This window comes from Streptomyces sp. NPDC000229 (genome assembly GCF_040300825.1).
GTDB lineage: Bacteria > Actinomycetota > Actinomycetes > Streptomycetales > Streptomycetaceae > Streptomyces.
Genome location: NZ_JBEPEL010000021.1, coordinates 1 through 56,896, shown reverse-complemented (window position 1 = coordinate 56,896; position 56,896 = coordinate 1). Strand labels below are relative to the sequence as shown.

The 56,896-nt window shown below is 73.1% G+C and carries 50 protein-coding genes; 23 read left to right on the top strand and 27 right to left on the bottom strand.

Features of this window, described 5'->3' with window-relative positions; translation table 11 throughout:
* Positions 1 to 3: 3 nt before the first annotated feature.
* Together ABT360_RS13800 and ABT360_RS13795 are read left to right on the top strand one after the other, a co-directional pair.
* Positions 4 to 2,289 (top strand): ABC transporter permease, encoded by a 2,286-nt coding sequence (locus tag ABT360_RS13800; RefSeq protein WP_351814706.1) that lies wholly within the window; start codon positions 4 to 6, stop codon positions 2,287 to 2,289.
* 53 nt (positions 2,290 to 2,342) lie between these two features.
* Positions 2,343 to 2,861, top strand: coding sequence for a thermonuclease family protein (locus ABT360_RS13795; RefSeq protein WP_351814704.1), 519 nt, complete (start codon positions 2,343 to 2,345; stop codon positions 2,859 to 2,861).
* A gap of 5 nt (positions 2,862 to 2,866) precedes the next feature.
* Here the strand turns inward: ABT360_RS13795 and ABT360_RS13790 are convergent, their stop codons facing one another.
* Positions 2,867 to 3,355, bottom strand: a complete 489-nt coding sequence (locus tag ABT360_RS13790) for a glutathione peroxidase (RefSeq protein ID WP_351814703.1) — start codon at positions 3,353 to 3,355, stop codon at positions 2,867 to 2,869.
* A 72-nt stretch (positions 3,356 to 3,427) separates the two neighbouring features.
* On the opposite strand from ABT360_RS13790, the gene ABT360_RS13785 reads away from it, so the two are divergent.
* Positions 3,428 to 3,637: a DUF6011 domain-containing protein gene (locus tag ABT360_RS13785; RefSeq protein ID WP_351814701.1), complete on the top strand. Its 210-nt coding sequence runs from the start codon at positions 3,428 to 3,430 to the stop codon at positions 3,635 to 3,637.
* Positions 3,638 to 3,640: 3 nt separating this feature from the next.
* Here the strand turns inward: ABT360_RS13785 and ABT360_RS13780 are convergent, their stop codons facing one another.
* Together ABT360_RS13780 and ABT360_RS13775 are read right to left on the bottom strand one after the other, a co-directional pair.
* Positions 3,641 to 4,507 (bottom strand): acyl-CoA thioesterase, encoded by an 867-nt coding sequence (locus tag ABT360_RS13780; RefSeq protein ID WP_351814699.1) that lies wholly within the window; start codon positions 4,505 to 4,507, stop codon positions 3,641 to 3,643.
* Between the two features lie 12 nt (positions 4,508 to 4,519).
* Positions 4,520 to 7,033, bottom strand: coding sequence for a DEAD/DEAH box helicase (locus tag ABT360_RS13775; RefSeq protein ID WP_351814698.1), 2,514 nt, complete (start codon positions 7,031 to 7,033; stop codon positions 4,520 to 4,522).
* Between the two features lie 122 nt (positions 7,034 to 7,155).
* On the opposite strand from ABT360_RS13775, the gene ABT360_RS13770 reads away from it, so the two are divergent.
* Positions 7,156 to 7,947 (top strand): metal-dependent hydrolase, encoded by a 792-nt coding sequence (locus ABT360_RS13770; RefSeq protein ID WP_351814696.1) that lies wholly within the window; start codon positions 7,156 to 7,158, stop codon positions 7,945 to 7,947.
* Between the two features lie 79 nt (positions 7,948 to 8,026).
* A complete protein-coding gene (locus tag ABT360_RS13765; RefSeq protein ID WP_351814694.1) occupies positions 8,027 to 9,082 on the top strand; it encodes an RICIN domain-containing protein in 1,056 nt (351 codons plus the stop codon).
* Between the two features lie 12 nt (positions 9,083 to 9,094).
* On the opposite strand, the gene ABT360_RS13760 is transcribed toward ABT360_RS13765, so the two are convergent.
* The 7 genes from ABT360_RS13760 to ABT360_RS13730 form a co-directional block, all read right to left on the bottom strand.
* Entirely contained in the window at positions 9,095 to 9,865 is a 771-nt protein-coding gene (locus ABT360_RS13760) for a S26 family signal peptidase (RefSeq protein WP_351814692.1), read from the bottom strand.
* On the bottom strand, positions 9,862 to 11,835 hold the full coding sequence (locus ABT360_RS13755) for an ABC transporter ATP-binding protein (protein ID WP_351814691.1): 1,974 nt from the start codon (positions 11,833 to 11,835) through the stop codon (positions 9,862 to 9,864). The genes ABT360_RS13760 and ABT360_RS13755 overlap by 4 nt, the downstream gene beginning before the upstream one ends.
* On the bottom strand, positions 11,832 to 12,383 hold the full coding sequence (locus tag ABT360_RS13750) for a thioredoxin domain-containing protein (protein WP_351814689.1): 552 nt from the start codon (positions 12,381 to 12,383) through the stop codon (positions 11,832 to 11,834). The genes ABT360_RS13755 and ABT360_RS13750 overlap by 4 nt, the downstream gene beginning before the upstream one ends.
* Before the next feature lie 63 nt (positions 12,384 to 12,446).
* A complete protein-coding gene (locus ABT360_RS13745) occupies positions 12,447 to 12,983 on the bottom strand; it encodes a MauE/DoxX family redox-associated membrane protein (protein WP_351814687.1) in 537 nt (178 codons plus the stop codon).
* Between the two features lie 86 nt (positions 12,984 to 13,069).
* Positions 13,070 to 13,255 (bottom strand): hypothetical protein, encoded by a 186-nt coding sequence (locus ABT360_RS13740; RefSeq protein WP_351814685.1) that lies wholly within the window; start codon positions 13,253 to 13,255, stop codon positions 13,070 to 13,072.
* Positions 13,256 to 13,620: 365 nt separating this feature from the next.
* Positions 13,621 to 15,402 (bottom strand): ABC transporter ATP-binding protein, encoded by a 1,782-nt coding sequence (locus ABT360_RS13735; RefSeq protein ID WP_351814753.1) that lies wholly within the window; start codon positions 15,400 to 15,402, stop codon positions 13,621 to 13,623.
* A gap of 5 nt (positions 15,403 to 15,407) precedes the next feature.
* Positions 15,408 to 17,183, bottom strand: coding sequence for an ABC transporter ATP-binding protein (locus ABT360_RS13730; protein ID WP_351814683.1), 1,776 nt, complete (start codon positions 17,181 to 17,183; stop codon positions 15,408 to 15,410).
* 179 nt (positions 17,184 to 17,362) lie between these two features.
* Here ABT360_RS13730 and ABT360_RS13725 point away from each other — a divergent pair, with 179 nt between their 5' ends.
* A complete protein-coding gene (locus ABT360_RS13725; RefSeq protein WP_351814681.1) occupies positions 17,363 to 18,958 on the top strand; it encodes a peptide-N4-asparagine amidase in 1,596 nt (531 codons plus the stop codon).
* A 48-nt stretch (positions 18,959 to 19,006) separates the two neighbouring features.
* Here the strand turns inward: ABT360_RS13725 and ABT360_RS13720 are convergent, their stop codons facing one another.
* The gene (locus ABT360_RS13720) at positions 19,007 to 20,434 is read right to left on the bottom strand and encodes a Gfo/Idh/MocA family protein (protein WP_351814680.1); all 1,428 of its coding nucleotides are present in this window, start codon (positions 20,432 to 20,434) and stop codon (positions 19,007 to 19,009) included.
* Positions 20,435 to 21,081: 647 nt separating this feature from the next.
* Between ABT360_RS13720 and ABT360_RS13715 the strand changes: the two genes are divergently transcribed.
* From ABT360_RS13715 to ABT360_RS13705, 3 genes are all read left to right on the top strand, one after another.
* Positions 21,082 to 22,020, top strand: a complete 939-nt coding sequence (locus ABT360_RS13715) for a hypothetical protein (RefSeq protein WP_351814679.1) — start codon at positions 21,082 to 21,084, stop codon at positions 22,018 to 22,020.
* Positions 22,021 to 22,109: 89 nt separating this feature from the next.
* Positions 22,110 to 22,562: a hypothetical protein gene (locus ABT360_RS13710; protein ID WP_351814677.1), complete on the top strand. Its 453-nt coding sequence runs from the start codon at positions 22,110 to 22,112 to the stop codon at positions 22,560 to 22,562.
* A gap of 188 nt (positions 22,563 to 22,750) precedes the next feature.
* A complete protein-coding gene (locus tag ABT360_RS13705; RefSeq protein WP_351814676.1) occupies positions 22,751 to 23,755 on the top strand; it encodes a hypothetical protein in 1,005 nt (334 codons plus the stop codon).
* Between the two features lie 3 nt (positions 23,756 to 23,758).
* On the opposite strand, the gene ABT360_RS13700 is transcribed toward ABT360_RS13705, so the two are convergent.
* Both ABT360_RS13700 and ABT360_RS13695 read right to left on the bottom strand, forming a co-directional pair.
* Positions 23,759 to 26,680: an FAD-binding and (Fe-S)-binding domain-containing protein gene (locus ABT360_RS13700; protein ID WP_351814674.1), complete on the bottom strand. Its 2,922-nt coding sequence runs from the start codon at positions 26,678 to 26,680 to the stop codon at positions 23,759 to 23,761.
* Between the two features lie 71 nt (positions 26,681 to 26,751).
* Entirely contained in the window at positions 26,752 to 27,201 is a 450-nt protein-coding gene (locus ABT360_RS13695) for a MarR family winged helix-turn-helix transcriptional regulator (RefSeq protein ID WP_351814673.1), read from the bottom strand.
* 98 nt (positions 27,202 to 27,299) lie between these two features.
* On the opposite strand from ABT360_RS13695, the gene ABT360_RS13690 reads away from it, so the two are divergent.
* Positions 27,300 to 29,108, top strand: coding sequence for an ABC transporter ATP-binding protein (locus tag ABT360_RS13690; RefSeq protein WP_351814671.1), 1,809 nt, complete (start codon positions 27,300 to 27,302; stop codon positions 29,106 to 29,108).
* Positions 29,109 to 29,531: 423 nt separating this feature from the next.
* Positions 29,532 to 30,389: an endolytic transglycosylase MltG gene (mltG, locus tag ABT360_RS13685; RefSeq protein ID WP_351814670.1), complete on the top strand. Its 858-nt coding sequence runs from the start codon at positions 29,532 to 29,534 to the stop codon at positions 30,387 to 30,389.
* 73 nt (positions 30,390 to 30,462) lie between these two features.
* Here mltG and ABT360_RS13680 read toward each other — a convergent pair whose 3' ends face one another.
* The gene (locus tag ABT360_RS13680; RefSeq protein WP_351814668.1) at positions 30,463 to 31,536 is read right to left on the bottom strand and encodes an FAD-dependent oxidoreductase; all 1,074 of its coding nucleotides are present in this window, start codon (positions 31,534 to 31,536) and stop codon (positions 30,463 to 30,465) included.
* Positions 31,537 to 31,685: 149 nt separating this feature from the next.
* Here ABT360_RS13680 and ABT360_RS13675 point away from each other — a divergent pair, with 149 nt between their 5' ends.
* The 3 genes from ABT360_RS13675 (at position 31,686) to ABT360_RS13665 (ending at position 33,158) form a co-directional block, all read left to right on the top strand.
* Entirely contained in the window at positions 31,686 to 32,108 is a 423-nt protein-coding gene (locus ABT360_RS13675; RefSeq protein ID WP_351814666.1) for a YjbQ family protein, read from the top strand.
* A 289-nt stretch (positions 32,109 to 32,397) separates the two neighbouring features.
* Positions 32,398 to 32,601 carry a cold-shock protein gene (locus ABT360_RS13670; RefSeq protein WP_351814664.1) on the top strand — a complete coding sequence of 68 codons (204 nt, stop codon included), beginning with the start codon at positions 32,398 to 32,400 and terminating at the stop codon, positions 32,599 to 32,601.
* A 170-nt stretch (positions 32,602 to 32,771) separates the two neighbouring features.
* A complete protein-coding gene (locus tag ABT360_RS13665) occupies positions 32,772 to 33,158 on the top strand; it encodes a VOC family protein (protein WP_351814662.1) in 387 nt (128 codons plus the stop codon).
* 150 nt (positions 33,159 to 33,308) lie between these two features.
* Here ABT360_RS13665 and ABT360_RS13660 read toward each other — a convergent pair whose 3' ends face one another.
* Positions 33,309 to 34,412, bottom strand: a complete 1,104-nt coding sequence (locus ABT360_RS13660) for an AI-2E family transporter (RefSeq protein ID WP_351814660.1) — start codon at positions 34,410 to 34,412, stop codon at positions 33,309 to 33,311.
* 64 nt (positions 34,413 to 34,476) lie between these two features.
* Between ABT360_RS13660 and ABT360_RS13655 the strand changes: the two genes are divergently transcribed.
* Positions 34,477 to 34,986 carry a hypothetical protein gene (locus ABT360_RS13655; protein WP_351814659.1) on the top strand — a complete coding sequence of 170 codons (510 nt, stop codon included), beginning with the start codon at positions 34,477 to 34,479 and terminating at the stop codon, positions 34,984 to 34,986.
* A 275-nt stretch (positions 34,987 to 35,261) separates the two neighbouring features.
* On the opposite strand, the gene ABT360_RS13650 is transcribed toward ABT360_RS13655, so the two are convergent.
* Both ABT360_RS13650 and ABT360_RS13645 read right to left on the bottom strand, forming a co-directional pair.
* A complete protein-coding gene (locus ABT360_RS13650; RefSeq protein WP_351814657.1) occupies positions 35,262 to 36,245 on the bottom strand; it encodes a 2-hydroxyacid dehydrogenase in 984 nt (327 codons plus the stop codon).
* Positions 36,242 to 37,411 (bottom strand): lactate 2-monooxygenase, encoded by a 1,170-nt coding sequence (locus tag ABT360_RS13645; protein WP_351814655.1) that lies wholly within the window; start codon positions 37,409 to 37,411, stop codon positions 36,242 to 36,244. Before ABT360_RS13645 ends, ABT360_RS13650 begins: the two co-directional genes overlap by 4 nt.
* 198 nt (positions 37,412 to 37,609) lie before the next feature.
* Here ABT360_RS13645 and ABT360_RS13640 point away from each other — a divergent pair, with 198 nt between their 5' ends.
* A complete protein-coding gene (locus ABT360_RS13640; RefSeq protein ID WP_351814654.1) occupies positions 37,610 to 38,890 on the top strand; it encodes an ATP-binding protein in 1,281 nt (426 codons plus the stop codon).
* Positions 38,891 to 38,893: 3 nt separating this feature from the next.
* On the opposite strand, the gene ABT360_RS13635 is transcribed toward ABT360_RS13640, so the two are convergent.
* The 4 genes from ABT360_RS13635 to ABT360_RS13620 all read right to left on the bottom strand — a co-directional run bounded on the left by ABT360_RS13635 (position 38,894) and on the right by ABT360_RS13620 (position 42,888).
* The gene (locus ABT360_RS13635) at positions 38,894 to 39,169 is read right to left on the bottom strand and encodes a DUF2087 domain-containing protein (protein ID WP_351814652.1); all 276 of its coding nucleotides are present in this window, start codon (positions 39,167 to 39,169) and stop codon (positions 38,894 to 38,896) included.
* A 73-nt stretch (positions 39,170 to 39,242) separates the two neighbouring features.
* Positions 39,243 to 39,941: an HAD family hydrolase gene (locus ABT360_RS13630; RefSeq protein WP_351814651.1), complete on the bottom strand. Its 699-nt coding sequence runs from the start codon at positions 39,939 to 39,941 to the stop codon at positions 39,243 to 39,245.
* A 35-nt stretch (positions 39,942 to 39,976) separates the two neighbouring features.
* Positions 39,977 to 40,462, bottom strand: a complete 486-nt coding sequence (locus ABT360_RS13625; RefSeq protein WP_351814751.1) for an Lrp/AsnC family transcriptional regulator — start codon at positions 40,460 to 40,462, stop codon at positions 39,977 to 39,979.
* A 38-nt stretch (positions 40,463 to 40,500) separates the two neighbouring features.
* Complete coding sequence (locus ABT360_RS13620) at positions 40,501 to 42,888, bottom strand: MMPL family transporter (protein ID WP_351814649.1); 2,388 nt, start codon at positions 42,886 to 42,888, stop codon at positions 40,501 to 40,503.
* 275 nt (positions 42,889 to 43,163) lie between these two features.
* Here ABT360_RS13620 and ABT360_RS13615 point away from each other — a divergent pair, with 275 nt between their 5' ends.
* Entirely contained in the window at positions 43,164 to 44,729 is a 1,566-nt protein-coding gene (locus ABT360_RS13615; protein ID WP_351814648.1) for an FUSC family protein, read from the top strand.
* Between the two features lie 80 nt (positions 44,730 to 44,809).
* Positions 44,810 to 45,862 (top strand): lactonase family protein, encoded by a 1,053-nt coding sequence (locus tag ABT360_RS13610; RefSeq protein ID WP_351814646.1) that lies wholly within the window; start codon positions 44,810 to 44,812, stop codon positions 45,860 to 45,862.
* A gap of 106 nt (positions 45,863 to 45,968) precedes the next feature.
* Here the strand turns inward: ABT360_RS13610 and ABT360_RS13605 are convergent, their stop codons facing one another.
* Positions 45,969 to 46,889, bottom strand: coding sequence for a sirohydrochlorin chelatase (locus ABT360_RS13605; protein WP_351814644.1), 921 nt, complete (start codon positions 46,887 to 46,889; stop codon positions 45,969 to 45,971).
* 70 nt (positions 46,890 to 46,959) lie between these two features.
* A complete protein-coding gene (locus ABT360_RS13600; RefSeq protein WP_351814642.1) occupies positions 46,960 to 47,991 on the bottom strand; it encodes an N-acetylglucosamine kinase in 1,032 nt (343 codons plus the stop codon).
* Positions 47,992 to 48,178: 187 nt separating this feature from the next.
* Between ABT360_RS13600 and ABT360_RS13595 the strand changes: the two genes are divergently transcribed.
* On the top strand, positions 48,179 to 48,856 hold the full coding sequence (locus ABT360_RS13595; RefSeq protein ID WP_351814640.1) for a uracil-DNA glycosylase: 678 nt from the start codon (positions 48,179 to 48,181) through the stop codon (positions 48,854 to 48,856).
* 69 nt (positions 48,857 to 48,925) lie between these two features.
* Here the strand turns inward: ABT360_RS13595 and ABT360_RS13590 are convergent, their stop codons facing one another.
* Positions 48,926 to 49,222 carry an antibiotic biosynthesis monooxygenase gene (locus ABT360_RS13590; protein ID WP_351814638.1) on the bottom strand — a complete coding sequence of 99 codons (297 nt, stop codon included), beginning with the start codon at positions 49,220 to 49,222 and terminating at the stop codon, positions 48,926 to 48,928.
* Positions 49,223 to 49,369: 147 nt separating this feature from the next.
* On the opposite strand from ABT360_RS13590, the gene ABT360_RS13585 reads away from it, so the two are divergent.
* A complete protein-coding gene (locus tag ABT360_RS13585; RefSeq protein WP_351814636.1) occupies positions 49,370 to 50,398 on the top strand; it encodes a M28 family peptidase in 1,029 nt (342 codons plus the stop codon).
* A 60-nt stretch (positions 50,399 to 50,458) separates the two neighbouring features.
* Positions 50,459 to 52,195: a DNA polymerase/3'-5' exonuclease PolX gene (gene polX / locus ABT360_RS13580; protein WP_351814635.1), complete on the top strand. Its 1,737-nt coding sequence runs from the start codon at positions 50,459 to 50,461 to the stop codon at positions 52,193 to 52,195.
* 6 nt (positions 52,196 to 52,201) lie between these two features.
* Here polX and ABT360_RS13575 read toward each other — a convergent pair whose 3' ends face one another.
* Positions 52,202 to 53,287 carry a WD40/YVTN/BNR-like repeat-containing protein gene (locus ABT360_RS13575; RefSeq protein ID WP_351814633.1) on the bottom strand — a complete coding sequence of 362 codons (1,086 nt, stop codon included), beginning with the start codon at positions 53,285 to 53,287 and terminating at the stop codon, positions 52,202 to 52,204.
* 91 nt (positions 53,288 to 53,378) lie between these two features.
* Positions 53,379 to 54,461: an NADH:flavin oxidoreductase/NADH oxidase gene (locus tag ABT360_RS13570; protein WP_351814631.1), complete on the bottom strand. Its 1,083-nt coding sequence runs from the start codon at positions 54,459 to 54,461 to the stop codon at positions 53,379 to 53,381.
* A 120-nt stretch (positions 54,462 to 54,581) separates the two neighbouring features.
* On the opposite strand from ABT360_RS13570, the gene ABT360_RS13565 reads away from it, so the two are divergent.
* Positions 54,582 to 54,938, top strand: a complete 357-nt coding sequence (locus ABT360_RS13565; RefSeq protein ID WP_351814629.1) for an ArsR/SmtB family transcription factor — start codon at positions 54,582 to 54,584, stop codon at positions 54,936 to 54,938.
* Between the two features lie 109 nt (positions 54,939 to 55,047).
* Here the strand turns inward: ABT360_RS13565 and ABT360_RS13560 are convergent, their stop codons facing one another.
* The gene (locus ABT360_RS13560) at positions 55,048 to 56,394 is read right to left on the bottom strand and encodes an FAD-dependent oxidoreductase (RefSeq protein WP_351814628.1); all 1,347 of its coding nucleotides are present in this window, start codon (positions 56,392 to 56,394) and stop codon (positions 55,048 to 55,050) included.
* A gap of 292 nt (positions 56,395 to 56,686) precedes the next feature.
* On the opposite strand from ABT360_RS13560, the gene ABT360_RS13555 reads away from it, so the two are divergent.
* Positions 56,687 to 56,896 (top strand): hypothetical protein (locus tag ABT360_RS13555; RefSeq protein WP_351814757.1); only part of this gene is annotated, 210 nt, incomplete at its 3' end.

Below are 56,896 nucleotides of genomic sequence, written 5' to 3'. Positions count from 1 at the left end.
GCGGTGCGGGCCATGCTGCGCTGGGCGCACGCCGATCTTCGGACCCACCGGGGCGAGGCGCTGTTCCTCGTCGCCGCCACCGCCGGCATCGTCGCCTCCCTGCTGCTCGCCACCGCGCTGTTCGGGTACGCGACGAACCCCTGGCAGCGGGTCTTCACCCAGTCCCGCGGCGCCCACATCTGGATCCACACCGGCCCCGCCACCGACACCGGACGGCTCGCCGCGCTCGACGGCGTCGCCGACGTGTCCGGCCCGTACCGCACCGCCACCACCACCGCCGCCTCGCGCGGCGCCCGCGCGGGCGTGGAACTGCGCGCCACCGGCGCAGGCCTCCCGCCGACGGGCCGCCCGCTGATCACCTCCGGCCGCTGGCTCGACCCCGCCACGCCCGACGGGGTCGTCCTCGAAGCGGGCCTCGCCCGCGCCCTGTGGGCCGAGCCGGGCGACCGCCTCACCGTCGCGGGCCGCACGCTGACCGTCCTGGGCGTCGCCGAGACCGCCGAGCGCCGCTACCACCCCGGCGAACGGCCCGGCACCGTCTGGGCTCTGCCGCGCGCCGTCCCCGACGACCGCACCGTCGGCCAGGTCGTCGGACTGCGGCTCGCCGACCCCGACGACACCGACTACATGGTCCAGCGCGCCGTCACCACGCTCGGCGCGGGCGCCGTCAGCGACGTCTCCACCTGGCAGCAGGCCCGCGCCGACGCGCAAGGGGACACCAAACTGCTCGGCCAGGTCCTCGGGCTCTTCGGCCTCGGCGCCCTCATCGCCGCCGCGCTCGCCGTGTTCGGCGCCATCAGCACACGCGTGCGCGGCCACCTCCGGGACATCTCCGTCCTCAAGGCCGTCGGCTTCACCCCCGGCCAGGTCGTACGGATCTTCCTCGTCCAGCACCTGGCGTTCGCCGTGTTCGGCGCCGCCCTGGCCGTGCTGGCCGTCCGGACCCTGGGCGGCCGCCTTCCGGGGCGGCTCGGCGACGCCGTCCAGGTCTGGCAGGGCCTGCCGGGCCACCTCCCGGCCCTCCTGCTCGTCCCGGTCGCGGCCGTGCTGTTCATCGGGGCGGCCACCTGCCTGGCCGCCTGGCGGGCGGGCCGCGTACCGCCCGTACCGGTCCTGCCCCCGGCCGCCGCGCCCGGCGGAGGGCTGTCCGGCGCGGCCAGGAAGGCGCTCGCGCTGCGCGTACCGCCCGCGCTGGTCCTCGGCTGGCACCGGGCCTTCGGGCGGGGGCGCCGCGCCCCGGCCACCATCGTGCGCCTCGCCCTGCCGCTGCTGCTGATCACCGTGGCGCTCGGCGCGTGGACCACCATCGAACGCTTCGACAGCCGCCCCGAACAGGTGGGCCTCGCCGCCGCGCTCACCGCCCGCCCCGACGACACGCTCACCGACCGCGACGCGACCGCGCTGCTCGCGGCCAACCGCAACGTCACCGCCGCCCATCCCGGCCTGGAGGTCGCCGCCCTGGTGCCCGGCCAGACCGGCACCATCGCCCTGCGCGGCCTCGGCACCCGCGAGCGGCCCTACCCGTACTCCATCGCCGAGGGCCGCCCCGCGCACGGCCCCGACGAGGCCGTCGCCGGGCAGGGCCTGCTCGACCTGCTCGGCGCCCGCGTCGGCGACTGGGTACGGCTGACCGTCGGCGGCCACCCGCAGGTGCTGCACATCGTCGGCCGCAGCATCGAACCGGAGAACGGCGGCCGGGTCGTCTCCACCTCGCTCGACACCCTCCGCGAGAACGATCCCGGCCTGCGCCCCAGCCTCTACCAGCTCCAACTGCGCCCCGGCGCGGACCCCCGCGCGGTCAGCGCCGAACTCGCCGACGCCTCCGCGGGCCGGCTCGACATCCACGAGGTCACCAGCCCCGCCGACCGCCTCTCCGCGCTGCGCGGCGTCGTCGCCGGGCTGATCGCCGTCCTCGCCCTCATCGGCCTCACCGAACTGTCCACCGCCATCGGCGGCACCGTCCGGGACGGCGAACGCGACCTGCTCGCCCTGAAGGCCATCGGCCTGTCCCCGCGCCAGATCACCACCGTCACGGTCACCGCCATCGGCTGCGCCGCCCTGGCCGCCGCCCTCGTCGGCACCGCCCTCGGCGTCCCCTTCGCCCACTGGCTGATCGACCACGAGGCCCACGCCACCGGCATCGGCGCCGGCATCGCCCACGCCCCGCCCCCGCTCCACCTCCTGGCGCTCATCGTGGCCGCCGTCGCCGGCGCGGCCGCCCTCGCCGCCCTCCCCGCCGCCCGCGCCACCCGCCACCGCCTGGCGGACACCCTCAGCGCGGTGGCCTGACCCTCCGGGCGGTGCTGTACTGAAAGAGACGGACCGCATCGAGAGGGGGCGACATGCACTCTTCCCCCCGCAGTCGGACCAGTGCCGTCCTGGCTTCACTCGCCGTCGTCGTGGGACTCGGTGGAGTGGCTCCCACCACGACGCCGGCGCAGGCCGCCCCACCCGGCCCGATCGTGCTCCGCGTCATCGACGGCGACACGTTGGAGGTGCGCGGCACCGGCAGGGTCGTTCCCGACGGTGCCATCGCCCGCGTACGCCTGCTGGAGATCGACACACCCGAGAGGGGGGAGTGCTTCAGCCGCGAGGCCGCGGCCCGCACCGCCGAACTGATCCCGCCCGGAACCAGGCTGCGCTCGGAGCGTGACGTGGAGCTCAAGGACCGGTTCGGCCGCTACCTGCTCTATGTGTGGAACCAGCAGGGCGTCTTCGTCAACGAGTCGCTGGTCCGCAGCGGTCACGCCACGAGCGTGCTGTTCGAGCCCAACGACAAGTACTGGAAGACGATGACCGGGGCCCAGGCCGCGGCCCGGCAGGCCGGCGCCGGCCTGTGGTCCGCGTGCCCGGCCCCCTGACGCCGTCAGGCTCCCGGCAGCCGCGCCTCGATCGCCGCGACCAGCTCGGCCGCCTCCGGCTCCGTGCGCGGGCGGAAGCGGGTGACCTCGCCGTGCGGGGAGATCAGGAACTTCTCGAAGTTCCACTGGACGTCCCCGGCCTCGCCGTCCGCGTCCGCGGTCTTCGTCAGTTCCCCGTACAGCGGGTGCCGGTCCGGGCCGTTGACGTCCGTCTTCTCCAGCATCGGGAACGTCACGCCGTACGTCGCCGAGCAGAACGTGCCGATCTCCTCGGCCGTGCCCGGCTCCTGGCCGCCGAACTGGTTGCACGGCACGCCCAGGACCGTGAAGCCCCGGTCGCCGTACGTCTTCTGGAGCCGCTCCAGGCCCTCGTACTGCGGGGTCAGACCGCACTTGGAGGCGACGTTGACCACCAGGACCACCTTGCCCTCGTACGCGGCCAGGGTCGTCGGGTCACCGGACAGGGTGCGCAGCGGGATGTCGTACAGGGACATGCGGGACTCCTCCTCGAAGGGCACTGCCAACAGGGTCGATCAAAACATGCCCCGCCTGGTAGACAGACGGGTGTGCACCAGGAACAGCCTCCGCTGGAGACCGAGCCCGCTGCCACCGGCCCACGGCCGGTGCGGTGCCGGCTGTGCGGGCGGCCGCTGACCGGCGCCGCCTCCCGGCGCACCGGCCTCGGGCCCGCCTGCGATGCCAAGCTGCACCCGGCCGGGCCCGACATCAGGACCCGGCGCCACGAGGTGGAGCAGGACGCGTTGCCGGGCCTGTAGGGCTCAGTGGCGGCGGAACAGGCCCTCCTGTACCACCGACACCAGCAGCCGCCCCTCGCGGTCGTAGATCCGGCCGCGCGCCAGACCCCGGCCACCCGTCGCGATCGGGGACTCCTGGTCGTACAGGAACCACTCGTCGGTACGGAACGGGCGGTGGAACCACATGGCGTGGTCCAGCGACGCCATGTCGAACCCCCGTGGGCCCCACAGCGGTTCGATCGGGATCCGGACCGCGTCCAGCAGGGTCATGTCGGAGGCGTACGTCAGCGCGCACGTGTGGACCAGCGGGTCGTCACCGAGCGGGCCCACCGCGCGCATCCACACCGCGCTGCGCGGGTCGGCGTCCTTGACCTCCTCCGCCGTCCACCGCAGCCGGTCGACGTACCGGATGTCGAACGGCATGCGCCGCGCCATCCGCTCCATCGCCTCCGGCAGCGCGCCCAGGTGCTCCCGCACCTCGTCCGCCACCGACGGCAGCGACTCCGGCGGCGGGAAGTCCAGGCGCGGCGGCAGCTGGTGCTCGAAGCCCGCCTCCTCCGGCTGGTGGAAGGACGCCGTCAGGTTGAAGATCGTCTTGCCGCGCTGGATCGCGGTCACCCGCCGTGTGGTGAACGACCGCCCGTCCCTCACCCGTTCGACCTGATACACGATCGGCAGGCCCGGGATACCGGGCCGCAGGAAGTACGCGTGCAGCGAGTGGACCGGACGGTCGCCCTCCGTGGTGCGGCCGGCCGCGACCAGGGCCTGGCCGGCGACCTGCCCGCCGAAGACCCGTTGCAGGGACTCCTGCGGGCTCGCGCCGCGGAAGATGTTGACCTCGATCTGCTCCAGGTCGAGCAGGTCGACGAGTCGCTCGGCGGGGTTGGTCATCCACGGGTCCTTTCAGAGCTGGCCGACGTCGGTGACGCGGACGATCGCGCGGCCCTCCTCGTCCGAGGCCGCCAGGTCCACCTCCGCGCTGATGCCCCAGTCATGGTCGCCGTTCGGGTCGGCGAAGGTCTGCCGGACGCGCCACAGGCCGTGTTCCGGGTCCTCCTCGATGGCCAGCAGCTTCGGCCCCCGCGCGTCCGGGCCGGTGCCGAGGTCGTCGTACTCGTCCCAGTACGCGTCCATCGCCTCCGCCCACCGCTCCTCGTCCCAGCCGGACTCGGCGTCCATCTCGCCCAGCTCCTGGAGCTGGTCCAGCGCGGCCAGCTCGACGCGGCGGAACATCGCGTTGCGCACCAGGACGCGGAAGGCGCGGGCGTTGGCCGTGACCGGCTTGACCTGGTCGGCCTTCTCCTGGGCCTCCTCGGCGGTCTCGACCTCCGGGTTGGCCAGCTGCTCCCATTCGTCCAGCAGCGAGGAGTCGACCTGCCGCACCATCTCGCCGAGCCAGGCGATCAGGTCCTCCAAGTCCTCCGTCTTGAGGTCGTCCGGGATGGTGTGGTCCAGCGTCTTGTACGCGGACGCCAGGTAGCGCAGCACGATGCCCTCGGTGCGCGCCAGCTCGTAGAACGACGTGAACTCCGTGAAGGACAGCGCCCGTTCGTACATGTCACGGATGACGGACTTCGGCGAGACGGGGTGGTCACCGACCCACGGGTGCGACTTCTTGTACGTGTTGTAGGCGTGCCACAGCAGCTCTTCCAGCGGCTTCGGGTACGAGATGTCCTGGAGCCGCTCCATCCGCTCCTCGTACTCGACGCCGTCCGCCTTCATCGCGCCGACCGCCTCGCCCCGCGCCTTGTTCTGCTGGGCGGCGAGGATCTGGCGCGGGTCGTCCAGCGTCGACTCGACGACCGACACCATGTCCAGGGCGTACGACGGCGACTCGGGGTCCAGCAGGTCGAACGCCGCGAGCGCGAACGTCGACAGCGGCTGGTTGAGCGCGAAGTCCTGCTGGAGGTCCACGGTGAGCCGGATGGTGCGGCCCTCGGCGTCGGGCCTGTCGAGCTGCTCGACGACCCCGCCGTCCAGCAGGGAGCGGTAGATCGCGATGGCGCGCCGGATGTGCCGCAGCTGGTTCTTGCGCGGCTCGTGGTTGTCCTCCAGGAGCCGGCGCATCGCCTGGAACGCGTCTCCCGGCCGCGCGATCACCGACAGCAGCATGGTGTGGGTGACGCGGAAGCGCGAGGTCAGCGGCTCCGGGTCGGAGGCGATCAGCTTCTCGAAGGTGTTCTCGGTCCAGCCGACGAAGCCCTCGGGGGCCTTCTTCCGCACCACCTTGCGGCGCTTCTTCGGGTCGTCGCCCGCCTTGGCGAGCGCCTTCTCGTTCTCGATGACGTGCTCGGGCGCCTGCGCCACCACGAGCCCGGCCGTGTCGAAGCCGGCGCGACCGGCCCGGCCCGCGATCTGGTGGAACTCGCGGGCACGCAGCGTGCGCACCCGGTTGCCGTCGTACTTGGTGAGCGCGGTGAACAACACCGTACGGATCGGGACATTGACCCCGACGCCGAGGGTGTCCGTCCCGCAGATCACCTTCAGCAGACCCGCCTGCGCCAGCTTCTCGACCAGGCGCCGGTACTTGGGCAGCATGCCGGCGTGGTGGACACCGATGCCGTGCCGTACGTACCGCGAAAGGTTCTTGCCGAACTTGGTGGTGAAACGGAAGTTGCCGATCAGCTCGGCGATCTTGTCCTTCTCCTCGCGCGAGCACATGTTGATGCTCATCAGCGACTGCGCCCGCTCCACGGCCTGCGCCTGGGTGAAGTGGACGATGTAGACCGGCGCCTGCTTGGTCTCCAGCAGCTCGGTCAGCGTCTCCGTGATGGGCGTGAGCCGGTACTCGTACGACAGCGGGACCGGGCGGGTCGCCGAGCGGACCACCGAGGTGGGGCGGCCGGTGCGGCGCGTGAGGTCCTTCTCGAACATCGCCACGTCGCCGAGCGTCGCCGACATCAGGACGAACTGGGCCTGCGGCAGCTCCAGCAGCGGGATCTGCCAGGCCCAGCCGCGGTCCGGCTCGGCGTAGAAGTGGAACTCGTCCATCACGACCTGGCCGATGTCCGCGTGCCTGCCGTCACGCAGCGCGATCGACGCCAGCACCTCCGCCGTGCAGCAGATCACGGGCGCGTCGGCGTTCACGGACGCGTCGCCGGTCAGCATGCCCACGTTCTCGGTGCCGAACAGCTTGCACAGGTCGAAGAACTTCTCCGACACCAGCGCCTTGATCGGCGCGGTGTAGAACGTCACCTGGTCGTTCGCCAGCGCGGTGAAGTGGGCACCGGCCGCGACCAGCGACTTCCCGGAGCCGGTCGGGGTGGAGAGGATCACATTGGCCCCGGAGACCACCTCGATCAGCGCTTCCTCCTGGGCCGGGTACAGGGTGATGCCCCGCTCCTCGGCCCATGACGAGAAGGCCTCGAAGAGGGCATCGGGGTCGGCGTCCGGCGGCAGCTGATCGATAAGGGTCACGCCCCCATCTTGCCTGGCCCGTGCCCGGAAGGGGGAACCGGCCGCTCATATGAAGATCACGAACGGTAGGCTGTCCCGTCAACCGGGGTGCAGGACAAGAGCAAACGGGGCGGGGAACGCACATGATGGGACCGGCGCACTCACTCTCCGGGGCGGCCGCGTGGCTGGGAGTGGGGGCCGCGACGGCCGCCGCGGGCCACCCGATGCCATGGCCCGTGCTCGTCGTCGGGGCCCTGATCTGCGCCGGCGCGGCGCTCGCGCCCGACCTCGACCACAAGTCGGCGACCATCTCGCGGGCCTTCGGACCCGTCTCGAAGACCCTCTGCGAGATCGTCGACAAGCTCTCGTACGCCGTCTACAAGGCGACCAAGACGCGGGCCGACGCCCGCAGGAGCGGCGGCCACCGCACCCTCACACACACCTGGGTGTGGGCCGTGCTGTGCGGCACGGGGGCGTCCGTGCTCGCCATCACGGGCGGCCGGTGGGCGGTCCTCGGAATCCTCTTCGTCCACCTGGTGCTGGCGGTGGAGGGCCTGCTGTGGCGGGCGGCCCGGATGTCCAGCGACGTTCTGGTGTGGCTGCTGGGCGCCACCAGCGCGTGGATCCTCGCGGGCGTCCTGGACAAGCCGGGCAACGGCGCGGACTGGCTGTTCACCGCGCCCGGCCAGGAGTACCTGTGGCTCGGCCTGCCGATCGTGCTGGGCGCCCTCGTCCATGACATCGGCGACGCCCTGACCGTCTCGGGCTGCCCGATCCTCTGGCCGATCCCGGTCGGGGGCAAGCGCTGGTATCCGGTCGGCCCCCCGAAGGGGATGCGGTTCCGCGCGGGCAGCTGGGTGGAGCTCAAGGTCCTGATGCCCGCGTTCATGCTGCTGGGCGGGGTGGGCGGGGCCGCCGCACTCAACTTCATCTGACGGTCACGGGGGCCGCCGATCCGAGAATGGCCAGGATGACCGTTGTCGCAGCTCCGGCCCCGCGCCCACCATCGGACGCATGGAGAGCCAGGGAGGTTGTGAACTCAGCGAGGTCCAGGACATTCCCGCGTTCATGAAGTCGCTCCGTCTCCTGAAGGAGCGTTCCGGGCTTTCGTACCGCGGCCTCGAACAGCGGGCCGCGGCCGTGGGAGACGTACTGCCGCGCAGCACCCTGGCCGCCATGCTGGCGCACGACATACCGCCGCGGACGGAGATACTCCTGGCGTTCGTGCGAGCGTGCGGTGACGGCGGCCGGGCGGAGGAGTGGCTCAGGGCCGGTGAGCGTGCGGCCCGCCGGGCAGAGCCCGCCGCGCTCCGGGCACAGCCCACGGCGCCCCGGACACAGCCCTCCGGACAGGCCGGCCTCGCCGGAGCGGCCGGCCCGGACGGGCACGGGGCGCCCGGCGGGCGGGCGGCCCCGGGTGAACGGACGGTGCCGGGCGGCGGCGTTGTCCCCGCCGGACCGGACAGCATGCCGAGACGGCGCCGGTTCACCGCCGTCGCCCTCGGCGTCGTGGTGGTGGCCGCCACCACCGCCGCGGCCACCTCCACGCTGTTCCGCACCGGGGACGGAGCGAAGGCCCCCTCGGCCTCGGTGGCCACGTCCACCGGGTCGGCACCCGCGATGCCCAGCGGCTGGGTGACGATCCGCGTCGCCGCCGACCCCGGGCTGTGCCTGACCGACGGCCGCGTACGGGACTGGCGCCACACGCCCCTGGTGGCGGTGCAGCGGCCCTGCGACGAGGCGGCTCCCCAGAGCACGATGCTGGAACCGGTCAGGGAGAACCTGTACCGCATCCAGTGGCACCACCCCGACTACGGCAAAGGCTGTCTGAAGGCGCTGACCAGCGGGACCGGGGCGGGACTGCTGGAACCCTGGGACGAGTGCGAGGAAGGCAGCCTGTTCCGCGTAGAGCCGTCCGGCCCGCCCGCTGAAGGCAAGTTCGTGCTCCGGGTGGAAGGGCAGGGCTGCGTGGGCATCAAGGGTTCCAGCGCTGCCTCCGGTGCCGAGGCCGTGATGGAGACGTGCAAGGGAAAGGGCCGTCAGGTGTTCCTCATCCGCAGCGCGCACTGACCGCCGGGCCGGTCAGCGGCGGGACACGACCGAGCCGAGGATCCGCGCGGACGGGAAGTACCCCACGTGCCGCGAGTCGTAGCTCTCCGCCGCGTTGTCGCCGAGGAGGACGAGCATGCCCTCCGGGACCACGGCGTCCGCCGCGGCCTCCGGAGGCACCGCGCCCCGGGGAACGGCGTCCCCGGGGACGGCCGCCACCCTTTTGATCACCCACTGCCGTTCGTAGATCACATGCGCGGCGGCACCGGGCGCCACGGGCGGGTCGGGCCACGGCGACCGGAACGGCGGCCTCTCCACCACCACGACGGATCCCGGTACGGGGACGGCTCCCCGGCGCACCAGCACCCGGTCGCCGTCACGATGGGCCGGTTCCATGCTCCGGCCGTACACGGTCACGGCGACGAAACCACGCCCGAGGGTCCGCGCCGCCCACAGGCCCCCCGTGAGGAGCACGGCCGGAACACCGCAGAGTGCCACCCGGCCCGGCCCGGCCCCGGAGAACGACAGCGCCCCGGCCGCGGTCCACAGGAGAACGGCCGCGATGATCAGAACGGTCCGGAGCAGGAAGGCCCTGCGGGCACGCCCACGGGCCCGGTCCAGGGCGCTCTCCGCTCTGCGGTCACCGAGGCTGTGATCACTGACGCCGTGGTCACCGGGCCGACGGTCAGCGGGCCAACGGTCGGCGGGGCTGCGGTTCGTGGGCGGATGGGCGGCCGGACCGTGGCCCGTGGACGTGTGCTTCAGGGGGCCGTGGTTCATGTGCCCGTGGTCTGCTGTGGTCATGGTCGGTTCGCTCCCTGGGCCGCCGGGAGGCCGGTAGTCTTCCCGGGCCGGTAACCGGACGCCTGAAGGGCGTACAGCCGCGCGTACTCGCCGCCGGCGGCGACGAGTTGCTCGTGGTTCCCTTGCTCCACCACCCGCCCCCGCGCCAGGACCACGATCACGTCCGCGTCGCGTACGGCGCCCAGCCGGTGCGAGATGAGGAGGCTGGTGCAGCCTTCCCGGTGGGCGCGGAGGGAGGCGTGGATCTCGTGCTCGGCCGCCGCGTCCAGCCCGGCGGAGGGCTCGTCGAGGATCATCAGGTCCCGTTTGTCGCGGACCAACGCCCGGGCCAGTGCCAGCCGCTGGCTCTGCCCTCCGGACAGCATCACGCCGGTCTCCGGGTCCTTCTTGTCCGCCTCCGTGAAGAACATGCGGGAAAGCAGTGTGTCGTAGCCGTGGGGCAGTGCCTCCAGCACGTCGTGGACACCCGCGTGCCGGGCCGCCCTGCGGATCCTGTCCGGGTCGTCGAGCGCGCCGAGGTCACCCTGCGCGATGCTCTCGGCCGCTGTCATGTCGTACTCCATGTAGTCCTGGAACACCGCGCTGAGCCGGTTCCGCAGCGCGGCCACGTCGACGTCGCGGATGTCCACGCCGTCCCACAGGATCGCGCCACGCGTCGGGTCGTAGAACCGGCACAGCAGCTTGACGAGCGTGGACTTCCCCGAGCCGTTCAGCCCGACGAGCGCGAGCGTCCCGCCCCGGGGGATCCACAGGTCGACTCCGCGCAGCACCCATGGGTGCCGGGGCGAGTAGCGGAACCACACGTCGCGCACCTCGATGCCGTGGCGCAGCTCCGGCAGCGGGCGGGGCTCCTGGGCCATCGGCAGCTCCGGCCCGCCCGACACCACCGCCTGGTAATGGCCGAAGAGCAGCAGCGCGTGGTGAGTGCTCGCGAGGTCGCCCGCCAGGGTGGTGACCGCCGCCTGCACACCGGCGACCGACGCGAGGAAGACGGTGACGTCGCCGGGCGTGAGCCCGCCGGCCCGGGCGGCACCGACCGTCCAGAGCAGACCGGCGCCCGACACGGCGGCCGTGAGCAGACCGAGCCCCGCCCGCAGCCGGACCTCGCCGCGGTCGACCTCCCGGCGCGCCGTGTCCGCGGTGCGGCGGTTGTCGAGCATCCGGCCGCGCAGGAAGGCGCCGGTGCCGAACAGCCGGATCTCCTTGGCGGCCTCCACATTGGCCAGCAGGCCCATGTAGAAGAACTGGCGTCGCTCCGCCGGTCCGATGTCCCAGAGGGTGGCGGCACGTCGCCGCGACAGGATCAGTTCCGCCACGATGGCCGGCAGCGCGGCGAGCACCACCAGTCCCATGGTGGGCGGACTGATCACCAGGAGCGAGCCGAGGAAACCGGTCACGGTGAACGCCGCCCGGATGACGCCGAGCACACCGTCGACCGCCTGGTTGGCGACGGGCGAGGCGATGACCGTCTGTTGCGCCAGCCGCAGCCGGTCGAGGAACTCGGGGTTCTCGAACGGCGCGAGTCCCGCGAACCGGTCCACGGCCCGGAAGAGCTCGTCCTGGGCGAAGAGGCCGACCCTGCGGTCCAGTTCGGTGCGCAGGTAGTGGATCAGGTGCTGGGTGACGCCGGTCGCCACGAGGGTGGCGACCAGGACCAGAGCCGGCCGGAGGACGTCCCCCGCCGTGCCGCCGGCGGCGAGGGCGTCGATGACCAGCTTGGTGGACCAGGCGGTGACGACCGGGAACAGCCCGGCGGCCAGGCCGGGGACCGCGTACAGCACCAGCCTGCCAGGCGCGGCCCTCGCCACCAGCCGTCCCGCGCTCAGTGCACGGGACGGCGAGCGGCGCCGGCGGCGGTGCTCCGTGGCCGCGTCCGGCGGCGCGCTCTCGGTGCCGCCCCGTGACCCGTCCGGCGCTCCGCCCGTGCGGTGTTCGCCGGCGCCGGCTTCCCGGGAGGGGTGCTCGTTCATACGGAGGCGGTGGCCGGCCGGTCCACGTCGACCTGATCGGTCATCACGAGGAGCCTGCCGTCCGTGCTCCGGTTGACCTTGAGCACCACCGGGAAGCCCTGCACCTTGCAGGCCTCGGCCAGTTGCTCCGCCTCCTCGCCGGCCAGCACCCTGGCGACCGGGGCCAGGGCCGACACCATGGGCTCACCCGCGGAGGCGTCGTCGCGGTCGGTGGCGACCACGGCGACGACCCGGCCGCGCCCTCCGGGCACCGTGCGGGCGTACTCCACGAACGTGGGCAGCTTTTCCTTGCACGGTCCGCACGTCGGGGAGAAGAACGCCACGACCGTCTCGGTGTCGATCATGTCGTGGCGGACCGGTTCACCGTCCACGGTGAGCACGGAGAACTCCCCCACCTCGTCGCCGGGGCCGAGCGACAGCCGGCCGCCGCTCCGGTTGGCCAGCAGGTCGGTGTGCTCGCGCAGGCGCTTGATGACGCCGACGGTGAGCACCAGGTCGAGGGCGCAGAGCAGCCCGACGAGCACAAGGGTGGCGATGACGAAGGGCACGGATGGTCTCCATTCTCGTTCGGCTGTCGAGGGCACGGCCGTGTCCGGGCGTCGACTGCTCGGTCAGGCCTTCGAGCGGACGGGCTGGAACAGGTCGACGACGGTGTCGAGCCCGACCACGAGCCCGCCGGCGAGCAGTCCGGACAGTGCCGCCACCACCAGTCCCGCCGGATGCACCGGACCGGTGGCCTGCGCGGCCACCACCCCCGCCGCGGCGAGGCAGGCGAGTACCACGTTGCGGACGATGTGACGGACACCGAGCGGAACCGTCGATGCGCCGAAGCAGCGGCAGGCGGTGCGCGCGCCTGCGGCGACCACCCGCCCGATCACCACGGCGAAGAGGCACAGCAGCACCGCGGCCCCGGTGAAACCGAGGACGGCGGCCGGGGCGGCCGGAACCAGGAGCAGCAGGCACACGAGGCACTCGCCGCAGACCACGGCGATGGCCGCCCAGCGGGTCAGCGCCGGCGGGAGGACGTTCAGCTCGGCGACGGATCCTGCGAACGCGGCGAAGGAACGCCGGCCCGCCAGTTTGCTGACGGCAGCGGCCATGAACACCGTGCCGATGAGACAACGCATACCGATTTCCGCGTACTGCACCGGATCCTCCTGCCGGGAACACCGGTGTGCGCGGGCCCGGAAGGCACGGCCTGCCACACACCGGTGTTCCCGCTCACGTCACGGGATCAGCAGGACGGGCACGACCGCCAGCAGTTGATCTTGCCACAGTGCGTGTTGACGCAGCAGGCGCTGCGGGCGCACTGCCAGCACTCGTTGAAGCACTGACAGGCCTGCGCGGAAGCCGCCGCCTCCACCCTGGGCACGAACAGGCCGAGGAGCCTGCCGCTCAGGGACTCCAGCATCTTCGACATGGAAGTCCTCCTCTTCGAGTTCACATACGGGCCGGTCTCGATGAGCTCACTTCATCCCCGGCGGAGGTACGAGGGCGTCCTTGAGCAACCGGAATCCACACCGGTTCGGCGCCTGTCTCCACCGGGCCGTCCCGCACGCTACAGGCCTCGGTGAGGGGTATTCAGGTGTCCAGCCGTCCGGGACGCGTCCGGGACGCGTCCCGGCAGGTCACCGGCGCCCGGCCCCGCCGTCGCGGGTCACCCGGCGCGCCCGCGGGGGGCCTGCCCGGCGGCGTCCCGGGGGACTCCGCCGGGCAGGCCGGGATCGGCGGGTCACCCGTGCCACGCCCTCCGGGGGGCTCCGGTGCCCGGTCCTTCTCGACGGGTCACCCGTGCCACGACCGCCACAGCGCCGCGTACGCGCCGTCCGCCGCGACCAGGTCGTCGTGGCTGCCCAGTTCGCTGACGCGGCCGTCCTCGACGACCGCGATCACGTCCGCGTCGTGGGCGGTGTGGAGCCGGTGCGCGATCGCCACCACCGTACGGCCCTCCAGGACCCGGGCCAGGGACCGCTCCAGGTGCCGGGCGGCGCGCGGGTCCAGCAGGGACGTCGCCTCGTCCAGCACCAGGGTGTGCGGGTCGGCCAGCACCAGGCGGGCCAGCGCGATCTGCTGGGCCTGCGCCGGGGTCAGCGCCAGGCCGCCCGAGCCGACCTCGGTGTCCAGCCCGTCGTCCAGCGCCCGCGCCCATCCGTCGGCGTCGACCGCCCCGAGGGCCGCCCACAGCTCCGCGTCCTGGGCGCCCGTCCGGGCGAGCAGCAGGTTGTCGCGGAGCGTGCCGACGAAGACGTGGTGCTCCTGGTTGACCAGCGCCACATGCTCCCGGACCCGCTCGGCGGGCATCCGGGACAGCTCGGCCCCGCCGAGGGTGACCCGCCCGGCGCGCGGCGCGTAGATCCCGGCGAGCAGCCGGCCGAGCGTCGACTTGCCCGCCCCCGACGGCCCCACCAGCGCCACCCGCGTGCCCGGCGGAACCTCCATCGACACCGCGTGCAACACGTCCACGCCCTCGCGGTACCCGAACCGCACCTCGTCCGCCCGCACGTCGCGCCCGTCCGGCCGTACCGACGCGTCGCCGGCCTCCGGCTCGATGTCCCGCACGCCCACCAGCCGGGCCAGCGACACCTGGGCCACCTGGAGCTCGTCGTACCAGCGGAGGATGATCCCGACCGGGTCCACCAGCATCTGCGCCAGCAGCGCGCCCGTGGTCAACTGCCCCACGTCCATCCAGCCGTTCAGGACGAACACACCGCCGATCATCAGGACGGCGGCCAGGACGGTGGTGTGCGTGACGTTGATGACCGGGAAGAGGACCGAGCGGAGGAAGAGCGTGTACCGCTCCCACGCCGTCCACTCCTTGATCCGCCGGTCGGACAGCGCGACCCGCCGCGCGCCCAGCCGGTGGGCCTCCACCGTCCGGCCCGCGTCGACCGTCTCCGCGAGGACGGCGGCGACCGCCGCGTACCCGGCGGCCTCGGAACGGTACGCCGAGGGCGCCCGCCGGAAGTACCAGCGGCAGCCGGCGATCAGCAGCGGTGCGGCCACCAGCACGGCGAGGGCCAGGGGCGGCGCGGTCACCGTGAGCCCGCCGATCAGCAGGCCCGCCCACACCACACCGACCGCCAGCTGCGGCACCGCCTCCCGCATGGCGTTGGCCAGCCGGTCGATGTCGGTGGTGATCCGGGAGAGCAGGTCACCGGTGCCGGCCCGCTCCAGCACCCCCGGCGGCAGTCCCACCGACCGTACGAGGAAGTCCTCGCGCAGATCCGCCAGCATCTCCTCGCCCAGCATCGCGCCACGCAGCCGCACCATCCGCACGAACACCGTCTGCACGACCAGCGCGGCGAGGAACGCCCCGACCGTGAACGGAAGTTGGAGGTCCCGCGCGCCCGCGGCGAGCCGGTCGACCAGGGAGCCGAGGAGGTACGGTCCGACCATCGAGGCGATGACCGCGACCGCGTTGACCGCGACGAGCGCGGCGAACGCGGTGCGGTGGCGGCGCAACAGTTCGGTGACGTACGCCCGGACGGTGGCGGCGGTGCCGACCGGCAGCGTGGCCGCCGACTCGGGGGCCGCCGGATCGTACTGTGGCGGTGCCATGCCGGTCACGGCGGTCATGCCGACTCCTCGATGTCCACAAGGGTTTCCTCTTCGGTCTCGCGGGTGACCACCGCGCGGTAGCGCTCGTCGGTGGCCAGCAGTCCGCGGTGCGTGCCGACCGCCACCGCCCCGCCCTCATGGACCAGCACCACCCGGTCCGCCAGGTCGAGGAGCAGCGGCGACGAGGCCAGCACCACGGTCGTCCGGCCGGTGCGCAGCCGCTGGACGCCCGCCGCGACCCGCGCCTCGGTGTGCGAGTCCACCGCCGACGTCGGCTCGTCCAGCACCAGCACCTCGGGGTCGGTGACCAGCGACCGGGCCAGCGCCAGGCGCTGGCGCTGGCCGCCGGACAGTGACCGGCCGCGCTCGGTGATCCGGGTGCGCATCGGGTCGCCGTCGGCGTCCACCGACGCCTGTGCGAGCGCGGCCAGCACATCACCGCACTGGGCGGCCGCCAGGGCCTCCTCGGCGCGCACCTTCCCGGACGACGGCACGTCCAGCAGCTCGTCCAGGGTGCCGGACAGCAGGACCGGGTCCTTGTCCTGCACGAGGACGGTGGAGCGCGCCGCGTCGAGCGGCAGTTCGTCCAGGGGCACCCCGCCGAGCAGGACGGAGACATGCCCCTCCGGATCCTCGGAGGGGTGCCCGCCGAGCCGGTCGGCCAGCTTCCCGGCGGCGTCCGGGTCACCGCACACCACGGCGGTGAACAGCCCCGCGGGGGCGAGCAGCCCGGTCACCGGGTCGTACAGATCGCCGCCCGGCCGCTCGTGCGTGCCCGTCACGGTCGTGGTCGTCGTACGTGTCAGGGAGAGCACCCGGGCGGTGCGTTTCGCGGAGGGCCGCGAGAAGGAGTAGGCCATGGCGATCTCCTCGAAGTTGCGCAGCGGGTGGTGGGTGAGGGTGACGGCGCCGTACACGGTGACCAGTTCACCGACCGACACCCGGCCCTCCAGGGCGAGCTTCGCCCCGTACAGCACCACCACGACCAGCAGCAGCCCCGGCAGCAGTACCTGGACCGCCGCGATCAGGGCCCACATACGGGCGCTGCGCACCGCGGCCTCGCGGACCTCCTGGGAAGCCTCGCGGTAGCGGCCGAGGAACAGCTCCTCACCGCCGATGCCGCGCAGGACGCGCAGGCCCGCGACCGTGTCCGAGGCGAGCTCGGTGGCGCGGCCGGCCTTCTCCCGCTGGATGTCCGCGCGCCGGGTGGCGCGGGGGAGCAGCGGCAGGGCGGCGAGTGCCAGGACGGGCATGCCGACGGCGACGACGACGCCGAGGGCGGGCTGGTAGATCACCAGGCCCACGCAGACCAGGACCAGGGTGGTGGCCGCCGCGGCGAACCGCGACAGCGTCTCCACGAACCAGCCGATCTTCTCGACGTCCCCCGTGGAGACGGCGACGACCTCGCCCGCGGCAACCCGGCGGGTCAGCAGCGCGCCCAGCTCGGCGGTCTTGCGGGCCAGCAGCTGCTGGACGCGGGCGGCGGCGGTGATCCAGTTGGTGACGGCGGTGCGGTGCTGCATGGTGTCGCCCACCGCGATGGCCGCGCCGAGCAGGGCGATCAGCGCGCCGGCCCGGGCCAGGCCACCGCCCGAGCGGTCGATCACGGCCTGCACGGCGAGGCCCACGCCGAGGGGGAGCCCGGCGATGCCGAGGTGCAGCAGCAGGCCCCACAGCAGGGACTTGACCTGACCGCCCAGCTGATTGCGCCCCAGCCACAGCAGGAAACGCGTGCCCGACCTGACGTCGGGGTCACCTGGATCGGCGTACGGAAGATGGTGGATCTGCATGACGTCCCAGGGGTTCCGTCGGCGGGCGGCAGCGCTGAGCGGCAGCCGGAAACCGTGCAAGGTTCGCCTTCCGGGCCCACGGTCGGCAATCGATTTTCCGGTGGGACCGCGCAGAACACGCCAAGGTTCACCACCGGCCCCTGGCGCCGGACGGCCGCCCCGCGCTTCACTCCCGGCCCATGAGACAACGACGAGCCATGAGCATGCTCATGGGCGGAGTCCTTGCCGCCACCGGCCTGTTCGGGTCGGCCCCGGCGTCCGCCACGCCCCACGACCCACCGGCCGAGTTCGGCACCGACTGGCGCGATCCGGTCACCGCCGCCCCGCCCGTTCCCCGGCCGGCCGGCGTACCCACCTGCGAAATGACCCTCGCGAAGGCGCAGTTCCGCGACTTCACGCCCTACAAGAGCACCTACACGCCCCCCAAAGGCTGCGGAGACCGGTGGAGCGCGGTCGTGCTGCGGCTCGACGGCACGGTGAAAGGACGGCAGTACGACCGGCTCGGCCACCTCGCCATCGGCGGCGTCGAGGTCTTCCGTACGTCCACCCCGCAACCGTCGCCCGACGGCATCACCTGGTCGGTGGAGACCGACATCACCCGTTACAGCGACACCCTGCGCCGCCCGCAGCCGGTCGAGATGCTCATCGGCAACGTCGTCGACGACACGTACACCGGCGTCATCGACGTCGAGGTGACCCTCACCTTCTACGCGGGGAAGCCGGCGCCGTCCGCCGATGTGCCCGACCGGGTGATCCCGCTCGGCACCCCGTCCCTGACGACCCCGCGCAACTCCGAACGGATACTCGCCGAGGTGTACGCCACCGGATCCGGCGGCGGCTGCGAGGAATACTGGTACCTGACCGTCCCGGACGCCGCGCCCTACTCGTGCAAGGCGGCGGACGGACCGCACCGGGAGGTGCGGATCTCCGTCGACGGACGGCTCGCCGGGATCGCCGCCCCCTTCCCGACGGTCTGGACGGGCGGCTGGTCCAACCCCTTCCTCTGGTACGTGATCCCCGGCCCCCGCGCCTTCGACGTCACGCCGGTCCGCTACGACCTGACGCCGTTCGCGGCCCTGCTCAACGACGGCCGCCCGCACCGCGTCGAGGTCTCCGTCGCCGGGGTACCGGCCGGGCAGACCGGCTGGTCGACACCGACCAACGTCCTCGTCTGGCAGGACGAGGCCCGCGAGGTCGTCACCGGCGCGCTCACCCGCCACGAGGAGACCGCGCCCGCCAACACCTCCGTGTACGCACCCGGTCCGGAGCACCGCCTCGACAGCGAGGCCGCCCACCGGCTCACCGTCGCCGGTCACCTGAACACCTCGCACGGCCGTGTCACCACGACCGTCTCCCGGTCCGTGGCCCACACCTCCGTGCACCGCTGGACCGACGGCGAGAGCCGGGACGCGCTGACGGCGACCTGGCGGGACGACGAGACGGTGAGCCGGGGCGGCGGCGCCACCCGCACCCACCGCACCTACACCATGGACGGCGAGACGACGCTCGGCGCCGGTGACCGGCTGCGCACCGTGCTCACGCTCTCCGACCGCGCCGACACCCTGGTCCTCCGGAGCGGGGGGCGGACGCACTGGTCACGGCTCGACGACACGTACACCGGCGACGCCACGTACACCACCGGCGTCCCGCGCGACCAGCGGCACGCCGTCGGCACCAGCGCCGAGCGCTACCGGCTGTACGGCTCCGGCGGCTGCTACGACCGGAGCCTGAAGACGGCGCAGGGGACGGTGACCGAGGACCGCCGCCGCTGCTGACCCCCGTGCGGGGCCCGGCCGTGCCACCGGGCCGGGCCCCGTGAACCCTCAGGCCGGTTTGACCGAGTCCACGCCCGACCGGGACTTCGTCCACTCGCCGCGGGTGAAGTCGGGTATCCGCTGCGGCGCGCCCTTCGCCTTGATGGAGGCGTGGCTGAGCGGCACCGGGGCCGTCCAGGTGGCGCCGTCGTACACGTCGAAGTCCGGTACCAGGCCGAGCCTCATGCACTGCATCAGCCGGAAGACCATGATGTAGTCCATCCCGCCGTGCCCGCCGGGCGGGTTGGCGTGCTCCTTCCACAGCCAGTGGTCGAACTCACCGGCGTACGCCGAGAAATCGGCCCACTGGTCGTCGTGGTGGTCCGGCTCGATGTATATGCGGGCCGGGTAGTCCTCGAAGACACCCTTCGTGCCGCCCAGGCTGTTGATCCTGCTGTACGGGTGCGGGGTCGACACATCGTGCTCCAGCCGGATCACCCGGCCCTTCGCGGTCTGCACCATACTGATGGTGCGATCGCTCTCGATGTACGTCTCCTTCCAACTGGGGTCGCTGCGATCCACATTGGCCTCGCGGTACTCGGCCAGTCCCAGCGCGGGTGTACCGAAGCTGCTGATGCTGACCGCGCGGTCGCCCCGGTTGATGTCCATGTAGTTGGCGACCGGCCCGAAGCCGTGGTTGGGGTACAGGTCGCCCCGCAGCCGGGTGTGCCACAGGCGGCGCCAGGGGCCTTCGTAGTACGTGGGCGAGAACATCAGGCCCCGCAGGTCGTGATTGTACGCCCCGGCCCCGTGCAGCAGCTCACCGAACTTGCCGGCGTGTGCCATGCGCAGCACCCGCATCTCGTTCTTGCCGTAGCAGCAGTTCTCCAGCTGCATGCAGTGGCGCCGGGTGCGTTCGGAGAGGTCGACGAGCTCCCACAGCTCGTCCAGGCGCATCGCGAGGGGGCACTCGACCCCGACGTGCTTTCCGTTCAGCATCGCCGTCCTCGCCATGGCGAAGTGGCTGTCCCAGGGGGTGGCCACGTACACGAGGTCGATGTCGCCGCGCTCGCAGAGGTTCTCGTAGTCGTTCTCCCCGTTGGCGTACACGGCGGGCGACGGCTGTCCGGCCTGCACCACCTTGGCCGCGGCCTGTTCCGTCTTGGCCTTCACGGGGTCGCACACGGCGACCACCCGTACGCCGGGGACGGCGAGGAACAGGTCGATCATGCTGCCGCCGCGGTTGCCGAGCCCGACGATCGCGACACGGACGGTGGAGCGTCGCTCGAAGGGCACGCCGGCCATCGTGCGGCCCTGACGCGGGGGAGTGGCGGCGGTGTCGGCCGCTCCGGGCTCGGCCGCGGCAGCGGGGGTACCGCCCAGCGCGCCGAATCCCAGTCCGGCGGCGCCCGCCACCCCGGCGGTGGTCCGCAGTACGGTCCGACGGCTGGGCGAGTCCTGTGACCGGTCCTGGTTCCCGGGTGCTGCGTCGTTCATCGAACCTCCAGTGCGTTGTGTGCGCGGCTGGTTCATGAATCCCGGCAAGGACCCTGGCTGTTGGGATTGGTGGTACGCAAGAGGGCAGGTTGGACTCTTGTTTCGAGCACATGGACTCTTGTGCGCGGCGGGTGGGATCGGCCCTGCGGCGGACGGTCTCGAAGGCCCGCAGGGGACGACCGGCCGACCCCGCGCCCGGCGGTCGGCGTGCCGGGGTCGTACGTCGTCGATGACGACCAGCTCGTGGGTGGCGGGCGAGCGCCTCGGCCGGCGGCCGGCCCCGGTCCCTACGCGGACACCACGCGACGCGCCGGTGGGCCGACCGCGCCCCCGCGCGGCGCCGAACCGGAGCCCGCACGGCGGCTCCTGACCCGGCAGCCCGCCGCCGGGCGGACCGGGACCTTGGGGCCTGCGCTTCCCGGGCGACTGCCGCGCCGCACAAACCCCGGCCGAATGGCCAGTGGGCGCCCACGGGCGGGGGCGGGCGGCGGCGGTGCCGTTCGCGGGCACGTTTCGAAAGACTTCGAAAGGCTGTCGGGCCGGCGGGCCGCCCCGCGAGACTCCTCGGTACCGGGCAGGCCGCGACCGGTTCGCGGCCGGAAGGCATCGGGCCCTGGTGACCCACGTATGTCAGGAGCACATCAGTGATGGGGAGAGCGTTCTCTCGGCGGCCGGGCCGGATCGGCCGGCGCCGGCTGACGACCACGGCGCTGGCGGGGACGGCCCTCCTCCTCGCCGTCACCGGCTACGTAAGCGCCGGGGCTCCGGCAGGCGAGGGCGGAGCCCCGGCACCAGCGGGGACCGTCGCCGCCACCACCGCCGCTGAGCGGAGCCTGCTGCACGACGCGGAACAGGAACTCCAGCGCCGGTGCATGACGGCGGCCGGGTTCCGGTACTGGGCCAAGCCCGAGAACCCACTGCCCGAGGCGCGCGACTTCCCGTACGTCGTCGACGACGCGCAGTGGGCCGGGCGGTACGGCTACGGCAGCATCCTCGAACCGCGGGTCGAGGCGCTCCGCCTCCAGGACCCGAACCGGGTCCACCTCGGCAGCCTGTCCCCGGAACGCCACCACGCCGCCGTGACCGCCCTCAACGGCACCACCGACGGGCAGGGGCTGCGCGCCGAACTGCCCGGCGGCGCGGTCGTGGGACACAGCGGCAACGGCTGCCGGGTGACGGCCTGGCGCGCCCTGTACGGAGACGTCGCCGGCTGGTACGCGGCGAACACCCTCGTCGGCAACCTGGGCGGCATCAGGCGGCAGCGGGTCGCCGCCGAACCCGAGTTCGCCGGAGCCGTACGGGCCTGGTCGGCGTGCATGCGCGAGCACGGCTTCCCGTACCGGACCCCGCGCGAGGCCAGGGACGCCTTCCTCGGCGGGAAGGGCGCCCCCGACAGGGCCCGCGAGGTGCGCGTGGCCGTCCGGGAGGCGCGGTGCGCACGCGACAGCGGCCTGGCGGCCGTCGCCCAGCGCCTCGACCACCACCACGACCGGGAACTCCGTCGTGAGCACCGCACCGCCGTGGAGCGGTTGGAGCGGCTCCGGGCCGCCGCCCTGCCGCGGGCGCGTGCCGTACTGGGCCGCTGACCGGCGGTCCGCCACCCCATGACTCCCGTGCGCACCAGCGCGGGTCGCTCACCCCTGCACCGACAACCGACATCACACGAGGAGAGTCCATGTCCAAGAACCGCATCACCCACCTCATGGCCACCGCGCTGGCCGCGGCCACGATCGGCCTGTTCCCGGCAGCGGCGCACGCCGAGACCGCGCCGACGGCCGGTACCGCGGTGGCGGCCGGCACCACCACCGCGGCGGCCGACGGCCACCTGTACGCGTGGGAGCACGCGTGGAAGGGCGGGCGACAGGCCACCTGGTCCGGCCACAGCGACAACTGGGCCGACCGGAACATGCGCAACCAGGCGTCGTCGGTGCACAACAACGGCTTCGCCGGCGCCTACGAAGACGTGCGGCTCTTCTGGCACACCGACCAGAGCGGGGCCTGGTACTGCCTGGGCAACGGCAGCTACCTGATGGACATGCGCTACGACCGCTTCCCGTACAACGGAAACGGCGGCGGCCAGGCGCTGAACGACAACATCTCGTCGCACGACTGGGTCAACGCCTGCTGATCACCCCTGCCGCACACCGGGCCCGACCGCTCACCGGCCCGGCCCCCGGCCCCCGCCGCCCGCGCGGCGGGGGTTTCGGTCGTTCTCCCCCACCATCCGGCCAACACCCTTCCAGGGAGGAGCCGTTCCCCTAGGCTCCCAGCCGACCGGGACCACCGCTCACCCAGGGGACCCATCGGGGGATGGCCATGCCCAAGGAACCGACCGTGCCCGTCGGCCCCACGGAAGACCTGCGACTGTCGGTCAGCAGGCTCCCGGGCACGACGCTCTTCTCAGCCATCGCCGACACCTTCGGCCACGCCTCCCACGGGATGCCACCGGAGTGGCGGCGCGTCATCCGCGACACGGCCCCTCCCACCGCCGCGGCGACCCTGCGGGCACTGCTCACCTCCAGCCATCCCTGGGCACCCGACTCGCTCGCCCTGACGTCGGGCGTCGGCACCGGGGGCGGAACGGGCACCGCGACCTCGATCGCCGACGAGCTGGACCGCATCGAGCCGGACACCCTGCTCGGTGAGGTGGAGCACCGGTTCGGCGGCGCCGTCCCCGCGCCGTGGCGGCAAGTGACCGAACGGCCGGGGGAGTTCCTCGACACCTACCGGACCCTCACGCGCGCCGTCTGGGACGCCTTCGCCCCGCTGTGGCACCAGGCGGACGCACTGCTGGGCCGCGAAGTGGAACGCGTCGGGGTCGCCTCCGTCACCGGCGCGCTCGACACGGTCATCAACGACCTCGGCGCCCCCGTCCGGTACGCCGATGGCCGGCTCCACCTGCCGCACCCGTGCCCGCAGCACGCCACCGGACCGGGGCGGCGCCGGTTCGTCCTCGTCCCGCTGGTGTCCGGGTTCGGCGCCTGCACGTACAGCGCGGAGGACCCGGACCTGCTCTGGGTCGGCTACCCGCTCCCGGGGCTGGGCCGGCTCGCGCACCGGTCCACCGAACCGCACCCCCCGCCCGCGCAGGACCGCCTCGACCTCGTACTCGGACCGGTCCGCGCCGCGCTCCTGCGCCACGCGCGCCGGCGACCGTCCGTGTCGGAAGCCGCGAGTCTCGCCCACATCACCGTCAGCACCGCCACCTACCACTGCGACCGGCTCGCCCGCTCGGGCCTGCTGCGGCGCCTGCGCCACGGCCGGGAGATCCGCCTGTGCCTCACGGATGACGGTGCGGCTCTGCTCGACCTGCTGGCATGAGCGTCAGGGGCGGGTCGCGCGGTCCAGTTCGAGGAGCGCGGAGTGGTAGGGGCGGCCCGTGGCGTGGTGCATACCGAGCTCGCACATGCGGTTCGCCGAGAGGTACGCGTCGAACGTCCGGGCCGTCACCTCGGCCGCCTCCCGGGCGGTCGCCGACTCCGTCAGCTCCGGGTGCAGCATCCCGCGGTCGCCCGCGAAGGCGCAGCAGCCGGCGTCGTCCGGGACGACGACCTCCTCGGCGCACGCCGCCGCGATCGCCGGCAGCCGGTCCTCGTCGCCGAGGTGCCGCATCGCGCACGTGGGGTGGACGACCGCGGAGGCGGCCCGGCGCCGTACCGTCAGGTGCGGCAGGAGCTCGTCGGCGGCCCAGACGACCGAGTCGACCACGGTCAGCCCCGCGTGCAGCTCCCGATTGCGGGCGCTCAGGTACGGGACCACTTCGCGCGTCAGGCCCAGCGCACAGGAGGAGGCGTCCACCACCAGCGGCAGCCGGCCGCCCGCCGTCCAGCCCCAGGCGGCCTCGACGACCCGGTTCGCCATCACGCGGGCGCCCTCCTCGTACCCCTTGGAGTGCCAGATCGTGGCGCAGCACGTGCCCGTCACATCGGCCGGGATCCACACGGGCCTTCCGGCCCGCTCCGACAGCGCGACCACCGCTTCGGGCAGGGACGGCCCGTCGTACCCCTCCGGTTCGCCGAAGATCCGGTTCACACAGGCCGGGTAGTAGACGGCGACCGCCGGGGCCCGCTCCGTGGCGGGCAGCGCGGCGGCCGCGCCGGGGGTCTCCGGCAGCCACTCGGGCACCAGGTCGCGCCGTACCGTCGTACGGAGCAGCCCCGTGACGGAGGCGGGCAGCCGGTCGCCGAGCCGTCGTCCGGTGGCGACCGCGCGCCGCGCCGAGGCCTCCACCACCGCGAACCGCCGCGCGGCCAGCGCCGCCAGCCGCTCCTCCCGCGCCGAGTGCCGGGCGTGCCGCAGCCGCTTCATCAGCGCGCCCGTGTCGATGCCCACCGGGCAGGCGAGCGCGCACGTCGAGTCGCCCGCGCACGTGTCCACCGCGGCATAGCCGTACGTCGCCAGAAGACCGCCCTCGACGGGCGAACCGGGGCTCTGCCGCATCATCTCGCGGCGCAGCACGATCCGCTGACGGGGCGTCGTCGTCAGGTCCTGACTGGGGCAGGTCGGCTCGCAGAAGCCGCACTCGATGCACGCGTCGGTGATCGGCTCCACCCTCGGCACCGTCTTCAGGCCGCGCAGATGGCCCCTCGGGTCCCGGTCGAGGACGATCCGGGGAGCGAGCACCCCCTCGGGGTCGAAGGCCTGCTTCGTACGCCACATCAGCTCCGTGGCCTTCGGTCCCCACTCCAGCTCCAGGAACGGCGCGATGTTCCGGCCGGTGGCGTGCTCGGCCTTGAGGGAGCCGTCGAACCGCTCGACGGTCAGCTTGCAGAAGTCGTCCATGAAGGCCGCGTACCGGTCGACGTCGGCCGGGTCGGCCGGGTCGAAGGCCAGCAGGAAGTGCAGGTTGCCGTGGGCCGCGTGGCCGGCGACGGCGGCGTCGAAGCCGTGCTCCGCCTGGAGCGCGAGCAGCGCCCCGCAGGCCTCGGCGAGCCGTGACGGCGGCACCGCGAAGTCCTCGGTGATCAGCGTCGTACCGGACGGGCGGCTGCCGCCCGCCGCGGCGACGAACGCCTTGCGCGCCTTCCAGTAGCCGCCGATCGTGCCGGCGTCCCGGGTGAACTCATTGGTCACCGAAGCCACCGGTGCCACCAGCTCGACGTCGCGGAGGACATCGGCCGCCGCCCGCTCGTACGCCTCCAGCGCCGCCGTGCCGGGCGCCCGGAACTCCACCAGCAGCGCCGTGGTCGGGCCGGGCAGGCACGCCCAGTCGGCGGGCACCCCGTCCACCCGTACGGAGGCCCGCAGCGTATTGCCGTCCATCAGCTCGACGGCGACCGCGCCCGCCTCGGTGAAGCGCGGCACGGCGGCCGCGGCGGCCGGCAGCGACGGGAAGAACAGCAGCGCCGCCGCGACCTCGCGGTCCAGCGGCAGGGTGTCGAACACGACCTCGGAGATGAAGCCGAACGTGCCCTGTGAGCCGACCATCAGCCCGCGCAGGATCTCGACGGGCGTCGCACCGTCCAGGTAGGCGTCCAGCCGGTAGCCGTTGGTGTTCTTGAGCTCGTGCTTGGCGCGGATCCGGGAGGCCAGCTCCGGGTCGGCCTCGATCTCCGCCTTGACGGCGAGCAACTCGGCGCACAGACCGGGCTCGGCGCGCGCCAGCACCTCCTCGGCGGCCGGGTCGCCCGTGTCGACGACCGTGCCGGACGGCAGCACCACGGTGAGGGAGGCGACCGTACGGTACGAATTGCGCGCCGTGCCGGCCGTCATCCCGGACGCGTTGTTGGCGACGACCCCGCCGATCGTGCAGGCCACGGCACTCGCCGGGTCGGGGCCCAGCACCCGGCCGTACCGGGCGAGGGTGGCGTTGGCCCGGGCGACGGTGGTACCGGGGCGGATCCGGGCACGGGCGCCGCCGTCCAGGACCTCGATCCCCGCCCAGTGCCTCCGCACGTCCACCAGGATGTCCTCGCCCTGCGCCTGGCCGTTGAGGCTCGTCCCGGCCGCGCGGAACACCACCTCCCGGCCCTTGGCGTGCGCGTACGACAGGACGGCCGCGATGTCCTCGACGTCCTCCGCGACCACGACCACATGCGGGACGAAGCGGTAGGGGCTGGCGTCCGACGCGTATCTGACCAGGTCGGAGACGTGCCACAGCACCTTCTCGGGGCCCAGCAGCGCGATCAGCTCGTCGCGCAGCCGTCCGGGTGAGCCGTGCGCCAGCAGGTCGGGCACCCGGTCGGGGGACGGGCCGCGGTGCGCGCCGGGGCGGAGGGCGTCGGGATTCGGCTCCAGCAGCGGCATGTCACGGTTCCCTCGACAGGCAGCACGGTCGCCACGGCCCGGGCGTCACCCGAGGGTCGTCACGGCACGCGTCAGCAGCGACGCTCCGGCACTCCGTCGACCAGAGCGGACAGCAGACCGCCGAGCACCTCGCGCTGTTCGGCGGTCAATGGAGCCAGGATGTCCTCTGCGGCGGCCCGGCGCGCGGTGCGCAGCTGCCGCAGCGTGTCCCGGCCGGCGTCGGTGAGCTCGATCCGCACCACCCGGCGGCTGGCCGGATCGGGGACGCGGCGGACCCGCCCGCTCGCCTCCAGGCCGTCCACGAGGCTGGTCACGGCGCGTGGCACGACTTCGAGACGGGCGGCGAGATCGGCCATCCGGGGCGGGTGGTCGTAGTGCGCGACCGTGCGCAGCAGCCGCGACTGGGCGGGCGTGATGGCTATGTCGGCCGACTCCAGCTGCCGCTTCTGACTGCGGTGGAGGCGCCGGGTCAGCCGGAGCAACTGCTCGGCCAGCAGGCCGTCGGCGTCGGGGGAGTTCATGACCGGATCCTATCAGGACTACGCTCATTGTGAGGATAGGTAACAATGAGCTATCCTCTCCGATGTCGTCCGCGTCCGCAGTACCTTCGAAGGAGCCCATGCGCATCCACGCCGAGTCCACCTGGACGCCACCGCCACCCGATCCGGAGCAGCCGCCGGCCGAGATTCGCCGGATCCTCCGGCTCTTCCGCCCCTACCGCGGCCGACTGGCCGTGGTCGGTCTGCTCGTCGGCGCCTCGTCGCTGGTGGCGGTCGCCTCACCGTTCCTCCTCCGCGAGATCCTCGACACGGCGATCCCCCAGGGGCGTACGGGCCTGCTCACGCTGCTCGCCCTCGGCATGATCCTCACCGCCGTGGTGACCGGCGTCTTCGGTGTGCTGCAGACGCTGATCTCCACGACGGTCGGCCAGCGGGTCATGCACGACCTGCGTACCGCCGTCTACGGCCAGTTGCAGCGCATGCCGCTCGCCTTCTTCACCCGCACCCGCACCGGCGAGGTCCAGTCCCGCATCGCGAACGACATCGGCGGCATGCAGGCGACCGTCACCTCCACCGCGACATCCCTGGTGTCCAACCTGACCGCCGTCATGGCCACGGTCATCGCCATGCTGGCGCTGGACTGGCGGCTCACCGTCGTCTCGCTGCTCCTGCTGCCGGTGTTCGTGTGGATCAGCCGCCGGGTGGGCCGGGAGCGCAAGAGGATCACCACGCAGCGGCAGAAGCAGATGGCCGCCATGGCCGCGACCGTCACCGAGTCGCTCTCGGTCAGCGGCATCCTGCTGGGCCGGACGATGGGCCGCGCGGACTCCCTCACCCGGTCCTTCGCCACCGAGTCCGAGCGCCTCGTCGACCTCGAAGTGCGCTCCTCGATGGCCGGACGGTGGCGGATGTCGACGATAGGCATCGTCATGGCCGCCATGCCCGCCCTGCTGTACTGGGCGGCCGGGCTGGCGTTCCAGGCGGGCGGGCCCGCCATCTCCATCGGTACGCTCGTCGCGTTCGTCTCGCTCCAGCAGGGCCTGTTCCGGCCCGCCGTGAGCCTGCTCTCGACCGGCGTGGAGATCCAGACCTCGCTCGCCCTCTTCCAGCGGATCTTCGAGTACCTGGACCTGCCGGTCGACATCACCGAGCCCGAGGACCCGGTCCGGCTGGAGAAGATCCGCGGCGAGGTCCGCTTCGAGGGCGTCGACTTCCGGTACGACGCGAAGAGCGGCGAGACGCTGAGCGGAATCGACATCGCCGTGCCGGCGGGCGGCAGCCTGGCCGTCGTCGGTCCCACCGGCTCCGGCAAGTCCACGCTCAGCTACCTGGTCCCGAGGCTGTACGACGTCACCGGCGGTCGTGTCACGCTCGACGGCGTCGACGTGCGGGACCTGGACTTCGACAGCCTCGCCCGTGGGGTGGGGGTGGTCTCCCAGGAGACCTATCTCTTCCACGCCTCCGTCGCCGACAATCTGCGCTTCGCCCGGCCGGACGCCACCGACGAGGAGATCGAGGCGGCCGCCAGGGTGGCCCAGATCCACGACCACATCGCGTCCCTCCCCGACGGGTACGACACCCTCGTCGGCGAGCGCGGCTACCGCTTCTCCGGCGGCGAGAAGCAGCGCCTCGCCATCGCCCGGACCGTCCTGCGGGATCCCCCCGTGCTGATCCTGGACGAGGCGACCAGCGCCCTCGACACCCGTACGGAACAGGCGGTGCAGCAGGCGATCGACGCGCTGTCCGCCGGCCGCACCACCATCACCATCGCCCACCGGCTCTCCACCATCCGGGACGCCGACGAGGTCGTCGTCCTCGACGCGGGGCGCATCGCCGAGCGCGGTACGCACGAGGAGCTGATGGAGCGGGACGGCCGGTATGCCGCACTGGTGCGCGGCGACGCGGAGCTGGAGCCGACGGCGTCCTGACGGCGCTCCCGGCGGGGACCGGCACGCGCGACGGCGCTCCCGGCGAGCGTGGCGCGCGCGGCGCACGACGGCGCCGCCGCTCCCGTGGGACGGGGGAGCGACGGCGCCGGGGGGAAGCGATCGTCAGACGAGCCAGCCGACGAAGTGGATGACGCCGGCGAGCAGGTCGGTGATGACGTTCATGTGGTGCGTTCTCCTTGTGCCTCAGTGCATGTGTGGGACTGCGCAACCACGGTCTGCAGCCCGTCGCTTGCGCCCCGTAAGCATCATGCGCCGCAGCTCGAACGGTCAGCGAAATCCGCGGCGATCATGCGTTCGGGCGAACATCCGAGCCCGTGTTCGCTTGTTCCCGGACGGCAGGTCGGGTGATGGCGAATGTCGGAATTGCCGGATTATCTTCCTTTTTCGGGTTAGCGTGCCCGCATGGTGAACGAGTCCCCTCAGGGCACGCCCCGGCGCGGGCGGCCCCGTATGACCCGCCGCGGCCGGCTGGCCCTGAGCGCAGGCCTGGCCGTCGTCGTGGCCGCGGCGGTACTGGTGCCGCTGCTGCTGCTCAAGGAGTCCCCGGCCCCGCCGCCCCCGGAGAAACCGAGGATGCTGCTCATCCCGGAGGGCTGGCGGGCGAGCCAGGTGTACGACGCCGTCGACAAGGCGCTCAAGGTCACGCCCGGCACCACCCGGAAGGTCGCCGAGGGCGGCACGCTCAAGCTGCCGGCCGACGCGCTGGGCAACCCGGAGGGGTTCCTCTTCCCCGCCACGTACCCGGTGTACAAGAAGACGACCCCGCGCGGTCTGCTGGACTACATGGTCAGGACCGCCCGTGAGCGGTTCGGGGCGGAGCGCATCAGCGCGGGTGCCCAGCGCAACGGGGTGAGCCTCTACCAGACGGTGACCATCGCCAGCATCGTGCAGGCCGAGGCCGACACCCCGGAGGACATGGGCAAGGTCGCCCGGGTCGTCCACAACCGGCTCGCCCAGGGCATGGCCCTCCAGATGGACTCCACCCTCAACTACGGGCTGGGCCGCTCCACGCTCGACACGTCGCACGCCGACATCCGGATGGACCACCCGTACAACTCGTACAACCGCCAGGGACTGCCCCCCACGCCCATCGACAACCCCGGCGAGCAGGCCATGCACGCCGCGGTCGATCCGCCGCCGGGCGACTGGCTGTACTTCGTCACCGTGCAGCCCGGCGACACCCGCTTCACCGCCGACTACGGGGAGCACCAGCGCAACGTCCAGGACTTCAACGCCCACCGGGCGAGCGCCCCGAACTGAGACGCCCGCCGGCTGCCGGTGCCCCCGCGCCAGGGTCCACCCGGGAGGACGCGCCCCGCCGCCTCCCGCGGCGTCAGGCCGCCACCGGGTCCGGCTCGCGCTCCAGCAGCCGGGAGATGTCGCGGACCGCCACCCGGCCCGCCCTGTTGGCGCCGATCGTGGAGGCCGAGGGACCGTACCCGACGAGGTGGACGCGCTCGTCGCGCTCCGCGCGGGTGCCGTCCACGCGGATGCCGCCGCCCGGTTCCCGCAGCCGCAGCGGAGCCAGGTGGTCGATGGCCGCGCGGAAGCCGGTCGCCCACAGGATGACGTCCGCGTCGACCGCACCGCGGTCGTCCCAGGCCACGCCCGTCGGGGTGATCCGGTCGAACATCGGCAGCCGGTCCAGGATCCCGCGCTCGCGCGCCCGCCGGATCGCGTCGTTCAGCGGCAGGCCGGTCACGCTGACCACGCTCTGCGGGGGCAGCCCGCGCCGTACCCGCTCCTCCACCAGGGCCACCGCCGCCCGGCCCTCCGCCTCGCCGAACGGGCCCTCGCGCCAGACCGGCTCCCGGCGCGTCACCCACGTGGTATCCGCCGCGACCTCGGCGATCTCCATCAGGTGCTGCGTCCCCGACGCCCCGCCGCCCACCACGATCACCCGCTGCCCGGCGAACTCCGCCGGCCCCGGGTAGTCCGCCGTGTGGAGCTGCCGTCCTCGGAAGGTCTCCTGCCCCGGGTAACGCGGCCAGAACGGCCGGTCCCAGGTGCCCGTCGCGTTGATCAGGGCGCGTGTCGCGTACGTCCCCTCCGAGGACTCCACGAGCAGACGCCCGCCCTCGCCCTCCCGTACGGCCCCGACGTCCACGGGCCGGTGCACCCGCAGCCCGAACCGCTCCTCGTACCGCGCGAAGTACGCGCCGATCACCTCCGACGACGGGCGCCCCTCGTCGGCGCCGGTGAGCTCCATACCGGGCAACGCGTGCATCCCGTGGACCTTGCCGTACGTCAGGGACGGCCAGCGGAACTGCCAGGCGCCGCCCGGCCGTGGGGCGTGGTCCAGGACGACGAAGTCCCGGCCCGGCTCCAGTCCACCGCGCCGCAGGTGGTACGCGGCGGACAGTCCCGCCTGCCCGGCGCCGATGACGACCACATCCAAGTAGTTCACAGTTCTACCAACCGGCGCCGACGCGAGGATCTTCCCGGCCGCCGACAGGAAGTGCACCCCTGCGCCGGCGGCAGGCCGGCTCCGTGGTTCACCGTGTCCGCCGCCCACGACTCCGGGGGCGGGCACCGACGCGATGTCACCATGAGGGCATGAGCGACGCATTCACCACCCGTACGCTGCGCATCACGACCGGCACCAGGGAAACGGTCCACGACCTGACCGGCGCCTGCGCCTCCTTCCTCCGGGAGGTCGCGGCGGGCCGCGACGGCCTGCTGAACGTCTTCACGCCGCACGCCACCACCGGCGTTGCCATCCTGGAGACCGGCGCCGGCAGCGACGACGACCTCCTGGCCGCCCTCCACACCCTGCTCCCCGCCGACGACCGCTGGCAACACCGCCACGGCAGCCCCGGCCACGGCCGCGACCACGTCCTCCCCGCCCTGATCCCCCCGCACGCCACGATCCCGGTCCTGGGCGGCGAGATGGCGCTGGGCACCTGGCAGTCGGTGTGCGTGGTCGACACCAACAAGGACAACCCGGAGCGCCAGGTGCGCCTGTCCTTCCTGGGCTGACCGCTTGCCGCTCCCCACACCGACGCCTCACGGTGCCGCACGGCCCGCTCCGCGCGATGCGGAGCCGGGCCGGAGGGCAGGATGGCGGCGACGCGGCCCGGAAAGCGGGGAGTTGCTCTCTGGTGATGGGTGCTTTCACGGTGTAGCGTCAGTGTCAGATGTCGTGGTTCGCAGTACCTGCCCACGCTGTGGCGTGGGCTTCTTGCTGTGCAGTGCCTGAGGACCAGGGCGATCACCTCCGGGTCCGCGCGGTGCGGGCCCGACGTCGACTGAACTGAGAGGCACCAGCATGGCCAGCGGAATCGTGAAGTGGTTCAACTCCGAAAAGGGCTTCGGCTTCATCCAGCAGGACGGCGGCGGCCCGGACGTCTTCGCGCACTACTCCAACATCAACGCCAACGGCTACCGCGAGCTCCAGGAAGGCCAGGCCGTCACCTTCGACGTCACCCAGGGGCAGAAGGGCCCGCAGGCGGAGAACATCACCCCCGCCTGACCCAGGGCAAGGCGAGCACCGGCCCCCACGCGCACGCCGCCGGGGGGCCGGTGCGTTCCTGTTTCGTCCGTCGAGTCACGGCGGGCGTTGTCGGCGCACGGCGCCGGGGCCGGGGCCGGTGGCCCTGCGGTGGGACGCGATCACTCCGGAGATGACCGGGAGGTCCTGACGTGGCCAGTAAGTTCACCGAGCTTGCGATCGACTGTGCCGATCCCCACGGTCTCGCGCGATTCTGGTGCGCGGTCCTCGGCTACGAGGTGCAGGACGAAGACGACGAATGTGTCACCATCGGCTCCCCTGCGGTGCCTGAGGGCAAGCAGCGTCCCGGCCCCGTACCACCGATGTTGACGTTCGCGCACGTGCCCGAGGGCAAGACCGTCAAGAACAGGCTCCACATCGACGTCAACCCCACCGACAGGGAGCAGGACGAAGAGGTCCGCCGTCTGCTCGACCTGGGTGCTCGGCACGTCGACGTCGGCCAGGGCGATGCGAGCTGGGTCGTACTCGCCGACCCGGAGGGGAACGAGTTCTGCGTCCTCGCGGGCCGCCGCCCCTGATCGTCAGGCCGCACACCGCGCCGGACCTCCGTCCGGTCGCCGGCCCGCGCTCACGCGACGTACGCCGAAGGGCGCGCCGGTCCGTGTCCGCGTACCGCTCGACCGGACGGCGCGCCGCGAAGGGGACCGCAGCGCGAGCGGCCCGGGGCGCTACGAAGGAACGGCCGCCTCGGGGTGCGACGCGTCGACCTCCGGTTCCTGAAGCTGCTCGCGCACGTAGTTCCAGATCACCGCGATCAGCGCGGCCGCCGGTACCGCGAGCAGGCTGCCCACGATGCCGGCCAGGCTGCCGCCCAACGCGACTGCCAGGAGGACCACCGCCGCGTGCAGGCCGAGCCCGCGGCTCTGGATCATGGGCTGGAACACGTTGCCCTCGAGCTGCTGCACCACCACGATGATCGCGAGCACGATCAGCGCGTCCGTCAGACCGTTCGAGACCAGGGCGATGAGCACCGCGACCAGACCGGCGAAGAGGGCGCCCACGATCGGCACGAACGCGGACACGAAGGTCAGTACCGCGAGCGGGAGCACCAGCGGAACCTTGAGAATCCACAGGCCGATGCCGATGAGAACGGCGTCGAGCAGACCGACGAACGCCTGTGAGCGCACGAACGCGCCAAGGGTTTCCCAACTACGCGCGGCCACGACCGGGACGTCGGTGGCCAGTCGCCCGGGGAGCTGACGGGCCAGCCAGGGCAGGAACCGCGGGCCGTCCTTCAGGAAGAAGAACATCAGGAAGAGCGCCAGGACGGCGGTCACCACACCGTTGACCACGGTGGTCACTCCCGTGACCACCGCGGTGACCATGCTGCCGATGCTGTCCTGGATACGGGCCACGGCCGCGTCGAAGGCACCGGTGATCTGGTCGTCGCCGATGTGCAACGGCGGCCCCGCGGCCCACTCGCGCATCCTCTGAATACCCGCGACCACGCCGTCGGCCAGCTCGCCGGACTGCGACGCCACCGGAACCGCGATCAGTGCCACGATGCCCGTGACCACGAGCAGGAACACCACGGTCACCGCTGACGCGGCCAGAGCCGGAGGCCACCCCCGGCGACGCAGAAGGCGGGCCAGGGGCCAGGTCAGGGTGGTGAGGAACAGACCCACTATGAGGGGCCAGACGATGGACCACATCCGGCCCAGAAGCCACAGGGCCACCGAAGCCGCCACGAGGACCAACAGCAATTCGACGGAGACACGTGCCGATGTGCGCAGCGCGGCGGCGGCTTTGGTGGAACTCAACGAAGCAGGCATGGAGGCACCCTATGGGTACGTCCGTCGCGCTCCGCAACCGCGGCCGGTCGGCATAATGCCCGGCATGAACACCCGCGCCGTCACCCGTGTACACCTGCTCATCTCCGTGGAACTCACCCTCGCCGGCGCCGTGCTCGCCGCGCTCGGCGGCCTCCTCGTGAGCGGGCCCGTCACCGCGGTGATCGCGGGCATCCTGACCGGCTGCGGTGTCCTGATCGGCTCCCTCCTCATCCGCCGACGGATCTTCGCCGGCTTGGACCAGGCCGCGCAGGACGCCCACGACCATGGCTACGCGGAAGGACTGGCGCAAGCGCTGCTGCTGGGCATCACCGCCTACGAGGCCGCCGTGTTCCCCCTGACGGGCGGCGGCGTCTCCACCGACGAGCGGTTGGCACGCCGGACCGTCGCCTACCGCATCGCCGCGGACGACGGACTGCCGCACGCGGTGCGCACCGCGGCCGCGGCCGCGCTCGAGGCCATCGACCACGGCGAGGACGCCCAGGCCGCCCAGCACGCCGTGAAGGACCTGAACCTCGCGGCCTTCCGTCTGCGTACGGGCCCGGACGCGACGTAGCCACCGCCCTGCCCCCCTCGGCCGAGGCCGACCTGCCGGGGCGGGCACCGTCACGGCCGCGCCGCGTCCCACCGGTCCCGGACAGCACCGAACCGGCGCCGGGAATCCGTCGTGCAGGGTGCACGCCGGGGCCCCATGTGCCGCCACTGCACGGGGCGCTCGTACGCCGCAGGTGAAGCCGCTGTCCGTCCCGGCCCGTACCCGGAGGCGAACGCCCGGCCGGGCAGAGGGCCCCGGCGTCCTGGCCGGTCGGGCCGGCCGACCAGGACGGTCGGTCACCGTTGCCCGATGACGTCCCGCGGCGGCCTTCCGGCCAGGTGGTCGGCGACGTTCTGGACGGCGGCCAGGGCGATGCGGACCACGGTCTCACGGGTGACGCCCGCGACGTGCGGGGACAGGACGACGTTCGGAGCCTTGAGCAGACGCAGTGAAGACGTGGGCGGTTCGGGGTCGAAGACGTCGATGCCCGCGCCGGCGAGAGCACCGGATTCGAGGGCGTCCGCGAGGGCGTCCTGGTCGATGAGGGCGCCGCGGGCCGTGTTGATGACGAACGCGGTGGGTTTGAGGAGCGCCAGGCGCTCGGCGTCGAGGATGTGGCGGGTGGCGTCGGTGAGCGGGACGTGGAGCGTGACGTAGTCCGACGTGCGGAGCAGTTCGTCGAGCGGGACGCGGCGGGCGCCGCCCAGGCTCGCCTCGGTCTCGGGGGAGACCCGCCGCCGTCCGGCGTAGAGGACGCTCATGTCGAACGCGACCGCGCGGCGGGCGACTTCCCTGCCGATGTGCCCGAGGCCGACGATGCCGAGGGTCTTGCCGGACAGTTCGGTGAGGGACTGCTGGAGGCGCGGCAGTGCCCAGTCGGCGTCGACCAGAGCCGTGTGGGCGGGGACCAGCTGCTTGGCGAGGGCCAGCATGAGCGCGAAGGTCTGCTCGGCCACGTTCTGCCGCTCCGCGCCGCTGGAGCCGATGGTGCACACCGGGACGCCCCGTTCGCGGGCCGCGTCCACGTCGACGTAGTCATAGCCGTGGCCGGCGCACTGGACGAGTTCGAGCTGCGGTGCGCCGGCGATGTGGCCGGCGGTGACCGGGGAGAGGGCGGTGACGACGACGTGCGCCTCGCGCAGCGCCGCCGGGTCCTCGTCGGCCGTCTCGACGACCGTGACGCGGGCGTGCTCGGGGAAGACCGAGGCGAGCGCCGCACCGGCGGTGCGGCCACCCACATGGGGCGCTATGACGGCGAGCACGTTCTTCGGGGCGGTCATGCGGGCTCCTCGATGAGGTCGTCGCGGCTCGGCGTGCCGGGCGTGGAGTGCCCCGACAGGGCCAGCGTCAGGTCGAGTTCGGCGAGCAGGCAGCGGACGACGTGCTCGACGCCCGCCTGTCCGTCGAGGCCGAGGCCGTACGCGTAGGGACGCCCCACCAGCACCGCCTCCGCACCCAGCGCAAGCGCCTTGAAGATGTCGTCGCCCGTGCGGATGCCGCTGTCGAACAGCACGGCCAGCCGGCCACCGGCGGCCTCGACGACGCGGGGCAGGGCGTCGGCGGCGGCGACCGACCCGGCCACCTGGCGGCCGCCGTGGTTGGACACCACCACGCCGTCCATGCCCGCCTGTGCGGCGCGCCGGGCGTCGTCCGGGTGCAGGATCCCCTTGAGCACGATCGGGCCGTCCCAGTTCTCCCGCAGGAATTCGAGGTCCGGCCAGGTCTTGGCGGGGTCGGCGAACATGGAGACGAAGTGCATCACCGCCGCGTTCGGGTCCTCGTGCACGGGCTTGGCCAGACCCGCCTGGAACGCCGGGTCGGTGAAGTAGTTGGCGGTGCCCACGCCGTGGAGGAACGGCAGGTACGCCTGGTCCAGGTCACGCGGCCGCCACGCCAGCAGCGGCGTGTCCAGCGTGACGAACAGCGCGGTGAACCCCGCCGCCTTCGCCCGGTTCAGGAACGACCGGGTGACCTCCCGGTCCTTCGCCCAGTACAGCTGGAACCACCGCTCCGCGTCGCCCATCGCCGCCGCGACCTCCTCCATGGGCGTGCTGGAGGCGGACGACAGGATGTACGGGACGCCCTGCGCCGCGGCGGCCCGCGCGGCGGCCGTCTCCGCGTCCGGGTGCATGATCGACAGCACGCCCACGGGCGCCAGCGCGAGCGGCGCGGGCAGCGCGCGGCCCAGGACCTCGACGGACAGGTCACGTGTCTGTACGTCGCGCAGCATCCGCGGCACGATCCGCCGCCGCTCCAGCGCCGCCCGGTTGGCGGCCGCCGTGCTTCCGCTCCCCGCGCTGCCCGCCACGTACCCGACCGGCCCGGGGCCGAGGCGCTGCTCGGTGAGCTCTTCGAGGCGCGTCAGGTCGGTGGGCAGCCGCGGTACGGCGCCGGTCATGCCGTTCAGGTAGATCTCGTACTGGAAGTCCGCCCAGTGTTTCGCCATGCGTGCCTTCGCCCTTCGCCGGAATCGTGTGCCATCAGGGATCCTTGCGACCTCGCACCCGTCACGTCCACCGTCCGGACGTTCTCGTCCACGTCCACAACGTCGTAGTCGGTGCCGTGCCCTTGTGCACGGCGGCACAGGACCGGGCATGCCGTGGCCCCTAGCCTCGCCGGAACAGCACAACGAGGGGTGGTACCGGTGAACTGGCTGATCCACGACTACCGTGAAAGCGATCTCGCGGCGGTCGTCCACTTGATCGACACCACGGCCGAGCTCGGACAGGAGTCCGTGTTCTCACTCGCCGAGTGCATCGGCGCGCTGACGTCCCGCCAGCCGGCGGTCGTCGCCGTCCACCAGGGCGCGCCCATCGGGGCGGCGCTCGCGTGCGTGGCGGGCGAGCGCGCCTGGGTGATGCGCATCGCCATCTCGCCGGCCTGGCGCGGCAGGGGTCTGGCGAGCGCGCTGCTGGTGGAGCTGGAGCGGCGCCTCGTCGCAGCCCGGGTGGGGCGGATCGCCTACGTCCTGCCCGAGGAGGAACTCGTGGGCGAGGGCCTGCTCAACGCCGGCTACACCCGGCAGCCCGCCGTGGCGTACTTCGAGAAGGTCGAACCGCTGCACGGGCCCGCCGCCAATGTCCTGGAAGACCTCGGCGGAAGCTTCCTGCCCGGTGACCTGTGGGGCAAGGTCGCCGGCATGGAGGCGGAGAAGGACCTGATCGAGCGGCGTGTCGTCCTGCCGCTCGCCCAGCCCGAACGCGCCGCCCGGCACGGCGTACGGCCCCCGCGCGCCATCGCCCTGTTCGGGCCGCCCGGCACCGGCAAGACCACGTTCGCCCGCGGCATCGCCTCCCGGCTGGGGTGGCCCTTCGTCGAGCTCCTCCCGTCCCGGCTGGCCGACGAGGGGAACCTGGCGGCGGCGCTGCGCAGCGCGTTCGCCCGGATCTCGGAGCTGGAGCGGGTGCTCGTCTTCATCGACGAGGTCGAGGAGATCGCCCCCGTACGCACCGAGCCCGCCCAGCCCGGTGGGATGCACGGGGTCACCAACGAACTGCTCAAGCTGATACCCCGGTTCCGCGAGGGCGACGAGCGCCTGCTGGTGTGCGCCACCAACTCCATCCGCTCGCTCGACCCGGCGTTCCTGCGCCCCGGCAGGTTCGACTACCTCATCCCGATCGGTACGCCGGACAAGGCGGCGCGCGCCGCGATCTGGTCCCGGTACACCGACGGCCGGCCCGACGTGGACGTGTCGGTCCTGGTGGCCGCCAGCGACCTGTTCACCCCGGCCGACATCGAGCACGCCGCCAGGATCGCCGCGCAGACCGCCTTCGAGCGGGACCTGGGCGACCAGGACCAGGTGCGGGCGACGCCCGGCGCGAGCACCGAGGACTACCTGGAGGCCATCGCACAGTGCCGGCCGACGGTGACCCCGGCGATGATTGACCAGTTCGGCGCCGACATCACCGCCCACGCCCGGTTCTGACGGTTATCCGGCCCGCCGGTAGGTGGCGCCGTCCCGGGTCCGGGTCAGCATCCCGCCGACCACCAGGTAGCGGCGCAGCGCCGAGCAGTCCTCGTGCACGGTGCGCAGGGCCTCGTTCACCTCGGGCTCGGTGTACGACCGGCCCGGCGCGAACAGCGTCTCGGCGAGGTGGAGCAGCAGCTGCTCCCGGCGGGCGGGCTTGCGCGGGACGGCCGTCAGGCGACCACGTGAGAAAAGGGCGGACACGTCGTGCGAACCGCCCGTTCGGGTATCAGACATGGCCCGAAGCCTGGCGCGGGCCACCTGGGTCGGACAACGGGTTTTCGGGTGGCGGGGGCGGTGGCGAGGGTGATCAATGGGTGACGTCCCGCCCGCCCGCCATCACGTAGTCGTACGCCGCCCCCGCCGTGAACTCCGCCTGCCCGCCGCGCACCAGCAGCCCCGCGCGGGCGAACGCCGGGTCGTCCGCCGTGCCCGGCACGTACGGCACCGCGATGCACCGCATCCCGGCCGCCTCGGCCGCCGCCGCGCCGGGCGGGGCGTCCTCCAGTACGACGCAGTGCGCCGGCTCCACCCCGAGCCGGCGCGCCGCCTCCAGGAACACGTCCGGCGCGGGCTTGCCCCGCTCGACCTCCTCCGCCGACACCAGGGTGGTGAGGTAGGCGTCCAGCCCCGTGCCACCGAGGACCGCCTCGATCGTGGCCCGCGACGAACCGGAGGCGACGGCCATGGGCACGCCCTGCGCGTGCAACCGCCGCACGAACGTCCGCATCTCGGGGAACACCTCGGTCGCGGCGCGCGCCAGCTCCAGGTAGTGCCGGTTCTTGCCGGCCAGCAGTTCCTCGACCGGCGCGTCGATCCCGTACTCCTCCTTGAGGATCTCCAGCGTCTCGCGCGTCCCGATGCCGATGAAGTCGGTGTGGCGCTCCCAGCCGAAGTCCGTGACGCCGTAACGCTCCAGGAGCCGGCGCCCCGCCTCGTAGTAGTTCGGCTCGCTGTCGACCAGCGTGCCGTCGAGATCGAAGATGACCGCGGCGCGAGAGGTGCTCATGACCCCCAGCATGCCAAGCCGTCCCACGGCGCTGCTCACGCCCGCCGCTGACCGGCCGACCGGCCCACCGCCTCCACCAGGGGCAGCAACCGGTGCGGCACCCGCTCCCGCAGTGCCATCTCCGTACGCGTACGCACCACGCCCGGCAGCTGGATCAGCCGCTGGATGACGTCCTCCAGGTGCCCGTTGTCCCGCGCCACGACCCGGGTGAGCAGGTCCCCGCCGCCGGTGATCGAGAACGCCTCGACGATCTCCGGGATGGCGGCGAGCGCGTCGCCCACCTCGTCCAAGTGCCCCTGGGTGACCTCGATGTGCACGAACGCGAGCACCGGATGCCCGAGCGCGGCCGGGGAGAGGGACGGGCCCGTACCGGTGATCACCCCGTCCCGCTCCAACCGGTCCAGCCGGGCCTGGAGGGTGCCGCGCGCGATGCCGAGGATCCGCGCGTACTCGCGCACGCTGGTACGCGGCTGCTCGATCAGCAGCCGGAGGATGCGGGTGTCCAGCTCGTCCACGGCCATGGTCATTCGGCCCCCTCCTGGTACGGCGTTCCCTGGGATCACCGTACCAATGGCTCAGCCTTGTCCGCCCTGCCGCGCAGCCACGCCGGCGCCCACCAGTTGGCACGCCCCGCCAGCCGCATCACGGCGGGCACGAGCAGTCCGCGGACGACGGTCGCGTCCAGTACGGCGGCCAGGGCCAGCCCGACCCCCACGGCCTTGAGGAACACCAGGCCCGAGGTCGCCAGTGCCACCATCACCACGGCCAGGATGGTGGCCGACCAGGTGAAGAGACGGGCGGTGCGGTCCAGGCCGCGGGCCACCGCCGTCACCGTGTCCGCACCCGCCCGGTGCTCCTCCACCATGCGGGACAGCAGCATGCACTCGTAGTCCATGGACAGGCCGAACGCGACGCAGAAGGTCACCACCGGGATCTGCACGTCGAGGGAGCCCGTCGCGACGAAGTCGCCCACGAGCCACCGCAGGTGCCCCTGCTGGAAGACGAAGACCAGCGCGCCGAAGGTCGCGCAGAGGCTGAGCGTGTTGAGGACGAGGGCCTTGACGGCCAGGACCGGCCTCCGGGTCAGCCCCAGGACGAGGGCCACCATGGACACGCCCACCAGCGTCAGGGCGAGTGGGAGCCGGTCGCCGATCGCGCCGCGTACGTCGGCGACCCTGGCGCCGAACCCGCCCACCAAGGCGCGGGCGGGCGCCGGCACGTCCCTGATCACCTCGACACGGTCGGCGTTCGCCGGATCGCCCGGCTCGCCGACCGTGGCCACCGACAGGTACGCGCCGCGCGGTGCGGCGCCGGGCGCGGGAGGCGGCGACGCGCCGTCCCGGACGGGGCCGGGCGGCGTCAGGAAACGGGCGGCCGACGAGGAGGGGCGGGCGACGAGCCGCCCCTCGCGGTACGTCCCGGTGGCCGTGTCGACCCGCGCCACCCCGGCCACGGTGGAGACCCGGCGCGCATAGCGGTCCAGCTCCGCCGTGTGCGAGCGGGCGTCGAGATCCGGCAGGGCGATGGTGGTCACCCCGACCGGCGAGTCCGGGAAGTCGTCCCGAAGCGCCGCGCCGACGCCCCCGGCCCCGGTGCTCGGGGGAAGCACCCGGTCGTCGGACATCGAGAAGCGGACGTCGGTGAACGGGATCGTCAGCAGCACCAGCAGGCAGGTGACCGGGATTCCCGTGGCCAGCGGTCGCCGCATCACCGCCCGGGCGATCCGCGCCCAGCCGCCCCGCTCCGCCGCATTGCCCGCCCTGGGGCGGCGACGCCACCGGGCGAAGATGTCCAGGCGTTCGAGCCGGTCGCCCAGCAGGGCGAGTACGGCCGGCAGCACGACCAGGCTGCCCACGGCGGCCATGACGGTGACCGCCACCCCCGCGTACCCGATCGAGCGCAGCAGCGGGTGCGGGAAGACGAGCAGGGCGGCCATGCTGCACGCGACGGTGCCGGCCGAGAACGCCACGGCCCGGCCGGCGGTGCGCAGCGCCGTGTGCAGGGCCTGGGCGGTCCCCGCGCCGTTCGTGCGCTCCTCGCGGTACCGGGTGACCAGGAACAGGCTGTAGTCGATCGCCAGGGCGAAGGCCAGGGCGGTGCCGATGTTGAGTGCGTACACCGAGATCTCGGTGACGTCGGTGAGTCTGCGCAGCAGCGCCGTGGTGCCGAGCGCGGCGAAGACCCCGACCAGTACGGGCAGCGTGGCGGCCACCAGTGAACCGAACACCAGCAGCAGGAGGGTCACGGTGACCGGCAGGGCGACGAGCTCGCTCATCCGCGCGTCACGGGACGCCTGGCGGGCCACCTCGACCCGCGTGGCCGCCTCGCCGCCGGCCGTCACCTCCAGCGGCCCGAACCGGCCCGTCACCCCCGGGACCACACGCTCGGCGGTCCTGCCGCGCTCACGGTCACCGCCGCGCAACCACGCCAGGACCAGCGCGCTCCGTCCGTCCCGCGCGCGCAACGCCCCCGCCGGTCCCGGAGTCGCGCTCCGCCCGTCCGCCGTACGCGACGCGGCCGCCGCCGGTCCCGGGCTCCAGTAGGACCGGACGCGTTCGACCCCCGGGTCGGCGGCCAGCCGCCGCTCCACCGCCCGCCCGGCCGTGACGGCGGCGGTCTCGTCCACCCCCCGGCCGCCGGGCGCGTCCGTGCGGGCCAGCAGCACCAGCTCCGGCCTGCCGGCCTGGAGGTCCCGCCGGAGGATCTCCTCCGCGCGCACCGACTCCGCCCCGGGCGGCACGATGCCCCCCGAGGACAGCCGGTCGGCCACATCGCGCCCGGCCGGCACGGACAGGGCCATCAGCAGCAGCGCGAGTACGGACACGAGACGCCGGTGCCGTACGGCGAAGGGGACGGGACCGCCGACGGATCCATGGTGCCCGCCCGGCGGTGACGCGGGCTCCGGGGCCGGGCTCGGGGCCGGGTCCGGCTTCGTGGTGGTCGGCATGGGTGCTCCCCTGACACGGGTTCTGGCGGTCGGCTTGCTTCCCTCTCTTCTTCGTCCCGGGCCGGGTCCCACCTTGAGCTGGCCCATTGGCCCGCCCCGCACGGCGGGGCCGAACGTCAAGCAGGGCCAATGGCTCAGTGGGGTGTGGTTGAGTTGAGCCATCGGGCCGAGAAGTGGTGTCATGGGAGCGTCGATGGCGCTGCGGATCCCGCGGCGCCTTTTTCATGCCGGAACGTCGAAAGCGTCCAGAGCGACGAGTGAAGGGGCGGGAAACTGTGCTGAAGAGGGTGTTCGTGGCTCCGGATCCGGGGTGGCTGCGGCTGCGCAGCGCCACCCGGGCCGTCCTCGGCATCAGCGTGGCGGTGGCGGTGTGCGGGTTCGCGGGACACTCCCTCGCGGCGGCCATCACCGGAGGCCTCGCCGCGCTCCTCGCGCTCTTCACCGTCACGGACGCCACCGTCCGCAAGCAGGCGGCGACCACCGCCCTGCTGCCCCTCGTGGGCTTCCCGGTGCTCGCCCTCGCCGCCGTCCTGCACGACCACCCCGTCGCGCGGGACATCGCTTTCCTCGCCGTCATGGGAGCCGGGGTCTACGCCCGCCGCTGGGGGCCGCGAGGCCACTCCCTGGGCGTCTTCGCCTTCATGACCTTCTTCGTGACGCAGTTCCTGCACACGTTGCCCGGGCAGCTCCCCGAGCTGTACGCGGCGGTCGCCCTGTCGCTGCTCTCCTCGTCGGCGGTCCGCTTCGGCCTGTGGTGCTACGAGCGCCGCCTGCCGCCGCCCGCCGCGCAGGCCCCGGCCGAGGGGCGGGGCCTGGCCCGTACCACCACGCGCCAGGCCGTCCAGGCGACCGTCGGCGGCGCGGTGGCGCTGGTGATCGGCCAGATGCTCTCCGGGGAGCGCTGGTACTGGGCCGTCGGCGCCACCTGGTGGATCTTCGTCAACACCACCTCGCGCGGCGAGACGCTGGTCCGCGGGTTCCGAAGGGTCCTCGGCACGCTGATCGGCATCGCCGTCGGCCTGGTGGTCGTGGTCCCGCTGCAGGGCGCCGCCGTGCCCACGGCCGTCCTGGTCGCGGTCTGCGTGTTCGGCATCTTCTACACGGCGGCCGTCTCGTACACCTGGATGATGCTGTCCGTGACGCTGATGGCCGGGGCGCTGTACGGGCTCCTGGGAGTGCTGGACCCGGCCCTGCTCGCGCTGCGGGCCATGGAGACCGGTGTCGGGACGCTGGGCGCGGTGCTGGCCGTGCTGTTCGTACTGCCCGTCACCACCCACGCCACGACGGACGCCTGGATCCAGCGCGCCCTGCGCTGCGTACACGTCTGCACCGCGGAGGCCGCGGCGCGGCTGTCCGGCACCCCGGGCGCCGACCCGTCCCCCCACGTCGCCGAACTGGAAACCCTCCTCGGCCGGGTACGGCTCTCCCTGGCTCCGCTCGTGCACCCGCTGAGCCCGCTGCGCGCCCGCAAGGCACGGGCCCGGCAGGTCCTCGCGCTGCTCGACGCGTGCGCCCGCGAGGTGCGCGGCCTGGCCTCCATAGCGGCGGACCCGGAGGCGTCCCACGACGCCCGGCTGGCCGCCGCGTGCTGGCGCGTGGAGACGGCCGTCGAAGCGCTCACGACGCCGGAGAAGGCGCGGGAGGCCCGCACCGCCCCGGTTGACGAGGCCCGAACCGCCCCGGTCGACGCGGCCCGGACTGCCCCGGCCGACGTGGCGCCGCACGCTCCGACCGTCCTGACCGAGCCCGCGCTGGCGCACCTGCACAGCCTGGAACGGGCGCTCACCGAGCTCGCCGCCCCGCTGCGCACCTCCCCGCGGGAACCGCTGATCGGTGCGTAGCCCCGGACCCCGGGACCGCTTGGTCTAGACCTGCTAGCGTCGGGCGCGCACCGAGGTCGGCAGGCGAGAGGGGCAGCGCGGTGGCGGACGAAGCACGGCGGAGCGGCGGTCGGGCGTACATCGGCTCGTTCACCTCGGCGGGGGGCCACGGCGTCGTCGCGGCCACCGTCGACCGGCGGACGGGCGCATTGACCGTGACAGGCGCGTCCGACGCGGTCCCGGACCCCTCCTTCCTGGTTCCCGCTCCCGCCGGCGACGTGCTGTACGCGGTCAGCGAGACCGAGAAGGGTGCCGTCGCCGCCTTCGACGTCACGGGCCCCGCACCCCGGCTGCTCGGCGACCCGGCGCCGGTACGCGGGACGCACCCGACACACCTGGCGCTCGTCCAGGGGCACGTGCTCACCGCCAACTACGGTTCCGGCAGCGTGAGCGCCCTGCCCCTGGGCCCTGACGGCGCCCCACGACCCGCCTCGGGCGTGCTGCGGCACCACGGCACCGGCCCGCACCGGGACCGGCAATCAGGCCCGCACGCCCACCAGGTGGTGCCGGCCCCGGGCGGCCGTTGGGCGCTGAGCGTGGACCTCGGCACCGACTCCGTACACGTCCTCGCCCTCGACCCCGCGACGGGCGAGCCGACGCCGCACGGCGAGACGGCGCTGCGCCCCGGCAGCGGCCCGCGCCACCTCGCCTTCCACCCGTCGGGCAGCCATGTGTACGTCCTGGCCGAACTGGCCCCGCTGCTCACCGTCTGCCGCTGGGACCCCGGCACGGGCGCCCTCGCGCCCGTGGGCGAGGCGGCCCTCCCGGCGACGGGCGCGGAGGCGGTGAGCTACCCCTCCGGCATCGCCGCCGCACCCGACGGGCGGTTCCTGTGGGCGGCGGTGCGCGGTGAGGACACCGTCGCCGTCCTGGCGCTCGACGCGACCCGGGAGCGGATCCGGACGGTCGCGGCCGTCCCGTGCGGCGGACACTGGCCCCGGGACCTCACCCTGGACCCGGAGGGACGGCGCCTGTACGTGGCCAACGAGCGCTCCGGCGACGTCACCTGGTTCGCCATCGACCCGGTGACGGGCGTGCCGAGCCGGGCGGGCGCCGTCGAGGCCCCGGCGGCGACTTGCGTGGTGTTCACCTGAGGGGCCCCGGGCAGGCGAAAGGGCCCGCACCGGACGTCGTCCGGTGTGCGGGCCCTTCTCCGCGACTCTCGCGAGTTCTCGCGCCTCTTCGCGTCTTCGCGGCCCGTCAGCGAACGGGAGTCCCCTGCGGCTGCGGCGCGATGCCCAGAGCCGTCGTGTACTGCGACAGCACCAGCTTCCCGACCGCCGGGTAGGCGCCCAGCGGCTCGGCCACCGGGCAGTCCGCCGCCTTCACCGCGTCTTCCAGCAGACCCTCGGGCAGCTCCGGCCCGATCAGGTACGGCGCCAGCGCCAGCTGCAGCGAGCCGGAGCCGCGCAGCTGCTCGGCGACCGCCGCCACCGAACCCGGCTGGTCCAGCGCCGCCGCCATCACCGGCACGGCGAGGCGCGCGGCCAGCAGCATGCCGGTGATCCCGGCCGCCTGCACGGCTTCCTCGCCGCCGACCGTCGCCAGCACGATGCCGTCGGCCGCCGTGGCGACCGTGAACAGCCGCGCCCGGTCGGCGCGGGCCAGCCCCGCCTCGGACAGGCGCACGTGCAGCGCCTCCGCGAGCAGCGGGTGGGGGCCCAGTACGTCGGTGAGTTCGGCGGCCGCGCCGCTGTCCGCGACGGCCTGCCGTATGCGGTCCGTCAGGGCGCGATCCGGGCCCGCCAGGAGCGGCACCACCACGGCGGCCGGGCCCTCGGGCTCGGCGACCTCACGGCCGGCGGCCCTGGCGAACTCGTAACGCTCCACACGCAGCGCGGCGGCCCGCTCCAGGACGGCCGACAGCGTGGGGTACTCGGACTCGTCGCCGTCCAGGAAGCCGATCGCGGCCTCCAGGCCGGGCAGCTCGGAACGAGCGATGCTCACGACCTCTTCGGCCAGGCCGCGGACAGCGGCCGAAGGGGCGCCGGGAACGGCGAGAACGAGCGCGGGCGCGCCCTCGGGGGCCGCCACGGGTTCAGGGCGACGGTGCCGCCCGGACTGTCGGGGTCGCGGCATTCGTACAGGCAGGCCGGAAGCGGGCCCAGTGGGGGAGCTCATGGCGCCGCATGCTACTGGCTTTACCTGCTTCGACGCTTGGGTAGGGGGCGGTCAGGCGCCCTCTGTCCGGCTATGTCCGATCAGTCGGCTGCGGGGTGGTTGTATCAAGCATGCCCGGCTCGCGAGGCAGGCGGAGCGTGTCCGCGGCGAGGGCCGCCGCGACGACGAGCGCACCGTCCAGCGGGTCGCCGACGGCGGGTACGGTGCGCGCGTACGGCAGGTGCTCCGCCAACTCGGCCCGCAGCGGCAGAAGGAGCGGGTCGCCCATCTTGAACAGGCCGCCGGTCAGCGCCACTTCCAGGTCCTCGCCCGGTGGGCAGACGGCGGCCGCCGCCTCCGCGATGTGCCCGGCCGCCCGCGCCAGGATGCCCACCGACACCGGATCCCCCGCAGCGCCGCACCGGGCCACCTCGGGGGCGAACGAGGCGAGCACGGCGGGCCGGTCGGCACGCGGGTAGAGCTGCCCCGGCAGGGTCGCCGGAGGCCCGAACACCGCCTCGGCGCGCGCCAGCAGGGCCGCTGAACCGCCTCTCCGCCCGTCATGGGCACGCATGGCCGCCTCCAGCCCGGCGCGGCCGATCCACGCCCCGCTGCCGCAGTCGCCCAGCAGATGCCCCCAGCCGTCCGCGCGGCGCCAGCCGGACAGGTCCGTGCCGAGCGCGATCAGACCGGTGCCCGCCGCGACCACCGCCCCGGGCCGCTGCCCGAGCGCCCCGGCGTACGCGGTCACGGCGTCGGCGGCCAGCGCCAGTCGGCCCACCCCCAGCGAACGGCGCAGCGCCCCGGGCAGCGTGGCACGCAGGTCGCCGCCGAGCGTCGCCATCCCGGCCGCCCCGACCGCCACCGCCGCGAGCCGGTCGGCCCCGGCCCGCCCGAGCAGCCCTTCGGCGGCGGGGACGAGCCGCTGAAGCAGATGCCCCGCGTCGATCCCGCCCGCCCCGGTACGCACCGGTTCCCCGAACACCACACTGTCGACGAGCCGTACACCACCCTGTGTGACGCCACCCTCTGTGACACCGCCCTCGACTCCGGCGGTCGCGAGGGCGATCCGCAGCCCGGACCCGCCGGAGTCGACGCCCAGGACCCACGCGGCGGTGCTCATGCCGGACTTTCGGGCCGCACGCCCACTTGCGGACGCCTGCGACACCTCATGACCGGCTCCGAGGACAAGGGGAGAAAAGAGTGACGACGGCGGGCAGCCTATCGCCGGGACGGTGCGGCCGACGGGAGATCGACCGCATCCCACGGGCGTTCGGCGGGCACCTGATGGGCCGGTAGGGTGACATCCCGTGGCAGCACGACCGTTGAAAGAAATCGTCGAGCCGGGGTGGGCGGACGCCCTCGCCCCGGTGGCCGAACGCATCGCCGGGATGGGCGACTTCCTCCGTACGGAGATCGCCGCCGGGCGCACCTACCTGCCGGCCGGACCGCATGTGCTGCGGGCGTTCCAGCAGCCGTTCCACGAGGTGCGGGTCCTGATCGTCGGACAGGACCCGTATCCGACGCCGGGACACGCGGTGGGGCTGAGCTTCTCGGTCGCGCCCGACGTCCGGCCGCTGCCGGGCAGCCTGGAGAACATCTTCCGGGAGCTCAACTCCGACCTGGGGCTGCCCCGACCGTCCAACGGCGACCTGACGCCCTGGACGCAGCAGGGGGTGCTGCTGCTCAACAGGGCGCTGACCACGGCGCCGCGCCGGCCGGCCGCGCACCGCGGCAAGGGCTGGGAGGAAGTGACCGAGCAGGCCATCAAGGCCCTCGTGGCGCGCGGAAAGCCGCTGGTGTCCGTGCTGTGGGGGCGGGACGCCCGCAACCTCCGTCCGCTGCTCGGTGACCTTCCCGCGATCGAGTCGGCGCACCCGTCCCCCATGTCCGCGGACCGCGGTTTCTTCGGCTCGCGGCCGTTCAGCCGTACGAACGAGCTGCTGGCCCGGCAGGGCGCGCAGCCGATCGACTGGCGGTTGCCCTGACGCGACGGCAGGAGGCGTCACCTCCCGCTCGGGGATGAGGCCTCTCGTACCGCTCGTGGAAGGGGTCTCCTACCGGTCGGGGATGCTGAGCTCCCCGCCGCGGAGGAAAGCCTCCCGCTCCTCGACGACGAACGGGGCCATCGCCTCGCGCCGCCGCTTCTCCGCGTCGGACTGCCGCCAGCTGTCGCACGCTTCCCTGGAGTCCCAGAACGACACTCCGGTGACTTCCAGCCCGTCCTCGGACCAGTACGCGAACGCACGGCTCATGCCGTCCGGGTGCGCGCCCGGGCGCCAGGCCCGTTCGAACTCGTCCAGGGTGCCCGGCTTGATACGGCGGGTCGTCGTCCAGACGAAGTGCTCCTCCATCGCAGCGACCTCCTCGGCCTGCTCAGCGGCGCGGCGCTTCGGTGCCGGCTGCCTCCCTCACCACCGTAGGTCTGTGACGCCGCTTCCGCCTGCCTGACCACCGGCGGCGGGGGCACCATCGACCGTGAGAGAGAAGGCGGTGATGGCGTGCCCCCTGCCCCGGTACGCGAACTCGTACGCGAGCTGACCCGGTGCGCCGATCCCCAGCGCCTGCGACGGGACGTCGAGTTTCTCGCCGACCGCCCGCGCAGCCGGATCCGCGCCCCCGAGGCCATCCTGCGTGCCGAGGCCCATGTGACGGCCGAACTGGCCGCGGCGGGGTGGCGGACCTCGCGCCAGCCGTTCGACCTACGGTGGCGGCTCGGCTCCACCGACCGCGGCGGTCACCGTGCGCCACCGCTCGCATTCCGCCTGCACCCACGTCTGACCGGTGCGAATCTGCTGGCGGAACCGCCCGGTGGCATTCCCCGCCCCACCGTGGTCGTGGGAGCCCACCTGGACACCGTCGAGGGCAGCCCGGGCGCCGACGACAACGCCTCGGGAGTGGCCGCGCTGCTGGAGGTCGCGCGGCTCCTCGGCGGGCTGCCGAGGCCACCCGCTGTCACCCTCCTGGTGTCCGACATGGAGGAACTGGGCCTGATCGGCTCCCGGTTCGCGGCCCGGTGGCTCCGACGCCACCGCAGCGTCATGGGCATGATCTGCCTGGAGTCGGTCGGGTACTTCACGACCGCCCCGGGAAGTCAACGGATGCCGGCCGGCTTCGACCGGGGCTTCCCGCGCGTGGCCGGGGCGGTCCGCTCGGCCGGGCTGCGCGGCGACTTCACCCTCGTGGTCCACCGCCGCTCGACGCGGGCCGCGGCCACGCTGTGGGGCGCGGCGGCGGAGGCCACGGAACCCGCGCTGCCCTGCATCACGCTGGGCGACCCGCGTCCCGAGGGCCCATGGGGCGCGCTGGCCGGCCTCGCGGTGCCCCCGCTGGCCCATCTCGACCGAAGCGACCACGCGGCCTTCTGGAACCTCGGGATTCCGGCCCTGATGCTCACCGACACGGCGAACTTCCGCAACCCCCACTACCACCGGCCGTCCGACACCCCGGACACCCTCGACCACCGGCGGCTGGCGGCGGTCGCCGTCGCGACGGCCGCCACCGCCGCCACCTGGCCGCACCTGTACTGAGCCGGACGTCCCCATGGGGACCGGGGTGCCCGGCCCGCCGTGCCGGAGCACCCTGGAGGTATGCCCCGAACCAACGAAGAGGTCGAAGCGCTGCTCCAGGAGTACGCCGACCTCATCGCCATCACCGGAGGCGACGCCTTCAAGGCGCGCGCGTACGAAAAGGCGGCCCGCGCCATCGGCGGCCACCACGCCGACGTCTCGAAGCTGGACGCCAAGGGCCTGAGGGACATCCCCAACGTCGGCAAGTCGATCGCGGACAAGGTCGTCGAGTATCTCCACTCCGGCCAGATCTCCACGATCGAGGAGACCAGGGCGTCGATCCCCGCCGGCGTCCGGGAGCTGATCACCATTCCCACGCTCGGGCCCAAGAAGGCCATGGTGCTCCACGAGGAACTGGGCATCACCTCCGTGGATCAGCTGCTCGACGCCATCCACAAGGAGCAGCTCCGCGACCTGAAGGGCTTCGGCGAGAAGACGGAGGCGAACATCCTCCACGGCATCGCGCTGATGCAGAAGGCCGGCGAGGGCCGGATCCTCATCAGCGCCGCCATGGACGTAGCCGAACAGATCGTCGCCGAACTGTCCGCCGTCCCCGGCTGCGCGCGGTGTACCTACGCGGGGTCGCTGCGCCGGATGAAGGAGACCATCGGGGACGTCGACATCCTGGTGGCGGCGGAGAAGTCGGCGCCGTTCATGGAGGCCCTCGCCGCCCTTCCGCACACCGCCGAGGTCATCGCGCACGGCGAGAAGAAGACGTCCATCCGGACCACCAAGGGCCTCCAGGTGGACCTGCGGGTCCTGCCGCCCGCCTCCTGGGGAGCGGGACTGCAGTACTTCACCGGTTCCCGGGCGCACAACATCCGCACCCGCGAGATCGCCGTGCGCCACAAGCTCAAGCTCTCCGAGTACGGACTCTTCGACGCCGAGAGCGGCGACATGATCACCTCCGAGACGGAGGAGGAGATCTACGCCAGGCTGGGCCTGCCCTGGATCCCGCCCCCGTTGCGCGAGGACCGGGGCGAGATCGCGGCCGGACTGCGGGACGAGGTCCCCGACCTGATCCAGGACGCGGACATCAAGGGCGACCTGCACACCCACACCGACCTCACCGACGGCCTGGCCCCGCTGGAGGACATGGTCGCCGCCGCAGCCGCGCGCGGTTACGCCTACTACGCGATCACCGACCACGCCCCGAACCTGTACATGCAGCGCATGACCGACGAGAAGATGCTCGCGCAGCGCGAGCGCGTACGGGAACTGGACCGCGCACACCACGGAATGCGCCTCCTCCACGGCACGGAACTCAACATCGGCCCGGACGGCGAAGTCGACTGGCCGGACGACTTCCTGGCCCGGTTCGACCTGTGCGTGGCATCCGTCCACTCCCACTTCAACCAGAGCAGGCAGGCCCTGACACGCCGACTGGTCCGCGCCTGCGAGAACCCCCACGTCGCGATCATCGGCCATCCCACCACCCGCCGGATCGGCAAACGCCCCGGACTGGACGCCGACTTCGACGAGGTCTTCGAAGCCTGCGCCCGGACCGGTACCGCACTGGAGATCAACGCCCACCCGGAGCGGCTCGACCTGCGCGACGAGGACATCCTGCGCGCCAAGCGCTACGGAGTGAAGTTCGCGGTGAACTCCGACGCCCACTCCCTCACGCACCTGCCCTACATGCGGTATGGAGTGGGAACCGCCCAGCGCGGATGGCTGACCAAGGACGACGTCATCAACGCCTGGCCTCTGACGCGGCTGCGCCGTTTCCTGCGCAAGGGCGGTTCCCGGGCGTCCTGAGGGACGTCAACCGATCACCGCCGCCCGTACGCACAGCACATCCGGCAGGTGGGACGCCAGCAGCCGCCAGCTGTCGCCCTCGTCGGCGCTCGCGTACACCTCGCCGTTGCGGTTGCCGAAGTAGACGCCCGCCGGATCCGCGTCGTCCGTGCACATCGCGTCGCGCAGCACCGTGCCGTAGTGGTTGCCCTCCGGCAGACCGGCCGACAGGGCCTCCCAGCTGCCGCCCGCGTCACTCGTACGGTAGACCCGGCACCGCCGCTGCGCCGGCACCCGGTCGGAGTCGGCCGTGATCGGGAAGACGTACGCCACACCGGCGCGGTGCGGGTGGGCGACCGCCGCGAAGCCGAAGTCCGAGGGCAGCCCCGCGCCGATGTCGGTCCACTTGGCGCCCGCGTCGTCGCTGCGATACACGCCCCAGTGGTTCTGCAGATACAGCCGGTCCGGATCGCCGGCATCCTGGGCGATCTTGTGCACGCACTGCCCGAAGACCGGGTTCGGGTCCGGCAGGAAGACCGCGGACACCCCCTGGTTGGACGGCGACCAGCTCTCGCCGCCGTCCCGGGTGCGGAACACCCCGGCCGTCGACACGGCGACCGTCACGGCGTCCGGGTCCCTCGGGTCGGTGACGACCGTGTGCAGCCCCTCACCCCCGCCGCCCGGCACCCATTGTGACCGGGTCGGGTGCTCCCACAGCGGCCGGACCAGCTCGAACGTCTCCCCGCCGTCCTCGGAGCGGAACAGCGCGGCGGGCTCGGTGCCCGCGTACACCACGCCGGGCGCGGCCGGCCCGGCCGGATGCAGCTGCCACACCCGCTCCAGCGAAGCCCCGGTGTCCTTGGGGAACTTGACGGCCGGCTGCACCGGCTCCGTCCACGTCGCCCCCAGGTCGTCGGAGTGGAACACCGAAGGGCCCCAGTGGGAGCTGTCCCCGCCGACCAGCAGCCGGGGCGTGGTCCGGCGCATGTCGATGCCGATCGCGTACACGGCCTGCGCGTTGAAGTGCGGGCCCTCGAACTCCCATCGGCCGCCACGCCTGCGGCCGATGAACAGTCCCTTGCGGGTCCCTACGGTCAGTAGCACGTCGGTCATCGCCGACACCTCCTGGACGCCTTTGTCGCGGATAGGGGCCAGTGTGGACCCACCCACTGACAGTGACCCCCGGAGGCGGCGTTTCCCCAGGTCAGACGGAGCGGTGGTACTGATCGGGCACGTGCACGTCACCGCCGAGCTCACGGGCCGCGTGCCGCGCCCAGGACGGGTTGCGCAGCAGTTCGCGGCCCAGCAGCACCGCGTCCGCCTCGCCGTTGGCGACGATCTTCTCGGCCTGCTCCGCCTCGGTGATCAGCCCGACGGCGGCGACCGGCAGCCCGGTCTCCTCCTTCACCCGCGCCGCGAACGGCACCTGGTAGCCCGGGCCGACGGGGATGCGGACACGCGGCGCGTTGCCGCCGGTCGACACGTCGAGCAGGTCGACACCGTGCTCCTTGAGCAGTGCGGCGAACCGGACCGTGTCGTCGGCGGTCCAGGCCGCCGTCCCCTCCAGCCAGTCGGTGGCCGAGATCCGGAAGAACAGCGGCAGTTCCTCGGGCCACACCTCCCGGACCGCGTCGACGACCTCCAGGGCGAAGCGCGTACGGTTCTCGAAGGAGCCGCCGTACTCGTCGGTGCGGTGATTGCTGTGCGGGGAGAGGAACTCGCCGATCAGGTAACCGTGCGCCCCGTGGACCTCGACGACCTGGAAGCCCGCGTCCAGCGCGCGCCGGGCCGCGGCCGCGAACTGCCCGGGGATCTCGCGGATCTGCTCCTTGGTCAGCTCGTCCGGCACCGGATGACCGTCGTCGAAGGGCACCGGGCTCGGGGCCACCGGCTGCCAGCCGTGCGCCTCGGCGCCCACGGGGGCGCCGCCCTTCCAGGGCTGGTCGGTCGACGCCTTGCGCCCGGCATGGCCGATCTGGATGCCGGGGACGGTGCCCTGGCCCTTGAGGAAGCCGACGATCCGGCGCAGCGCCTCGACCTGGGTGTCGTTCCAGATGCCGAGGTCGTACGGGCTGATCCGACCCTCCGGTGACACCGCGGTCGCCTCCAGCAGGATCAGGCCGGTGCCGCCGGCGGCGCGCGCCGCGTAGTGGGCGAAGTGCCAGTCGTTCGCCACACCCGCGTTCGGTCCGAAGGCCTCGGCGCTGTACTGGCACATCGGTGCCATCCAGACGCGGTTGGGGATGGTCAGCGACCGCAGGGTGCGGGGCTCGAACAGTGCGCTCACGGCGGACTCCATTCAGGGCGGGACCGGTGTACGGCTCGTACGATACCCATCGTAGTACGGCGCCTGTCAAACTACGAGGGCTCTCGTACAATGGAGGTACCCGACGAAACTGGAGCCGCCGTGACCACCGCGACCAGCCCGCGCGAACTCGCGCACCCCGCGCGCGACGAGATCCGCCTCGAAGGCGTGCTCCACGCACTTTCCGACCCCATGCGGCTGCGCGTCGTCCGAGAACTGGCGGCCGCCGGCTCGGAGGTGGCCTGCTCGTACATCGAGCTGCCGGTCACCAAGTCGACCACCACGCACCACTTCCGCGTCCTGCGCGAGAGCGGCGTCATCCGCCAGACCTACCGCGGCACGGCCAAGATGAACGGCCTGCGCCGCGACGACCTGGAAGCGCTCTTCCCGGGGCTCCTGGACACCGTCCTGTCCGCCGCCGAGAGCCAGGCCGCCCGCCTGGGCACCACGCAGCCGTAGTAAGGCCGCCGGGCCGTGCACCCGGATCCGCCGCGTCGGCGGCGCACGGCGGGCGTGACCCGCGAGCCGCCCGGACGCCGCGAACCGGGCGCGCGCGACAGTGCCCGCCTCAGGACTGTCCGGCGGCAGTCAGCAGGCCCTGCCAGTCGGGGATCTTGACCGAGCCGCGGCCCAGGGCGCGGCCGAGGGCCGCCTCCGCCTGTTCGATGGACAGCCAGCCGGGCCACTCCACCGGCCGGTGACCCCACGCGCGCAGGGTGGCCAGCGGGTCGTCGGCCACCGCTCGCCGGGCCAGGGCCGGGGCGTCCGCCAGCAGCGAGCCGGCCGTCTCCTTGGCGCACGGCCGGTTGGTGCCGATCACGCCGGTGGGGCCGCGCTTGATCCACCCTGCGACGTACTCGCCCGCCGACGGCACCCCGTCCCGCAGCACCCGCCCCGCCGCGTGCGGCACCGTCCCGCGCGACTCGTCGAACGGCAGCCCCGGCAGCGGAACGCCCCGGTACCCGACCGCCCGCAGCACCAGCTGCGCCTCGATGTCCTCGTACGCACCGGTCCCGCGCACCCCGCCCGCACCGTCCGGAACGGTGCGCTCGAAACGTACTCCGGCCGCCCTGCCGCCCTGCTCCAGCACCTCCACCGGCCGCAGGAAGAACCGCACCCGGATGACCCGTTCCCGCGGCTCCCAGCCGGTGCCGTCCGCCCAGGCGCGCACCACCTCCACGTTGCGCCGGTTGACCGCCGGGAGCCCCGCCGGATCCGCGTACGCCGGGTCGAGCGCCAGGTCCGACGGCTCCACCTCGACCCGCGCCTGGGGCATCGCGCCCAGTTCGCGCAGCTCCTTGGTGGTGAACTTCGCTTGGGACGGGCCCCGCCGGCCCACCATGTGCACCTCCCGCACCCGGCTCGCGGCCAGCGCGCCCAGCGCCGTCTCCGGTACGTCGGTGGGGTGCAGCTCGTCGTGGCCGCGCGCCAGGATCCGGGCGACGTCGACGGCCACGTTGCCGACACCGATGACCACCGCCGACCGTGCACCCAGGACGAAACCGTCGACGGCGGCGTCCGGGTGGGCGCTGTACCAGGAGACGAAGTCGGTGGCCGAGCAGCTGCCGGGCAGGTCCTCGCCAGGTACGCCGAGGCGTCGGTCCCGCGCCGCGCCCACGCAGTAGACCACCGCGTGGTACAGCTCCAGCAGCCGCTGGGGCGTCAGCCCGTGCGTGCCGACCTCGACATTGCCGACGAACCCGACGCGCTCGTGCTCCAGGACCGTGCGGAGGTTGTTCTGCAGGGACTTGATCTTCTCGTGGTCCGGGGCGACCCCGTAGCGGACGAGCCCGTACGGGCACGGCAGCCGGTCCAGGACGTGCACGCGCACATCAGGCACCGCGGTCTGCTCGACGAGGGACTGGGCGGTGTAGACCCCGCTGGGCCCGGAACCGACGACGGCGACACGAAGCACGGCTGCGCTCCTTCCCGCAGGGACTCCCAGCATCGCACCGCCGCGCCGCGTGCGGGAGGTGTGTGCGCGGACACGCGCCGACAAGGGCGTCACGTGCGCGTGCCGTGGCAAAGCAGGTGAGTCGGATGACTTTGGTGCCGGATATGCAGGATCACCCATTTTTGTCGTAATTGATGATCTTATCGGCCGCATGGGTGCACGGCCACCGGTGTCCGACGTCCGCCCGCTTTCCCGGACGGGGTCGGAATCGACGTCCTGGCGACGATCCGCCCGCCGCGCGACACGGACGACGGTGACGACCTGCCGGAGGCCGTACCGCCCGCTGACACCGCCCCGCGGCCCCGCCGCGCCGGGCGAGACGGTCGCGCCCAGGAGGCCCGCCCACCCCGAGGTGCCCCGGGCGAGCAGCGGGCGCCGGGCGGTCGCCGAGGTGGCCCGCCGGGTCGGCGCCGGCGACCTGCCGTCGGCCATCCGTCAGGGCATGGACGGCATCTGGCTGGCA

What these genes read in the sequence shown, in the direction of transcription:
- ABT360_RS13755 (WP_351814691.1), bottom strand. Translation starts at nt 11,835, where the DNA reads ATGAACGAGCACCCCTCCCGGGAAGCCGGCGCCGGCGAACACCGCACG.
- ABT360_RS13645 (WP_351814655.1), bottom strand. Translation starts at nt 37,411, where the DNA reads ATGGCGAAACACTGGGCGGACTTCCAGTACGAGATCTACCTGAACGGC.
- ABT360_RS13705 (WP_351814676.1), top strand. Translation starts at nt 22,751, where the DNA reads ATGCCCAAGGAACCGACCGTGCCCGTCGGCCCCACGGAAGACCTGCGA.
- ABT360_RS13655 (WP_351814659.1), top strand. Translation starts at nt 34,477, where the DNA reads ATGAACACCCGCGCCGTCACCCGTGTACACCTGCTCATCTCCGTGGAA.
- ABT360_RS13690 (WP_351814671.1), top strand. Translation starts at nt 27,300, where the DNA reads ATGCGCATCCACGCCGAGTCCACCTGGACGCCACCGCCACCCGATCCG.
- ABT360_RS13720 (WP_351814680.1), bottom strand. Translation starts at nt 20,434, where the DNA reads ATGAACGACGCAGCACCCGGGAACCAGGACCGGTCACAGGACTCGCCC.
- ABT360_RS13740 (WP_351814685.1), bottom strand. Translation starts at nt 13,255, where the DNA reads ATGTCGAAGATGCTGGAGTCCCTGAGCGGCAGGCTCCTCGGCCTGTTC.
- mltG (WP_351814670.1), top strand. Translation starts at nt 29,532, where the DNA reads ATGGTGAACGAGTCCCCTCAGGGCACGCCCCGGCGCGGGCGGCCCCGT.
- ABT360_RS13765 (WP_351814694.1), top strand. Translation starts at nt 8,027, where the DNA reads ATGGAGAGCCAGGGAGGTTGTGAACTCAGCGAGGTCCAGGACATTCCC.
- ABT360_RS13710 (WP_351814677.1), top strand. Translation starts at nt 22,110, where the DNA reads ATGTCCAAGAACCGCATCACCCACCTCATGGCCACCGCGCTGGCCGCG.
- ABT360_RS13605 (WP_351814644.1), bottom strand. Translation starts at nt 46,889, where the DNA reads ATGAGCTCCCCCACTGGGCCCGCTTCCGGCCTGCCTGTACGAATGCCG.
- ABT360_RS13575 (WP_351814633.1), bottom strand. Translation starts at nt 53,287, where the DNA reads ATGACCGACGTGCTACTGACCGTAGGGACCCGCAAGGGACTGTTCATC.
- ABT360_RS13675 (WP_351814666.1), top strand. Translation starts at nt 31,686, where the DNA reads ATGAGCGACGCATTCACCACCCGTACGCTGCGCATCACGACCGGCACC.
- ABT360_RS13630 (WP_351814651.1), bottom strand. Translation starts at nt 39,941, where the DNA reads ATGAGCACCTCTCGCGCCGCGGTCATCTTCGATCTCGACGGCACGCTG.
- ABT360_RS13730 (WP_351814683.1), bottom strand. Translation starts at nt 17,183, where the DNA reads ATGCAGATCCACCATCTTCCGTACGCCGATCCAGGTGACCCCGACGTC.
- ABT360_RS13660 (WP_351814660.1), bottom strand. Translation starts at nt 34,412, where the DNA reads ATGCCTGCTTCGTTGAGTTCCACCAAAGCCGCCGCCGCGCTGCGCACA.
- polX (WP_351814635.1), top strand. Translation starts at nt 50,459, where the DNA reads ATGCCCCGAACCAACGAAGAGGTCGAAGCGCTGCTCCAGGAGTACGCC.
- ABT360_RS13790 (WP_351814703.1), bottom strand. Translation starts at nt 3,355, where the DNA reads ATGTCCCTGTACGACATCCCGCTGCGCACCCTGTCCGGTGACCCGACG.
- ABT360_RS13590 (WP_351814638.1), bottom strand. Translation starts at nt 49,222, where the DNA reads ATGGAGGAGCACTTCGTCTGGACGACGACCCGCCGTATCAAGCCGGGC.
- ABT360_RS13725 (WP_351814681.1), top strand. Translation starts at nt 17,363, where the DNA reads ATGAGACAACGACGAGCCATGAGCATGCTCATGGGCGGAGTCCTTGCC.
- ABT360_RS13700 (WP_351814674.1), bottom strand. Translation starts at nt 26,680, where the DNA reads ATGCCGCTGCTGGAGCCGAATCCCGACGCCCTCCGCCCCGGCGCGCAC.
- ABT360_RS13715 (WP_351814679.1), top strand. Translation starts at nt 21,082, where the DNA reads ATGGGGAGAGCGTTCTCTCGGCGGCCGGGCCGGATCGGCCGGCGCCGG.
- ABT360_RS13795 (WP_351814704.1), top strand. Translation starts at nt 2,343, where the DNA reads ATGCACTCTTCCCCCCGCAGTCGGACCAGTGCCGTCCTGGCTTCACTC.
- ABT360_RS13625 (WP_351814751.1), bottom strand. Translation starts at nt 40,462, where the DNA reads ATGGCCGTGGACGAGCTGGACACCCGCATCCTCCGGCTGCTGATCGAG.
- ABT360_RS13635 (WP_351814652.1), bottom strand. Translation starts at nt 39,169, where the DNA reads ATGTCTGATACCCGAACGGGCGGTTCGCACGACGTGTCCGCCCTTTTC.
- ABT360_RS13670 (WP_351814664.1), top strand. Translation starts at nt 32,398, where the DNA reads ATGGCCAGCGGAATCGTGAAGTGGTTCAACTCCGAAAAGGGCTTCGGC.
- ABT360_RS13780 (WP_351814699.1), bottom strand. Translation starts at nt 4,507, where the DNA reads ATGACCAACCCCGCCGAGCGACTCGTCGACCTGCTCGACCTGGAGCAG.
- ABT360_RS13620 (WP_351814649.1), bottom strand. Translation starts at nt 42,888, where the DNA reads ATGCCGACCACCACGAAGCCGGACCCGGCCCCGAGCCCGGCCCCGGAG.
- ABT360_RS13770 (WP_351814696.1), top strand. Translation starts at nt 7,156, where the DNA reads ATGATGGGACCGGCGCACTCACTCTCCGGGGCGGCCGCGTGGCTGGGA.
- ABT360_RS13650 (WP_351814657.1), bottom strand. Translation starts at nt 36,245, where the DNA reads ATGACCGCCCCGAAGAACGTGCTCGCCGTCATAGCGCCCCATGTGGGT.
- ABT360_RS13600 (WP_351814642.1), bottom strand. Translation starts at nt 47,991, where the DNA reads ATGAGCACCGCCGCGTGGGTCCTGGGCGTCGACTCCGGCGGGTCCGGG.
- ABT360_RS13695 (WP_351814673.1), bottom strand. Translation starts at nt 27,201, where the DNA reads ATGAACTCCCCCGACGCCGACGGCCTGCTGGCCGAGCAGTTGCTCCGG.
- ABT360_RS13760 (WP_351814692.1), bottom strand. Translation starts at nt 9,865, where the DNA reads ATGACCACAGCAGACCACGGGCACATGAACCACGGCCCCCTGAAGCAC.